The organism is Bradyrhizobium sp. CCBAU 45394, assembly GCF_028128655.1.
GTDB lineage: Bacteria > Pseudomonadota > Alphaproteobacteria > Rhizobiales > Xanthobacteraceae > Bradyrhizobium > Bradyrhizobium diazoefficiens.
The window spans coordinates 115,231-171,185 of the sequence record NZ_LBIX01000001.1; the positions used below are offsets into that span (position 1 = coordinate 115,231).

General features: G+C 64.5%; 54 protein-coding genes and 1 tRNA gene (2 of these 55 only partly in view). 25 read left to right on the forward strand and 30 right to left on the reverse strand.

The genetic code is table 11. From position 1 onward, the window contains the following. The 4 genes from WN73_RS00525 to WN73_RS00540 all read left to right on the forward strand — a co-directional run. A protein-coding gene (locus tag WN73_RS00525; protein WP_271550941.1) for an efflux RND transporter periplasmic adaptor subunit crosses the window boundary here: on the forward strand, positions 1-1,005 show its 3' portion. The gene continues 240 nt to the left of window position 1, outside the view; 1,005 of the gene's 1,245 nt are visible here — the last part of the coding sequence; its start codon lies beyond the left edge, outside the window; the stop codon is at positions 1,003-1,005. Beyond that, positions 1,002-4,124, forward strand: coding sequence for an efflux RND transporter permease subunit (locus WN73_RS00530; RefSeq protein WP_028172876.1), 3,123 nt, complete (start codon positions 1,002-1,004; stop codon positions 4,122-4,124). Before WN73_RS00525 ends, WN73_RS00530 begins: the two co-directional genes overlap by 4 nt. 335 nt (positions 4,125-4,459) lie before the next feature. Further along, positions 4,460-4,930 (forward strand): aminoacyl-tRNA deacylase, encoded by a 471-nt coding sequence (locus WN73_RS00535; RefSeq protein ID WP_028172875.1) that lies wholly within the window; start codon positions 4,460-4,462, stop codon positions 4,928-4,930. A 199-nt stretch (positions 4,931-5,129) separates the two neighbouring features. After that, positions 5,130-5,549, forward strand: coding sequence for a CBS domain-containing protein (locus WN73_RS00540; protein WP_028172874.1), 420 nt, complete (start codon positions 5,130-5,132; stop codon positions 5,547-5,549). Between the two features lie 151 nt (positions 5,550-5,700). Here WN73_RS00540 and WN73_RS00545 read toward each other — a convergent pair whose 3' ends face one another. The 4 genes from WN73_RS00545 to WN73_RS00560 form a co-directional block, all read right to left on the reverse strand. Then, positions 5,701-8,484: a UPF0182 family membrane protein gene (locus WN73_RS00545; protein ID WP_011090068.1), complete on the reverse strand. Its 2,784-nt coding sequence runs from the start codon at positions 8,482-8,484 to the stop codon at positions 5,701-5,703. A gap of 242 nt (positions 8,485-8,726) precedes the next feature. Continuing rightward, positions 8,727-8,801, reverse strand: a tRNA-Glu gene (locus tag WN73_RS00550). 149 nt (positions 8,802-8,950) lie between these two features. Further along, positions 8,951-9,130, reverse strand: coding sequence for a hypothetical protein (locus WN73_RS00555; RefSeq protein WP_028172872.1), 180 nt, complete (start codon positions 9,128-9,130; stop codon positions 8,951-8,953). Further along, a complete protein-coding gene (locus WN73_RS00560; RefSeq protein ID WP_011090070.1) occupies positions 9,114-9,458 on the reverse strand; it encodes a hypothetical protein in 345 nt (114 codons plus the stop codon). The genes WN73_RS00555 and WN73_RS00560 overlap by 17 nt, the downstream gene beginning before the upstream one ends. Here WN73_RS00560 and WN73_RS00565 point away from each other — a divergent pair. The 3 genes from WN73_RS00565 to WN73_RS00575 all read left to right on the forward strand — a co-directional run bounded on the left by WN73_RS00565 (position 9,457) and on the right by WN73_RS00575 (position 12,113). Then, positions 9,457-10,464, forward strand: coding sequence for an RluA family pseudouridine synthase (locus WN73_RS00565; protein WP_028172871.1), 1,008 nt, complete (start codon positions 9,457-9,459; stop codon positions 10,462-10,464). The two genes, WN73_RS00560 and WN73_RS00565, sit on opposite strands and share 2 nt — an antisense overlap. Before the next feature lie 219 nt (positions 10,465-10,683). Further along, positions 10,684-11,583 carry an RNA polymerase sigma factor RpoH gene (gene rpoH, locus WN73_RS00570; protein ID WP_011090072.1) on the forward strand — a complete coding sequence of 300 codons (900 nt, stop codon included), beginning with the start codon at positions 10,684-10,686 and terminating at the stop codon, positions 11,581-11,583. Positions 11,584-11,771: 188 nt separating this feature from the next. Then, positions 11,772-12,113, forward strand: a complete 342-nt coding sequence (locus WN73_RS00575; protein ID WP_028172870.1) for a hypothetical protein — start codon at positions 11,772-11,774, stop codon at positions 12,111-12,113. Between the two features lie 53 nt (positions 12,114-12,166). Here the strand turns inward: WN73_RS00575 and WN73_RS00580 are convergent, their stop codons facing one another. The 4 genes from WN73_RS00580 to WN73_RS00595 all read right to left on the reverse strand — a co-directional run bounded on the left by WN73_RS00580 (position 12,167) and on the right by WN73_RS00595 (position 15,903). Then, the gene (locus WN73_RS00580) at positions 12,167-12,790 is read right to left on the reverse strand and encodes a peptidoglycan recognition protein family protein (RefSeq protein WP_028172869.1); all 624 of its coding nucleotides are present in this window, start codon (positions 12,788-12,790) and stop codon (positions 12,167-12,169) included. Positions 12,791-12,825: 35 nt separating this feature from the next. Beyond that, positions 12,826-14,037: a GGDEF domain-containing protein gene (locus WN73_RS00585; RefSeq protein ID WP_028172868.1), complete on the reverse strand. Its 1,212-nt coding sequence runs from the start codon at positions 14,035-14,037 to the stop codon at positions 12,826-12,828. Between the two features lie 596 nt (positions 14,038-14,633). Further along, complete coding sequence (locus WN73_RS00590; protein WP_011090076.1) at positions 14,634-15,245, reverse strand: LysE family translocator; 612 nt, start codon at positions 15,243-15,245, stop codon at positions 14,634-14,636. 283 nt (positions 15,246-15,528) lie between these two features. Next, positions 15,529-15,903 (reverse strand): response regulator, encoded by a 375-nt coding sequence (locus tag WN73_RS00595; protein WP_011090077.1) that lies wholly within the window; start codon positions 15,901-15,903, stop codon positions 15,529-15,531. A 127-nt stretch (positions 15,904-16,030) separates the two neighbouring features. Between WN73_RS00595 and WN73_RS00600 the strand changes: the two genes are divergently transcribed. Then, complete coding sequence (locus WN73_RS00600; RefSeq protein ID WP_028172867.1) at positions 16,031-16,876, forward strand: SDR family NAD(P)-dependent oxidoreductase; 846 nt, start codon at positions 16,031-16,033, stop codon at positions 16,874-16,876. A gap of 209 nt (positions 16,877-17,085) precedes the next feature. Here WN73_RS00600 and WN73_RS00605 read toward each other — a convergent pair whose 3' ends face one another. After that, on the reverse strand, positions 17,086-17,892 hold the full coding sequence (locus WN73_RS00605; RefSeq protein ID WP_028172866.1) for a lytic murein transglycosylase: 807 nt from the start codon (positions 17,890-17,892) through the stop codon (positions 17,086-17,088). A 156-nt stretch (positions 17,893-18,048) separates the two neighbouring features. Between WN73_RS00605 and WN73_RS00610 the strand changes: the two genes are divergently transcribed. The 4 genes from WN73_RS00610 to WN73_RS00625 all read left to right on the forward strand — a co-directional run bounded on the left by WN73_RS00610 (position 18,049) and on the right by WN73_RS00625 (position 20,995). After that, positions 18,049-18,576 carry a hypothetical protein gene (locus WN73_RS00610; protein WP_028172865.1) on the forward strand — a complete coding sequence of 176 codons (528 nt, stop codon included), beginning with the start codon at positions 18,049-18,051 and terminating at the stop codon, positions 18,574-18,576. Positions 18,577-18,690: 114 nt separating this feature from the next. Further along, positions 18,691-19,635, forward strand: coding sequence for an OmpA family protein (locus tag WN73_RS00615; protein WP_028172864.1), 945 nt, complete (start codon positions 18,691-18,693; stop codon positions 19,633-19,635). Between the two features lie 258 nt (positions 19,636-19,893). After that, positions 19,894-20,241 carry a hypothetical protein gene (locus WN73_RS00620; RefSeq protein ID WP_028172863.1) on the forward strand — a complete coding sequence of 116 codons (348 nt, stop codon included), beginning with the start codon at positions 19,894-19,896 and terminating at the stop codon, positions 20,239-20,241. A 517-nt stretch (positions 20,242-20,758) separates the two neighbouring features. After that, a complete protein-coding gene (locus tag WN73_RS00625; protein WP_011090083.1) occupies positions 20,759-20,995 on the forward strand; it encodes a hypothetical protein in 237 nt (78 codons plus the stop codon). Between the two features lie 108 nt (positions 20,996-21,103). On the opposite strand, the gene rpoD is transcribed toward WN73_RS00625, so the two are convergent. Together rpoD and dnaG are read right to left on the reverse strand one after the other, a co-directional pair. Continuing rightward, the gene (gene rpoD / locus WN73_RS00630) at positions 21,104-23,263 is read right to left on the reverse strand and encodes an RNA polymerase sigma factor RpoD (protein WP_011090084.1); all 2,160 of its coding nucleotides are present in this window, start codon (positions 23,261-23,263) and stop codon (positions 21,104-21,106) included. A 374-nt stretch (positions 23,264-23,637) separates the two neighbouring features. Next, positions 23,638-25,638 carry a DNA primase gene (gene dnaG / locus WN73_RS00635; protein ID WP_028172862.1) on the reverse strand — a complete coding sequence of 667 codons (2,001 nt, stop codon included), beginning with the start codon at positions 25,636-25,638 and terminating at the stop codon, positions 23,638-23,640. A gap of 280 nt (positions 25,639-25,918) precedes the next feature. On the opposite strand from dnaG, the gene WN73_RS00640 reads away from it, so the two are divergent. After that, on the forward strand, positions 25,919-26,482 hold the full coding sequence (locus tag WN73_RS00640; protein ID WP_011090086.1) for a chlorite dismutase family protein: 564 nt from the start codon (positions 25,919-25,921) through the stop codon (positions 26,480-26,482). Between the two features lie 83 nt (positions 26,483-26,565). On the opposite strand, the gene WN73_RS00645 is transcribed toward WN73_RS00640, so the two are convergent. After that, entirely contained in the window at positions 26,566-26,964 is a 399-nt protein-coding gene (locus tag WN73_RS00645) for a gamma-glutamylcyclotransferase family protein (protein ID WP_028172860.1), read from the reverse strand. 261 nt (positions 26,965-27,225) lie between these two features. Then, a complete protein-coding gene (locus WN73_RS00650; RefSeq protein WP_028172859.1) occupies positions 27,226-28,137 on the reverse strand; it encodes a transglutaminase family protein in 912 nt (303 codons plus the stop codon). Positions 28,138-28,227: 90 nt separating this feature from the next. Here WN73_RS00650 and WN73_RS00655 point away from each other — a divergent pair, with 90 nt between their 5' ends. Further along, the gene (locus WN73_RS00655) at positions 28,228-29,031 is read left to right on the forward strand and encodes an N-formylglutamate amidohydrolase (protein ID WP_028172858.1); all 804 of its coding nucleotides are present in this window, start codon (positions 28,228-28,230) and stop codon (positions 29,029-29,031) included. Between the two features lie 21 nt (positions 29,032-29,052). Here the strand turns inward: WN73_RS00655 and WN73_RS00660 are convergent, their stop codons facing one another. The 4 genes from WN73_RS00660 to WN73_RS00675 all read right to left on the reverse strand — a co-directional run bounded on the left by WN73_RS00660 (position 29,053) and on the right by WN73_RS00675 (position 32,945). Further along, positions 29,053-30,036: a DUF3592 domain-containing protein gene (locus WN73_RS00660; protein WP_028172857.1), complete on the reverse strand. Its 984-nt coding sequence runs from the start codon at positions 30,034-30,036 to the stop codon at positions 29,053-29,055. 82 nt (positions 30,037-30,118) lie between these two features. Then, positions 30,119-30,736 (reverse strand): LysE family translocator, encoded by a 618-nt coding sequence (locus tag WN73_RS00665; protein WP_011090091.1) that lies wholly within the window; start codon positions 30,734-30,736, stop codon positions 30,119-30,121. A 227-nt stretch (positions 30,737-30,963) separates the two neighbouring features. Continuing rightward, positions 30,964-31,473, reverse strand: a complete 510-nt coding sequence (locus tag WN73_RS00670; RefSeq protein WP_231166630.1) for a hypothetical protein — start codon at positions 31,471-31,473, stop codon at positions 30,964-30,966. Positions 31,474-31,499: 26 nt separating this feature from the next. Next, entirely contained in the window at positions 31,500-32,945 is a 1,446-nt protein-coding gene (locus tag WN73_RS00675; protein WP_028172856.1) for an LVIVD repeat-containing protein, read from the reverse strand. Between the two features lie 209 nt (positions 32,946-33,154). On the opposite strand from WN73_RS00675, the gene WN73_RS00680 reads away from it, so the two are divergent. Genes WN73_RS00680 through WN73_RS00690 form a run of 3 tightly spaced genes read left to right on the forward strand, consistent with a single transcriptional unit; the run spans position 33,155 to position 34,441 of the window. Beyond that, positions 33,155-33,469 carry an ArsR/SmtB family transcription factor gene (locus WN73_RS00680; protein WP_011090094.1) on the forward strand — a complete coding sequence of 105 codons (315 nt, stop codon included), beginning with the start codon at positions 33,155-33,157 and terminating at the stop codon, positions 33,467-33,469. Continuing rightward, positions 33,462-33,932, forward strand: coding sequence for an SRPBCC family protein (locus WN73_RS00685; protein WP_011090095.1), 471 nt, complete (start codon positions 33,462-33,464; stop codon positions 33,930-33,932). Before WN73_RS00680 ends, WN73_RS00685 begins: the two co-directional genes overlap by 8 nt. Continuing rightward, on the forward strand, positions 33,929-34,441 hold the full coding sequence (locus WN73_RS00690) for an SRPBCC family protein (protein ID WP_028172855.1): 513 nt from the start codon (positions 33,929-33,931) through the stop codon (positions 34,439-34,441). Before WN73_RS00685 ends, WN73_RS00690 begins: the two co-directional genes overlap by 4 nt. Before the next feature lie 18 nt (positions 34,442-34,459). Here WN73_RS00690 and WN73_RS00695 read toward each other — a convergent pair whose 3' ends face one another. Further along, positions 34,460-34,639, reverse strand: a complete 180-nt coding sequence (locus tag WN73_RS00695) for a hypothetical protein (RefSeq protein WP_028172854.1) — start codon at positions 34,637-34,639, stop codon at positions 34,460-34,462. 380 nt (positions 34,640-35,019) lie between these two features. Then, the gene (locus tag WN73_RS00700; RefSeq protein ID WP_028172853.1) at positions 35,020-35,793 is read right to left on the reverse strand and encodes a DUF2189 domain-containing protein; all 774 of its coding nucleotides are present in this window, start codon (positions 35,791-35,793) and stop codon (positions 35,020-35,022) included. A gap of 295 nt (positions 35,794-36,088) precedes the next feature. Between WN73_RS00700 and WN73_RS00705 the strand changes: the two genes are divergently transcribed. Then, on the forward strand, positions 36,089-38,320 hold the full coding sequence (locus WN73_RS00705; protein ID WP_028172852.1) for an ATP-binding protein: 2,232 nt from the start codon (positions 36,089-36,091) through the stop codon (positions 38,318-38,320). A 2-nt stretch (positions 38,321-38,322) separates the two neighbouring features. On the opposite strand, the gene WN73_RS00710 is transcribed toward WN73_RS00705, so the two are convergent. From WN73_RS00710 to WN73_RS00740, 7 genes are all read right to left on the reverse strand, one after another. Continuing rightward, on the reverse strand, positions 38,323-38,766 hold the full coding sequence (locus WN73_RS00710) for a hypothetical protein (RefSeq protein WP_028172851.1): 444 nt from the start codon (positions 38,764-38,766) through the stop codon (positions 38,323-38,325). Between the two features lie 2 nt (positions 38,767-38,768). Then, on the reverse strand, positions 38,769-39,122 hold the full coding sequence (locus WN73_RS00715; protein ID WP_039187060.1) for a nuclear transport factor 2 family protein: 354 nt from the start codon (positions 39,120-39,122) through the stop codon (positions 38,769-38,771). Positions 39,123-39,264: 142 nt separating this feature from the next. After that, a complete protein-coding gene (locus WN73_RS00720) occupies positions 39,265-39,732 on the reverse strand; it encodes a MarR family transcriptional regulator (RefSeq protein ID WP_011090101.1) in 468 nt (155 codons plus the stop codon). A gap of 9 nt (positions 39,733-39,741) precedes the next feature. Then, positions 39,742-41,352, reverse strand: a complete 1,611-nt coding sequence (locus WN73_RS00725; RefSeq protein WP_028172848.1) for an acyl-CoA synthetase — start codon at positions 41,350-41,352, stop codon at positions 39,742-39,744. Between the two features lie 262 nt (positions 41,353-41,614). Next, a complete protein-coding gene (locus WN73_RS00730) occupies positions 41,615-42,754 on the reverse strand; it encodes an epoxide hydrolase family protein (protein ID WP_028172847.1) in 1,140 nt (379 codons plus the stop codon). Between the two features lie 154 nt (positions 42,755-42,908). After that, entirely contained in the window at positions 42,909-43,364 is a 456-nt protein-coding gene (locus WN73_RS00735) for a GatB/YqeY domain-containing protein (RefSeq protein ID WP_028172846.1), read from the reverse strand. A 33-nt stretch (positions 43,365-43,397) separates the two neighbouring features. Further along, a complete protein-coding gene (locus tag WN73_RS00740) occupies positions 43,398-44,126 on the reverse strand; it encodes an alpha/beta fold hydrolase (RefSeq protein ID WP_028172845.1) in 729 nt (242 codons plus the stop codon). 146 nt (positions 44,127-44,272) lie between these two features. Between WN73_RS00740 and carA the strand changes: the two genes are divergently transcribed. Beyond that, positions 44,273-45,463, forward strand: a complete 1,191-nt coding sequence (gene carA / locus WN73_RS00745) for a glutamine-hydrolyzing carbamoyl-phosphate synthase small subunit (protein WP_028172844.1) — start codon at positions 44,273-44,275, stop codon at positions 45,461-45,463. A 42-nt stretch (positions 45,464-45,505) separates the two neighbouring features. Here carA and WN73_RS00750 read toward each other — a convergent pair whose 3' ends face one another. Beyond that, the gene (locus tag WN73_RS00750) at positions 45,506-45,721 is read right to left on the reverse strand and encodes a hypothetical protein (protein WP_028172843.1); all 216 of its coding nucleotides are present in this window, start codon (positions 45,719-45,721) and stop codon (positions 45,506-45,508) included. Between the two features lie 146 nt (positions 45,722-45,867). Here WN73_RS00750 and WN73_RS00755 point away from each other — a divergent pair, with 146 nt between their 5' ends. Next, the gene (locus WN73_RS00755) at positions 45,868-46,389 is read left to right on the forward strand and encodes a hypothetical protein (RefSeq protein ID WP_028172842.1); all 522 of its coding nucleotides are present in this window, start codon (positions 45,868-45,870) and stop codon (positions 46,387-46,389) included. Between the two features lie 115 nt (positions 46,390-46,504). Here the strand turns inward: WN73_RS00755 and WN73_RS00760 are convergent, their stop codons facing one another. Beyond that, complete coding sequence (locus WN73_RS00760) at positions 46,505-47,029, reverse strand: Dps family protein (protein WP_027547661.1); 525 nt, start codon at positions 47,027-47,029, stop codon at positions 46,505-46,507. Between the two features lie 114 nt (positions 47,030-47,143). Here WN73_RS00760 and WN73_RS00765 point away from each other — a divergent pair, with 114 nt between their 5' ends. Further along, the gene (locus WN73_RS00765) at positions 47,144-47,845 is read left to right on the forward strand and encodes a class I SAM-dependent methyltransferase (protein WP_028172841.1); all 702 of its coding nucleotides are present in this window, start codon (positions 47,144-47,146) and stop codon (positions 47,843-47,845) included. A gap of 239 nt (positions 47,846-48,084) precedes the next feature. Here WN73_RS00765 and WN73_RS00770 read toward each other — a convergent pair whose 3' ends face one another. Further along, entirely contained in the window at positions 48,085-48,456 is a 372-nt protein-coding gene (locus WN73_RS00770; RefSeq protein WP_028172840.1) for an ArsR/SmtB family transcription factor, read from the reverse strand. A 110-nt stretch (positions 48,457-48,566) separates the two neighbouring features. Between WN73_RS00770 and WN73_RS00775 the strand changes: the two genes are divergently transcribed. From WN73_RS00775 to greA, 3 genes are all read left to right on the forward strand, one after another. Then, positions 48,567-49,736, forward strand: coding sequence for an MFS transporter (locus WN73_RS00775; protein ID WP_028172839.1), 1,170 nt, complete (start codon positions 48,567-48,569; stop codon positions 49,734-49,736). 142 nt (positions 49,737-49,878) lie between these two features. Beyond that, the gene (gene carB, locus WN73_RS00780; RefSeq protein WP_028172838.1) at positions 49,879-53,343 is read left to right on the forward strand and encodes a carbamoyl-phosphate synthase large subunit; all 3,465 of its coding nucleotides are present in this window, start codon (positions 49,879-49,881) and stop codon (positions 53,341-53,343) included. A gap of 228 nt (positions 53,344-53,571) precedes the next feature. After that, positions 53,572-54,045, forward strand: coding sequence for a transcription elongation factor GreA (gene greA / locus WN73_RS00785; RefSeq protein WP_011090113.1), 474 nt, complete (start codon positions 53,572-53,574; stop codon positions 54,043-54,045). Positions 54,046-54,355: 310 nt separating this feature from the next. On the opposite strand, the gene WN73_RS00790 is transcribed toward greA, so the two are convergent. After that, positions 54,356-54,835, reverse strand: coding sequence for an Lrp/AsnC family transcriptional regulator (locus WN73_RS00790; protein WP_027547667.1), 480 nt, complete (start codon positions 54,833-54,835; stop codon positions 54,356-54,358). A 267-nt stretch (positions 54,836-55,102) separates the two neighbouring features. On the opposite strand from WN73_RS00790, the gene trxB reads away from it, so the two are divergent. Next, positions 55,103-55,955, forward strand: the 5' portion of a protein-coding gene (gene trxB, locus WN73_RS00795; RefSeq protein WP_271550991.1) for a thioredoxin-disulfide reductase. The gene runs 113 nt beyond the window's last position; 853 of the gene's 966 nt are visible here — the first part of the coding sequence; it begins with the start codon at positions 55,103-55,105; its stop codon lies off the right edge, out of view.

A 55,955-nucleotide genomic window follows, 5' to 3' on the forward strand; every position in this document is an offset into this window, starting at 1 on the left:
GCCGAGATCAAGGAAGGCGACGAGCTCTATCGGCTCGAGCGAGGTCCCTTCGAAGCGGATCTTGCATCGAAACAGGCGCAGGTCGCGCAGCTCCAGGCAACGCTCGAAAATGCCAAATTGACGACCGAGCGCGCGCGGACCCTGCTCGGAGGTCCCGCCGGGCAACAGTCCACCTACGATGCAGCGATCGCCAACCAGCTCAGCCTCGAAGCCCAGGTGCAAGCCGCGCAAGCCCAGGTCCAAGCCTCCCAGATCAATCTCGGTTACACGAAGATCAACGCGCCGATTGCCGGCAAGATCGGACGCACGGCGGTGACGGAAGGCAACGTCGTCGGTCCGAGCTCGGGCGTGCTGACCACCATCGTCAGCCAGGACCCGATGTATGTCACCTTCCCGGTGCCGCTCCGCCAGGGGCTCGAGCTGCGGGAACGATACGGACCACAAGGCGGCCTGGACGCGGTGGTGATCAGGCTGCGACTGCCCGATGGCCGGATGTACGGGCACTCCGGCAAGCTGAATTTCGTCGACAACACCATCGCCCAGAGCACCGATACTATCATCGTACGCGGGGAGATCGGCAATCCAATCCTGCGAGCTTCTTCGGCGGCTGGCGTCACCGTTCACGAGCTGACTGACGGCGAGTTCGTCACCGTCGTGCTGGAGGGCGTCCAGCCGGTCGAGGTGCTGGCGATCCCGCGCTCCGCCGTGCTCTCCGATCAGCAGGGCGACTATGTGCTGGCTGTCGGCGCCGACAACAAGGCCGAGCAGCGCCGCATCCAGCTCGGACAATCGACCACGACCATCGCCGCCGTGATCGCCGGACTTGAGGCCGGCGACAAGGTCATCGCCGAGGGCTTGCAGCGAGTTCGTCCCGGCCAGACCGTTTCGCCGGGACCGGCAAGTCCGCTGATCCTGTCGAGCATGAAGCCCGCCGCGGACGCCCCGGCTCCGCAAGCGGATCACGGCGCCTCCGGCAGCACCCGCCCGCTGGACCGCAAACCATGATATCCGCCGTTTTCATCGATCGCCCGCGGCTTTCGATGGTGATCGCCTTCATCATCACCATCGCCGGCGCGCTGGCGTTGATGCAGATTCCGGTGGCGCAATTTCCGGACATCGTGCCGCCGCAGGTCACGGTCTCCGGCACCTTCCCTGGTGCATCCGCCGAGGTGGTCGAGAGCAGCGTCGCCCAACCCCTGGAGGCGCAAATCATCGGCGTCGACCGCGCGCTCTACATGAAATCGACCAGCGCCAATGACGGCAGCTACACACTGACGGTCTCGTTCGCGCTCGGCACCAACCCCGACATCAATACCGTCAACGTCAACAACCGCGTGCAGAGCGCACTGTCGCAACTACCGACCGAAGTGCAGCAGCAGGGGGTGACGGTGCACAAGCGGTCCTCGTCGATCCTGCAATTCCTCGTGCTCTATAGTGCCAATGGCCAGCAGGATCCGCTGTTCATCACCAACTACGCGATCATCAACGTGCTCGATGCGATCGCCAGCACGCCCGGCGTCGGCCAGGCGAACCTGTTCGCCAAGATGAACTACTCGATGCGGATCTGGTTCGATACGCAGCGACTCACCAGCCTCGACCTCACGCCATCGGATGTCATTGCCGCGATCCGCACGCAAAGCGTCCAGGCGCCTGTGGGGCGCATCGGTGCACGTCCGATCAGCGACGACCAGCAGCTCCAGTTCAATGTGCAGACCCTGGGCAGGCTCGCCACCGTCGACCAATTCGCCAATATCGTGCTGCGCGCCAACCCGGACGGCTCGTCGCTGCTCGTGAAGGACGTTGCCCGTGTCGAGATGGGCGCGCAAAATCTCGACAGCGAAGCGCGGATCGACGGCCGCGCGGCCGTGCCGGTCGCGATCTATCTGGCGCCGGGTGCCAATGCGATGAGCACCGCACGGGCCGTGGCGGCGACGATGCAGCGGCTGTCGCTGCGTTTTCCCACCGGCCTGAGCTATCTCGTGCAATACGATTCCACGAGCTTCGTGCGCGACACGATCACGGAGGTCTTGCGGACGCTGGGCGAGGCCTTCGTCCTGGTCGTGATCGTGGTGTACCTCTTCCTCGGCAATCTGCGGGCCACGGTGATCCCGGCCGTTGCCGTTCCGGTGAGCCTGGTCGGCACGTTCGCCGTCCTGCTGGTGCTGGGCTATTCGGCCAACACGGTATCCCTGCTGGCCATGGTGCTCGCCATCGGCATCGTGGTGGACGACGCCATCGTCGTCGTCGAGAACGTCGAGCGGGTGATGGAGGAGGAGCCGGGCCTTTCCCCCGCCGAGGCCAGCAAGAAGGCCATGACCCAGATCACCGCACCGATCATCGCGATCACCCTGGTGCTGCTCTCGGTCTTCGTCCCGATCGCATTCATTCCCGGCATTTCCGGAACGCTGTTTCGCCAGTTTGCGGTGACGATCAGCGCCGCGATGATGATCTCGGCGTTGAATGCGCTGACGCTGTCGCCCGCCTTGTGCGCGCTGTTCCTGCGCCACACCGGACCCAGGCGCGGCATCATGGGGCGCGTCCTCGGCTTCATCGACTGGCTGCGCGACCGCTACAGCGGCGGCGTCCGCCGCCTGGTGCGCGTGGCGGGTCTCTCACTGCCGTTCGTCGCCGTCGTTGCCGCCGGCATCTTCGGCATGTCGCTGATCACGCCAACAGGTTTCCTCCCCGAGGAAGACCAGGGCGCCTTCTTCACCTCGGTGCAACTGCCAGACGGCGCATCGGTGGCGCGAACCAGCGAAGTCACCCAACAGATCGAGGATCTCCTGAAGCAGATCCCCGCCGTCGATCACGTCCTTGCCATCGTGGGCTTTTCCCTGCTCGACGGCGCGTCCGAACCGAACAGCGCATTGGTGGTCACGCGGCTGAAGCCGTTTTCCGATCGCAAGGCGGCAGCCGATTCCGCGCAGGCGCTGATCCGGCAAACCTTCGCAGCCGGCGCACAGATTCGACAGGCCAACGTGTTGCCGTTCAATCTGCCGCCGATCATTGGGCTCTCCACCGGAGGCGGGTTCGAATACCAGCTTCAGGCGCTGGAAGGACAGACTCCGGCCGCGATCTCCAGCGTCACCGGGGCGCTGATCGGTGCAGCCAATGCCGATCCACGGCTTGCGCGTGTCTTTTCGACCTTCACTGCGACCAATCCATCCATCCATCTCGACATCGACCGCCGCAAGGCGCAGGCGCTCGGCGTGACGGTCAGCGACATCTTCACGGCCTTGCAGGCGACGCTCGGCGGCATCTATGTCAACAACTTCAACCTGTTCGGCCGCACCTGGCAGGTCAACGTTCAGGGCGAAGCGTTCGATCGCGCCGATATTTCGGACATCTGGCGGATCTATATGCGCAACGGCGCCGGCCAGATGGTGCCGATCAGGTCGCTCGCCGGGATCAGGATCGTGACCGGGCCTCAGGTCATCACCCGCTACAACAATTATCGCTCGGTGACGGTGAACGGCAGCCCGGCGCCGGGCGTCTCCTCAGGAACCGCGATGGTCGCAATGGCAGAAATCTCCAACACCGTGCTGCCTGCGGGCTACAGTTTCGCGTGGACCGGCACCGCCTATCAGGAGCAGCAGGCCGCTGGCCAGACCGGCATCGTGCTCATGCTTGCGGTGCTGTTCGCCTACCTATTCCTGGTGGCGCTCTATGAGAGCACGGTGATCCCGATCCCGGTGCTGCTATCGGTCGTCGTCGGCGTGCTCGGGTCCTATGTCGGCATCAAGCTCGCCCGCCTCAATCTCGACCTCTACGGCCAGATCGGGCTCGTGGTCCTGATCGCGCTCGCCGCCAAGAACGGCATTCTGATCGTCGAATTTGCCAAGGAGCAACGCGAAGCGGGCGTGGCGCTCAACGACGCCGCGATCCAGGGCGCGCATATGCGCTTTCGCGCGGTCATGATGACTTCGGTCGCCTTCATCCTTGGCCTCCTGCCGCTCGTGATTGCAACCGGCGCTGCGGAGCTCAGCCGCAGGGCGGTCGGGACAGCCGTATTTGCGGGCATGCTCGCGGCAAGCTCAATCGGCATCTTTCTCGTCCCTACGCTCTACGTGACGTTCCAGCGTCTGCGGGAGCGGATGAAGGCCGCGCCAAAGTCCGGCAACTGAGTTGACTGGCGCAAGGTGCGCAAACTCGGCCGATGCCTGCGCGATCAATCAGTTGTCGAGCGAACAAACCCGCGAACTCTCATATAATTGAAATTGCTATGTAATTTATACGGTCTTGCCTCATGTGATCCCGAGCCCGTTCGGGAAAACAAGCGCAACGCGCGCGCTTCCGACTGCCGACCGTGCGTCAGATTGGTCAACGACAACGAATTGCAGCTTGCGGATTGAAGGCCTATGTTGAGTCTCCAACCAAGCAGCCGCCCATCGTACGGCGAGAGTCTGCAGGGGAGAGACCTCACGGTGGATGGCGTGCATTTTGCGCCGGAGGTCACATCATGGCCATTGCTCCCACACTCCAGAAGTACCTCGCCGCTGAGAACATCCAATACGAAGTGGTCCCGCACGAACTCAGCATGACGTCCACTCGCACGGCCGAGGCATGCCATATCCCGGGCGATCGCCTCGCCAAAGGCGTCGTGCTGCGGCGCGACGGCGAATATATGCTGGCCATCTTGCCCGCATCGCATCACCTCCGCCCGTCGGAACTGAAGACGATACTCGGCGGAAATGTCCACATGGCACAAGAAACCGAGATCGGTGAGCTGTTCCGCGATTGTGCGCACGGTGCAGTTCCCGCCGTCGGCAAGTGCTACGGGCTGGATACTATCGTCGACGACAGCATCGAGGCGCAGCCCGACATCTATATGGAAGCCGGCGACCACGAGACGCTGCTTCATATGGGTCACGCGCAGTTTGCACGCCTGACGGCCAACGCACTGCACGGGCGCTTCAGCGCGCACGACTGAGGATTTGCGCACTGCCCAATCTTGGGCGGGAACCTCGGCCGCGACGTCGCCGTCAAACTGTTCAGGAAAGCGACGGCGACAGCGTCGGCGCTTGTCTGGTCAGATCGCGAAGTAATGATGCTTTCTCCTGTGACCTCGCACCCGATCGGTTGTACAGTTCAAACGAATGGGGGCGCTGCTGCAACAACGGAGGCTCGCCATGAAAGTCAAAGACGTGATGCACAAGGGTGTCGACTGGGTCAGCCCCGACACCCCCATCGCCGAGATTGCCAAATTGATGCGGGCGCATGACATCGGCTGCATTCCGATTGGCGAGGACGACAAGCTGGTCGGGATGGTGACCGACCGCGATATCGTCTGCAAAGGGCTCGCGAGCCACACCTTTGATGCTCGCCGCGCAACGGCCCGCGATGTGATGACTGAGGGTATTCATTGCTGCCGGGAGGACGACGACCTCGCAAAGGCGATGCATCATATGGAGAAACTGCAGGTCCGCAGGCTGCCCGTGATCAACAAGAGCAAGCGGATGGTCGGCATCATCAGCCTGGGCGATCTCAGCCGCTCCGCCTCAAATGATCTGCTGACCGAGACCGTCAGGAGTGTTTCGGCGCATCATTGAATTGAGGCCCGAGTTGCTCTCGCGATCGCCAGACGTCGAGCTGGGCCGGAGTCAGGCGTTTGTCATGCAACCATCGCGCGGCGCGAGAGCAGCGGCCCGAAGCGCTTGACTTTGCGTCGGCGTGAACGGGCTAAACTGAAAAGTCGAGGCCCTAGCGGTCGGCGGAGTGTCGGTTCATGTCCTCCAGGAGCTCGCGCATGGCGTCGAACTGCGTGCCAAAGCCTTTCCAGTCGCCGGACCTCAATCGTTCAACGGCCTGATTGTAGCGGTCGAGCGCCTCCCGTGCCTGACTTGCCGATGGGCGTGTGACGGGCATTTCCTCCATCGTGCTCGAGACCGGCCGCACCGCGCCAGGCTCGGTGAACAGAGCCGACAAGGCCTCATCGAGCGTCTCCTTCATCACCACATGCTCGCCATAGGCTGCGATCACGCGTTTCAGCTCCGGCAGGTGCCCGTGCTCCGCTCGCAAATAGAGCGGCGTGACATAGAGGATCGAGTTCTCGATCGGGATCACAAGCAGGTTCGCGCCGCGTATCACCCGCGAGCCCATCTGATTCCACAGCGTGATCTGTTGCGATATCTCGGTACTCTGGTTGATCCGCGCTTCGATCTGGAACGGCCCGTAGACGAGCTTCTCCTTGGGAAATTCGTAGACAATCAGCTTGCCGTAGTCGGGCGCGTCGCAGCGTGCGGCGAGCCAGGCGATCATGTTGTCGCGGCGGCTCGGCACCATGGGAAGCATGAGGAAGAACTCAGCCTGCGACTCACCGGGCAGCCGCATGATGATGTAATATGGGGCCATCGTTGCAACGCCGCCGCCGCCCGGCTGGCGCGGGAACTGCCAGAGATCCTCGCGGTTGTAGAAAACGTCGGCGGCCTCCATGTGATAGCTCTGATAGAGCTGCGCCTGAATCAGGAACAGATCCTCCGGATAGCGGATGTGCCTCTGCAGATCCGCCGGCATGACCGAGAATGGCTTGAAGAGGTTCGGAAAGATGCGCCGCCAGGTCGCGGCAACCGGATCGCCGGTGTCCATCAGATAAAAGTCGACGGTGCCGTTATAGGCATCGACGATGACCTTCACTGAATTGCGAATGTAGTTGAGATCCTGGTCTTGCGCCGGCTGCGCGGAGGGGAAGTAGGAACTCACCGTGTAGGCGTCCTGCATCCAGAACATCCGCCCATTGCTGATGACCAGATAAGGATCGTGATCGAGCCTGAGGAACGGAGCGATCGTTCGCACCCTTTCCCCGATGTTGCGGCGGATCATGATCCGGCTGTCCGCCGTGATGTAGCTCGAGAGCAGCAGGTTCGGGTCGTTGAAGTAGTAAGCGAACAGGCCTCTCCATACCGCCGCTCCTATCGGAACGCCGCCCGTCCCGTCATAGGCTGCGTAGACATTGTCTTTGCCCTTCGGGTAGTCGAACTCAGGCGTGCTCCCTTTGACGATGACGTAGCTGTCGTGCTCTTCGCCGTAGTAGATGCGCGGTTCGCGGATCTGCGGGCCTCCGTCCGCGACAGGAGGTATGTCGCGCAAATAGAGGAATGGCAGCCCTTCGCTGCTCTTGCGAGTGACCGGGCTCATCACTGCGCCGGTGCCGTGGGTAAACAGCACGTGGTGGTTGACCCATGTCTGGGCATTCGGCGGCAGCAAGGAAGGTCGCAGTTCGCGGGCCGAGATCATGACGCTTTGGTAGGAGCCATTGAGCCAGTAGCGATCGACGTCAAGGTGATGGAATTTGTAGTAGGTGCGGATCTCCTGCAGCTGCGCGTAGGTGTCCGCAAGGGGCTGCCAATCCCACAGCCTGATATTGTCGATGGTCGCCTTGTTGGCGTCGAGCGTCTTGAAGCTGAGCTTCTGTTCGGCGGCGAACGGCTTGGCCGCGATCTGATCGAGATTGTAGGCCTGCCGGGTGAGCGCGATGTTGCGTTCGATATAGGGCCTTTCCAGCTCCAGTTCGCTTGGCCTGACGAAGAACTGCCGGAACAGCACGGGAACCAAGCCGGACAGCACGAAAGACCCGATCGCGACAAGCAGGAACGCGGCGGCAGGAAGCCGGTAGGTGCGCACGCGCACGTTTGCCCACGCGGCGAGCGCCGCGATGCCCGAAAGTCCGATCATCAGCCACAAGGCCGGCAGCCCCACATGGACATCGGTGTAACTTGCACCGACAACCACGCCGTTATCGCCATAGAGCAGCAGGTAGCGATCGAGACCAAAGGACCAGGCCTTCACCGCAAACAGAAGACCGAGCAGCGCCGAGCCGTGGGCAATCACCGTCGACGACATTGATCGGCGATGAATGTCGTATTCGATCTCGCCGTGCACCAAGTAGATCGCCGCGGCAAACAGCGCGCTCAGCGCGAGCGCGAGCATCATCCAATTCTTGATCAGGATATAGGCGGGCAGCGAGAAGAGATAGAAGCCGATGTCGTTGTTGTAGAGCGGATCGTCCGCCCCATACGGCGCCTGATAGACAAACTGCAGGAAGACGCCCCAGTTGCCGGCTTCGGCCGCCGCGACAAGCAGAGCGAGCGAAGCCGCACCAGCTGCGATCAACCGCGGCCACCGCAGTCGGTCGCGCACAAGCGCAAGCAGATCTGGCGGCGCGTTGCCCGCGGCGCTCCACACGGAAGCGGCGGCAAGCTGTGTCGACCGCCGTCGGGCGAAGTGCAGTGCGAGCCATCCGTTCAACAACAGGATGACGGCAGTTGCCGTCCAGACCGCAAGAAAGACGACGGCCTTGGCGCCGATTGTTGTCCAGAAAACCTCGCGATAACCGATCACGGAAAACCAAAGCCAGTCGACCAGGAAGTCGCTGGCGAGCGCGAGCAGGGTCAGGACAATCGCAATGACGAGGGCCGCAATAATCAGCCCGACCACGGCACTTTGCCTTGGTGCCTTCCGCTCGGGTCCTGTAATCCCGATCGTCATCGCCTGATCATAGTCGAAATCAGGGACGCCCGCCGCTTGATTCGTGGTCGGGATGACGCCTCGAGGCGGGCGACGCAAGTGCTCGAAGCTGCGTCGCTAGGACCGCGGCGCAATATGGCATTTCGAAACGGCGCAAGGCGCCAAGCACGGCTGATGCAGCCGGCGCGATCAATCAGCTATCGCGCAACATGGCGCTCCCGAACCGGAGTGCCATCGTACAATGTCGGGAAATATCTTGGATTTGGCGCTCCCTAGGGGAATCGAACCCCTGTTTCAGCCTTGAGAGGGCCGCGTCCTAACCGCTAGACGAAGGGAGCGTGAGGGACAGGACATAGCCGCGAATTTTGCCGGCGGCAAGCCTCGATCGGGGGCGAAATCGGCGGATATGCATGGCGAGTGCGGCTCAGGCTTAACGGCGCGAAGGACCGCCCGGCCGCACGCGCTCCCGTCACATGGCCGGGAACACTCAGGGCTTCTTCAATTTCTCGATCGCGGCGGCGCCGGCGGCCGGCTCCAGGCGGAACAGGCCGGAGCCCGAAAATGCGGATTTGGACGGCGACGTCGAGCGGATCTGCTCGCCGCTGTTGCCGGCTATGGCCTGGTTGAGCAGGTCCCGAACCGGGGCGGCGCTACGGCTCGTTGGCAAATTTGAGCTTTCCCGCCGGCTTCAGGGTGTGGGCGTCGAAGGTGCGGATCTCGGTGACCCCGCCGACATCCAGCGTGATCACGAGGCGATCGCCGGCGACCCCGGTCGAGACGATCCTGGCGCCCTTCGGCAGGGTGGCAGTGACGTCGCCCGCGATCTCGGGCGCCCTTCCCTCCGACTTGAAAAGGCGGTAGCCCACCGCGATCAGAACGGCGCAGATCGCCAGCGCCGTGGTCAGCCCCGCGATCAGCATCATCCGCCGCACCCGCGCGAACAGCGCGGCCTGCTCGGGGGTCGGTTCGGGAACAGCGGTATCAGACGTCGTCATGGAAAACTCAGGCTCTGCGCAAAGGTTGGAGGTTGTCGTCGCCGGCGACGAGGGCTCGGCCCGGCTCGACCGCGTGCTGGCGGCGCGCCTGCCGGACCTGTCGCGATCGAGGCTGAAAGCCCTGATCCTGGCGGGGGCGGTGAGCCTGAAGGCCTCCGCCGTCCGCGACCCCGCTTATCACGTCAGTCACGGCGATACGATCATAATCGACGTGCCGGAGGCCGCGCCCGCCGAGCCGAAGGGCGAAGAGATCGCCCTCGATATCGTGTTCGAGGACGACGACATCATCGTCATCAACAAGCCCAAGGGCCTGGTCGTGCACCCCGCGGCCGGCCACGAGACCGGGACCCTGGTGAACGCGCTGATCGCCCATTGCGGCTCGACGCTGTCGGGGATCGGCGGGGTACGCCGGCCCGGCATCGTGCACCGGCTGGACAAGGACACGACGGGACTGATGGTGGTCGCCAAGAACGACCTCGCCCACGCCTCGCTGTCGGCACAGTTCGCCGACCACGGCCGCACCGGGGCGATGCGGCGCGGCTATATGGCGTTCGCCTGGGGGGTGCCGGGCCGGCATCGCGGCACCGTCGATGCGCCGATCGACCGCCATCCGTATGCGCGGGAGAAGATGGCGGTGCGCCAGGGCGGCCGCGAGGCAGTGACGCATTGGGAGATCCTGGAGAGTTTTCCGGGGCGCGACGGCAAGCCGATCGCGGCGCTGCTCGCCTGCGAGCTCGAGACCGGGCGCACGCACCAGATCCGGGTCCACCTCGCCCATATCGGCCATCCGCTGATGGGCGATGCGGTCTATGGCCCACACTTCAAGACAAAGGCGAACCAGCTGGCGCCAGAGTCGCAGGCCGCTTTAGCGGCGCTCAGGCGGCAGGCCCTGCATGCCTATCTGCTGGTATTGGAGCACCCGAGGACGGGAGAATTACTCCACTGGGAGGCGCCACTGCCGGAGGATTTGCTTCTCCTCAGGAGCGCCCTGAAAGCGGCGCTATGACGCAGGCCCGTTAGGAAAAGCGTTACATTACAAAAAGTTATAGCTGCCACACGGGGACGTGACGTCAGCAATCCTTCCCTTTTTGACCCCCCATGGGGTATATTGCGCCTGCGTTGGAAATGACCAACGCGGAACATCGCAGCTACGGCCGGCTTTAACACAGCGGTCGTCTGCCTGGCCCGCCGCTATCGGGGGCCTGAACCTTTGGAGGGCTCAACTATGGCCCGTACCGCTGCTCTGCCGGTCCTCAATGGAGAATCCGGCCTTTCTCGCTACCTCGCCGAGATCCGCAAGTTCCCGATGCTGGAACCCCAGCAGGAATACATGCTCGCCAAGCGCTGGCGGGAGCATGACGATCGCGACGCGGCGCACCAACTCGTCACCAGCCATCTCCGCCTCGTGGCCAAGATCGCCATGGGCTATCGCGGCTACGGCCTGCCGATCTCCGAGGTCGTCTCGGAAGGCAATGTCGGCCTGATGCAGGCGGTGAAGCGTTTCGAACCCGAGAAGGGGTTCCGTCTCGCCACCTACGCGATGTGGTGGATCAAGGCGTCAATTCAAGAGTACATCCTGCGTTCCTGGTCGCTCGTGAAGATGGGCACCACCGCGAACCAGAAGAAGCTGTTCTTCAACCTGCGCAAGGCGAAGAGCAAGATCAACGCGCTGGACGAGGGCGATCTCCGCCCCGACCAGGTTGCGACCATTGCCAAGCGGCTGGGCGTGACGGACCAGGACGTGATCGACATGAACCGCCGCCTCGGTGGCGACGCGTCGCTCAACGCGCCGATCCGCGACGACGGCGAAGCCGGCGAATGGCAGGACTGGCTGGTCGACAATACGCCCAACCAGGAAGCCATGATGGCGGAGCACGAGGAGTACGATCACCGCCGTGACGCGCTGAACGGCGCCATGGGCGTGCTCAACCCGCGCGAACGCCGCATCTTCGAGGCCCGCCGCCTCGCCGATGAGCCGATGACGCTGGAAGACCTTGCTGCCGAGTTCGGCGTGTCGCGCGAGCGCGTCCGCCAGATCGAGGTCCGCGCCTTCGAGAAGGTGCAGTCCGCGGTCAAGGGCACGATCGCAAGGGCAGAACAGGCCGCGCTGGAAGCCGCGCATTAAGCGGAGCTTCGCTGGCGCAAGAGATTGGCGGATCGAAAGAGACGGAAAAGCCGGCGGCAACGCCGGCTTTTTTGTTGGGTGTGAGCTGCGGCATATTTCGCAGCGATGCCGGCGAGGCACCTTGAACGCCCGTGACGGGTCGCCCGACACACTCTTGACGGGCCACATCCAGAGAACGGACACGCGCCGTGTCGATCATTTTGCAATCCACCGTCGGCGGCTTCTCCGCCCAGTTCATGCGCAAGCTGCCGCTGGTCGAGCAGGCGATGCGGGACCACGGGCTCGATCCCGCGGAGTTCGTGATCTCCAAGGACTACGCCTCGACCGCGACGATCCCGATCATGGGTCCGTTCTTCTTTAACTACAGCGTGTACTTCGGCGACGAGACATTCACCGTCACCGAGCCGAACGACATGGTGTTCCTGGACTACTTCTTCAAACGCGTGCTCGCAGCGGACGAGCCGCCGGAAGTGCCGCGGCGGCCAGGCTTGATCCGGCGGCTGTTCGGCTGGATGGCGCAGCCGGTGTAGCCCCTCCCGTCATTCCGGGGCGCGCGTAGCGCGAACCCGGAATGACACGCGCGCTACTCCCCCCATGTCCTCGCCAGCGTCGCGAGCCAGCAGCCTTCGCAATAGCGCGCGTCCTTGTAGTCGATCCAGTTGTGCGCATAGACGCGGTCGAGCGGGATGTCGTAGCGCGCACGCAGCACCTGGACGAGGATCTTCCACGCCGCGACCTGGGCCTCGGTGGGACCGGCCGCAACATCGGGATAATTGCCGGCGAACTCGACGCCGATCGAATTGTCGCGCACCACCTGGCGATAGGTCGGTCTGTTGTCGATGTACTTGTTGTCGTTGCGGTTGGCGCCGTCGCCATGGGTCGGCACCAGGTTTTCCGCGACCGCCCAATAGACCGTGCCGTCGGTCTCGACCCAGACCGTGACGCCGCGCCGCGTCGGGTTCTTCGACTGCTCCGCCGCGCCGCCGCGGGCCGAGCCCGCCGGCCCCTCGGTCTGGTGCACGATGATGTTGCGCCAGGAATGGGCGCTGCGGACGTCGCCCCACGGCGCGAGCCAGACGATCTTCAGGCCGGGAATGTCGGGCGTGCCGGAGGCGCGCGCGAGCTTTGCGAGTTCAGCGTCGGTTGCGGCGGCGGGTGCGATCAGGAGGGCGGCGAGAATGGCCGCGAGCAGGCGAGACATCATCACAAAGGGTCCAATGCGGACCCGAGCCTAGCACGCCGTCAGGCGAAATTGTGCGCGGCTTCGCCCATGCCGTTCGGCTCGGGCGAGAGCGGCGGTGCCGGATCGTAGACGGCAAAATCGTTCTTGCCGTTCTTCTTGGCGGCATAGAGGGCGTGATCGGCATGCGCGATCAGGCGGTCCGGGAATTGGCCGATGCCGGGATCCCATTGCGCCGCGCCGATCGAGATCGCGATCGGGATGTCGTTGCCGTTGCAGGCCGCAGCGTCCCGACGGCAGACCTCGAGCACACGGCGGGCGATTGCGGCCGCCTCGCGCAAGGAAGAGGACGGCAGCACGACGCAGAACTCGTCACCGCCGGTGCGGGCGAGCATGTCGCCGGGCCGCAGCCGCGTCTGCGCCATCAGGGTGAAGTGCTGGAGGCAGGCATCGCCTGCGGCATGGCCATGGGTGTCGTTGATGGTCTTGAAGCCGTCGAGATCGATCACCAGCAGCGAGAACGGCTCGCCGCTGCGCTCCGAACGGGCGCATTCCTCGGACAGTCGCTGCAACAGATGGCGCCGGTTGGCGACGCCGGTGAGATCGTCGAGCAGCGCGAGGTCGGCGACCTCGCCACGCAGCCGGTCCATCGCCATCAGGAGGAAGCCGAAATTGAGCGTCATCGACAGGAACAGGAGCCCCAGCACCATGACGGCGTGGGTCTGACCGCCGGCGACCGCCGAGAAATCGTGGCCGAGCAGATTGCCCACCGCACGGGCAAGGAAGATCGCAATGATGGTGATGATGACGATGCCGGCCAGACGGGCGCCAGGATTGACGTGCCCTTCAGGCGGCAACAGCAACAGACGCAGCGACAGCACCAGCGGCAGGGCCTGGCCGATCGTGTAGCTGAGCATGCGCAGCTGCATGTGCTCGAAGCCGACCATGAAGAAGACGACACTGCCGATGCTGATGATCCCCGTCGCAGCCATGACGCGCCAGGAGACCGGCCGGTCGTAGAAGCGCTGAATGCCCATGGCGGCAAAGCAGCTCGCCGCAATGATACCGGTGGCCCCGATGAGAAGCGGCACGGGAGAGGCGACGAACAGACGGATCAGCGCCGCCATCGCGCCGGCCGCGCCGACGAAGGCCGATGCCATCCAGAACCGTGCGGCCGCGAATTTCGGATAGGAACGCGTCACGTAGGCCCAGATCAGGCCGAGCGCCAGGAAGTTGACGACGAAGACCGTCCAGAGTGTCGGTACGTTCAGCATGGCGCGTGCGGCAAGTGCAGCGCCCCGCCCCCCATTACTGGTAGCCGTCCGTCCATAACCCATCCCCGTTTTCTTGCGGGGAACAATGCGCGGGTTGCACTTAACGGAGTCTCACTGCGATCCTTCAAAGCGCGCCTTTGGTTTTGGATTCGTGAACGGCGCGCGGATTGTCGGATCGTTAGGCATGTCGCCATCGGCCTCGTGCGGTCGTATCGCGATCCGCCGCGGAGCGGATTCGCGGGCAAAAATCACCCGAAAACGCATCTGAGCTGTGGATAACGTGATGACACAGATATGACGGCGCGGGGCAGAGACCTGCGAATCTGCTGAGTTTGTCGTCGAGGATGTTGCGAGGCTGGCCCTCCGCCGAGCATCCCTCGTGTCGCGTTCCACCATTAACCCTTGAGAGGATACTATGGCTAAGAAAGCGAAGAAGGCGAAGAAGGCGACAAAGAAGAAGGCCAAGAAGGCCGCGAAGAAGAAGTAGCCAGCATGTTCTTTGCCCGGGTGGAGCTCGCTCCGCCCGGGCGTCGGGTAAGGCTAAGAGAGTTTGAAGATGGCGGGCGCGTGGCCCGCTTTTTTATTGGCTGGAGAAGCTACCGCTCGGCAAACGCGAGCTTGGCGCCGAGTGCGGCAAATCCCGCCGCAAAGCTGCGGCGCAGCCAGGTCATCACCGCGGGGCGGGAGATGACGCGCTCGCGCACGGATGCGGCGCAGAGGCCGTAGACGACGAACACCGCAAACGTCATCGCCATGAAGGCGCCGCTCAATTCCAGCATTCGCGCCAGCACATGGGCCTCGTCCGCCGCGATGAACTGCGGCAGGAAGGCGAGGAAGAAGATCGACAGTTTTGGATTGAGGATGTTGATCAGGAAGCCGGTGACGATGACCCGGCCGCTCGACCGCTCCTTGATCTCGCCCTCCACCGCCAGCGCACCCCGCTCACGCAGCGCCTGCCAGGACATGTAAAGCAGATAGAGAACGCCGCACCATTTCAGCGCGGCGAAGGCGAGCGCGCTGGTGTGGAGCACGGCGGCAAGTCCCAGCATGGCGGCAACCATGTGCGGCACGATCCCGAGCGTGCAGCCGAAGGCGGCAGCCAAGCTGGCGCGGGAGCCGCGCGTCAATGCCGCGGCCAGCGTGTAAAGCACGCCGGTGCCGGGCGAGGCGACGACGATCAGCGAGGTGAGCAGGAAGGACCAGGTCATGAGCAGACCCTACCACCCCGCCTCATGGCAAGAAAGCGGCGCCCGGGATCAGCCGTCAGGATGACGGGGTGCGAACAGACCTGCCCCACAGACAAGGCAATTCCAACACCGTCACCCTGAAGTGCTCGCCTCTTCGGCGAGCCTCGAAGGGTGATGGCCCGGCTGCATCTCGGCCGTTCATCCTTCGAGGCTCGCCACACGACGCTTTGCGCCGCGCGGCTTGCACCTCAGGATGACGAGGTGAGAACTGGCCAGCCCTACAAACAAAGCGGTTCTGACCCGGTCAGACCACCTGCGCGATCTCGGCCTCGCGCAGCACGTCGAGCGGCGCCCAGGGCTTGGCCCAGAATTTGGCGCCGTCGGGCAAGGGCTGGTTCAACGGGCGGCCGGAGGTGACGACGACGTCGAGCTTGGGATTGCGTCCCTTGGCGACATGGGCGAGCTCGACGCCGTTCATGCGGCCGGCAAGCTGCACGTCGGTCACCATCAGGCAGAGCGCGCCTGCGCTCTTCTCGAGCACGCGCTCGGCCGCTTCGGCGCTCTCGCACTGGATGACCTGATAGCCGCTCTCTTCCAGCAGGAGACTGAGCATTTCCCTCTGCATGGGGTCGTCTTCAACGACGAGTGCCGTTGCAGGAAATGGTCTCGATTGTCCCATCGGCGACTCCCAATGCTGCCTGTCTTCGTCCAAGTAACTTACGTTAAGGAGCCAACTCGAATACGGTTCGGTTCCATTCTGAAAAAATGTAAATCATAGTTCCAAAATCGGAGCTTGAGGGGGATCCATGACTGCGATTCGCGGCGCCGCCGCCATCACGGGAGCTGCAAGCGGCATTGGCCGCGCACTCGCCATCGAACTCGCCCAGCGCGGCTGCGACCTTGCGCTCGCCGATCGCGACGAGGCCGGGCTGAAGGCGCTCGCCGCCGAGATCGGCGAAGGAAGCGAGAAGGCACGCAAGGTCACCGTGCATCGCGTCGACGTCAGCGAGCCCGGCGACATCGCGCAGTTCGCAAGCGAAGCGACAGCGGCGCATCCGTCGCTCGGCATCCTCGTCAACAATGCCGGCGTGGCGCTGCTGGGCACCTTCGAGGAGATCGACCAGGCGCAGATGGAGTGGCTGTTCGACATCAATTTCTGGGGCGTGGTGCACGGCACGCGCGCCTTTCTGCCGCACCTGAAGACGATGGAAGCGGCGCATATCGTCAACGTCTCGTCGGTTTTCGGCATCATCGCCCCGCCGGGACAATCGGCCTATGCCGCGGCCAAATTCGCCGTGCGCGGTTTTTCCGAGAGCGTCCGGCACGAGCTCGCGGTCGCCGGAAGCCCGGTGAAGCTGTCGGTCGTGCATCCCGGCGGCGTCGCCACCGCAATCGCGCGGAGCTCGCGCACCGGGGTCGGCGTCACCGACAATGCCCGCCGCTCGCAAATGATCGAGCGGTTCGAGAACGCGGCAAAGACGACACCAAAGGACGCCGCTCTGCGCATCATCAAGGGCATCGAGAGGAACGAGCCCCGCATCCTGATCGGCAACGACGCCCGCTTCATGGACCTGCTGCAGCGCTTCCGCCCGGGGACGTACTGGGCGCCGTTGCAGCGGAGGCTGGAGAAGATGGCGAAGGGGACGAAGTGAGTGTGATGCGACGCCGCCCTCCGCACCCACCGTTGTCGTCCTGGCGAAAGCCAGGACCCATAGCCACCGAACTCAGTTTGGCGAAGGCGGGCAGTTACTCAGCCAATGCAAGTGGCTGAGAGCCGTCGTAACAATTACTCCCTGAGGTAATGGGTCCTGGCTTTCGCCAGGACGACGATGGGGGGTGCCCTCGCAGCCGTCTCCCACCCTCACTGCCCCGCCAGCCGATCGGCAAAATAGCCGATCGTCTTGCGATAGATCACCGCCCTGTTCCACTCCCGCATCGCCTCGAAATTGGCGGTGCCTTCGCCGTAGGGCTGGCCCATCTTGAAGCCGCTGGTGTGGAGCAGGTTCGCGGTCGAGGCGAGCACGTCGGGCACGCTGTGGCGCAGGTCGACGTGACCGTCGCCGTCGAAATCGACGCCGTACTTGATGTAGGACGACGGCAGGAACTGGGTTTGGCCGATCTCGCCGGCATAGGCGCCGATCAGGTCGCGCAGCGGCAGGTCGCCGCGCTGCACGATCTTGAGGGCGGCGAGCAGCTCGCCCTGGAACAGATCGGTGCGGCGGCAGTCATGCGCGAGCGTCGCCAACGTGCGGATCACCGGCAGCTTGCCGATGTCGCCCTTGCCAAAATCGCTCTCGAGCCCCCAGATCGCAACCAGGATATAGCGGGGTACGCCGAACTGCTGTTCGATGCGCGAGAGCAGCGCGGCGTGACGCTGCAACAGCGCCTTGCCGCCATTGATGCGGCCCGGCCCGACGCGGGTCGAAACATACTGCTCAAAGCTCTTGTTGAAGGTGTAGCGCTGGCGCCGGTCGAAGGCGAGCACGGCGCCGTCCTGGGTGATGCCGCTGAACGCCGCACTGGTCACGCTCGCCGAGACGCCGGCTCCTTGCGCTTCCGAGGCCATGCTGGCGACGAAGCCGTTGAAGTCGCCGCCGCAGCGCGCGGCCTCGGCCGGGCCGCCGGCCAGACCAACGAAGCAAGCGGCGGCCAGAGCGTATCTCAGCATGTCGAGCGATCCCCCAAAATCCCAGTGCGAAGCAGCGCGCGATCATGCCCGGGAAAGCGGCAACCGTCAAAGCGGCGCGCTTGATCCGCATCAACGTGTCTCACGCCCCGCTTTCTAGATTGAGCGAAACACGAGAGCCTCCCAGGAGACTAGCCTATGACCGGAATTACCTTGACCGCCGAGCAGATCCGCAATGCGCCCGCCTTGGTGCGGCAATGGATCGAGCAGGAGGTGATCACCTCGCTCGGCCTTGCACCGCGGACGCCTGCGGCCGCGCCGCCGCAGGCCGCCCATCTCGTCGCCTGCAGCGTGGAGGACATGGCCGGCGTGCTTGAGCATGTCCGCGGCGTGTTTCCCGCCGTGAACGTGCTGTTCGAGCTCGGCCGTCCCGGCATCAGCATCGGCCAGCCCGCAGTGATGACGTTCCGCCTGATGGACATCCTGCATCACACCCGCCTGCAGGACGTCGGCCAGGTCATGACCTGCCTGGAGATGCTCAACGAGGCGCTGACCGAGGTGAGGAAAGACCCGTCGGTGCGGTTCTGCGGCTTCGACAATGAGGGCCATTGCCTGATCGCGCCGCAGACCCAGACCAGCATCGCAACGCTGTGGCAGACCATGATGGAACGCCAGCAGGCGGCGCAGGCGCCCGAGGCCGGCAGCCGGATTGCACCGGCGGCTTGAAACGGGCGGCGGCTTTCCGGACAATCGGCAAGGGAATGGGCCGCCGGTGAGAACCGGCGGTATGGTGCAGGCGACTAACGTCTGCGCCCCCTCCTCAACCGATAGAGAGTGCCGATGCCCGCGCCGCGAAACATCCCCGGATCGCTCGTCCTTGCCGCCCTGCTCTGCCTTCTCGCCGACACCACCGCGACCGCGCAGACGCGCGACGTCGCCGGCAGCCGCGACTATCCCGGCATCGGCCGGTTCGCCGGCAGCGTCATCACCGGCTATGTGGTGAAGGATTTTGACGCCGCTCGGATGCAGGCGGCCGCCTTCAAGGACGGCCAGCCGACCGATGCGCGGCGGCTCGAGGGCCGCGTTGTCCGCATCGCCTATCGCACCAATCCCGGTCCCTCGATCCTGGAAGTGTCGCGCAATTTCGAGACGCAGCTCGCGAAAGCCGGCTTCGAGACCCTGCTCTCCTGCGACACCGACGCCTGCGGCGCCATTCCCTTCACGGAAAACATCGACACGCTGCCGATCCCGCAGATGTGGGTCGACGGCTTCAACTACCGCTACTTTGCCGGCCGCAAGAGCGAAGGCGGGCGCGAGACCTATGCCAGCGTCATCGTCAGCCAGAACAACCAGGAGATCTATGCGCAGGTCACCGTCGCCGAGCTCGGCGCCATCGCGAACAAGATGGTCGATGCCGCCGCGATGGCGAAGGGCCTGGGCGAGACCGGCCACATCGCGCTCTACGGCATCTATTTCGACACCGACAAGGCCGTGCTGAAGCCGGAGAGCCGCCCGACGCTGGAGCAGATCGCAAAGCTCCTGACCAGCCAGCCGCAGCTCAACGTCTTCATCGTCGGCCACACCGACAGCCAGGGCGCCTACGAGTACAATCTCGACCTGTCGAAACGCCGCGCCGAAGCGGTCGCCGCCGAACTCGCGAAGAGCTTCCGCATCGCGCAGGCGAGACTGCGCACCGCCGGCGTCGGCCTGCTCGCGCCAGTCGGCTCGAACGCGACGGACGCCGGCCGCGCGCTGAACCGGCGGGTGGAGCTGGTGGCGCCGTGAGGACGTGCGCCGGAGTTTGATGCGCCTCAACATAGTGCTGCAAGCGACATGGGATGAACGATCGCGCCCACGCTCCCCTCTCGTCATTCCGGGGCGCGCGCCAGCGCGAACCCGGAATCCATCGAGCGGCAGCGTTGGTGGATGAATGGATTCTCAGATGCGCAATTGCGCGTCATAGTTCGCGCTTTGCGCGCCCCGGCATGACGGATGGCGGACTTGTCGCTATAATTTCTGCGCTTCTGTAGGAGGCGAACCGCCATGCCCAACAATCAGCAACCTAAACCAACCCGCCCCGCCCTGCTGCGCATCCCGCTGTTCCGCCTGCTCGCCATCAACCTCGCGATCGGCGCCTGCGCCGCGGCGCTTCTCGTCGGCGGCCTGCTCTGGCTCAACCCCGGGCATCTGCGCGAGCTGATCCTCGCCGACCGCGCAGGCGGCGTTGCGCTTGTTCTGCTGCTCGCTTCGTTCCTCATCACCTTCGGTTCCGCCGCGATGGGCAGCGCGATCATGGCGCAGGGACGTAAGGAGGATGATAGCGGGCGCGGCGGCGGACACCAATCGCCGCTCGCCGTCCAGGAACTGGCGCAGCGCAGGCGCACGCATTGAGATGTGCACCGCGAAGATGGAACTCGTCCGCACCGGATCACATTGTCGGCACGCAAACGGGAACACGTGCAGCCCGACGCGCCTCGCTACAAGCGCGTAACTCTCGCTGCATCGCGAGAGCGGACAAGATGAACAAAGTGATTTTATAGTCCAAGCAATTGTTTCGGCGCGCATCGAAACCAGAGATCGCGATCGACGCATATCTGATGCGCTCACTGCGACACCAACGCTGCGGCGATTTATCTTGCCACGGCATGGCGCGAGTTATATTATTCTATCCTAGGTTGTCGCCCCGCCAGCCCCGGGCGACACTGAAGACCCAAAATAAACGGCGGGCTTTTCGGCCCGCCGTTTATTGAGGAAGGGCCGCAACGGACCTTACGAAGCGCCGGGCGCATCCATTTCTTGAAATCAGATTTCGCCGATCGATGGCACGGAGACCTCCGCAGGCCGCGGCTCCATGCTGACAACCCCCAAAGCCATTTGACTATGACGCCCTTATCGACGACAAGCCGCCATGGCCAAGAAACCCGGGACCAATCCCAAAGGCGAGTTTGCCTTCTTCAACGTCGTCTATGAGGACGGCTCCCAACGCTCCAACCGCCGCGTCCCCGCGGAATTGCTCGGGGGCCTCGAGGGCGACGAGCCCGCCCGCGGCTTCATCATGGAGCAGGACCGCGAGATCGCCGAAAAATCCGGCCGCCCGCCGCTGGCGATCAAGGAGATCGAGCGGGTGGGGGTGAAGAAGAAGTAGGACTTCGAGCGCGACACGCGACGCGTCAGCACAAACGAAAAACGGCGGGCTTTCGGCCCGCCGTTTTCGTCTGGATGCCCGGGTCAGGCCCGGGCATGAGAATCCGAATTAGTTATCCAGGAAGCTCCGCAGCTTCCGGCTCCTCGACGGATGCTTCAGCTTGCGCAGCGCCTTGGCCTCGATCTGGCGAATACGCTCGCGGGTCACCGAGAACTGCTGGCCGACTTCTTCCAGCGTGTGGTCGGTGTTCATGCCGATGCCGAAGCGCATGCGCAGCACGCGCTCTTCGCGCGGAGTGAGCGAGGCGAGCACGCGCGTGGTGGTCTCGCGCAGGTTCGACTGGATCGCGGCGTCGATCGGCAAGATCGCGTTCTTGTCCTCGATGAAATCGCCGAGATGCGAATCCTCCTCGTCACCGACGGGGGTTTCGAGCGACAACGGCTCCTTGGCGATCTTGAGGACCTTGCGGACCTTCTCCAAGGGCATGCCGAGCTTCTCGGCGAGCTCTTCAGGGGTCGGCTCGCGGCCGATCTCGTTGAGCATCTGGCGGCTCGTGCGCACGATCTTGTTGATCGTCTCGATCATGTGCACGGGGATGCGGATGGTGCGCGCCTGGTCGGCGATCGAGCGGGTGATCGCCTGCCGGATCCACCACGTGGCGTAGGTCGAGAACTTGTAGCCGCGGCGATACTCGAACTTGTCGACGGCCTTCATCAGGCCGATGTTGCCTTCCTGGATCAGGTCGAGGAACTGCAGGCCGCGGTTGGTGTACTTCTTCGCGATCGAGATCACGAGACGGAGGTTGGCTTCCACCATCTCCTTCTTGGCCTGGCGGGCTTCGCGCTCGCCCTTCTGCACGGAGTGCACGATCTTGCGGAACTCGACGATCTCCAGGCCGGTGAGCGCAGCGAGCTGATGCACCTCGTGGCGGAGGTCCTTGATGCGGTCCTTCTCATGGTGGACGAAGTTCTTCCAGCCCTTGGCCGACAGCTTCGAGACGCGGTTGAGCCAGCGCGGATCGAGCTCCGAGCCGGTGTAGTTGCGCAGGAAATCCTCGCGCGCGACGCCGTGGCTGTCGGCGAGACGCATCAGGCGGCCCTCATGCGAGACGAGGCGCTTGTTGATGTCGTAGAGCTGCTCGACGAGACTGTCGATACGCGCCTGGTTGAGGCGCAGCGACTTCACCTCGACGATGATCTCGTCCTTGAGCTTGCGGTACTTGCGCTCCTGGTGCGGCGAGAGCGAGGGCCCATGCGAGGTGCTCTCGAGCTGGTTCTGGATGTCCTGCTCCTGAAGCTTGCGCAGCTTCTTGTAGCTCTCGGCGATCTTGTCGAAGATCTCGACGACCTTGGGCTTGAGCTCGGCCTCGATCGCCGCAAGCGACATCTGGTTCTCGAACTCGTCGTCCTCGTCCATGTCGGCTTCGGCGGCGGCCTCGCCCGGATCCTTCTCGGCCTCGGCGCCGTTGCCGGCGGCAGGCGCGGCGCGGAACGGGGTCGGCGCCGGCGGCGCGGCGGGCGGGGCGACATGCGCGGGCGCAGCCCCGGTCACTGCAACCGCTTCGCCGCCCTCGGCCGTGGCTTCGCCGTTCTCACCGGTGGGGCCGCCGATCATCGCGGTGTTCATGCCGCCCTTGGCTTCGGGGCCGGCATAGGTCGCTTCGAGATCGATGATGTCGCGAAGGAAGATCTTGCCTTCGTTGAGCTCGTCGCGCCAGATGATGATGGCCTGGAAGCTCAGCGGGCTTTCGCACAGCCCTGCGATCATCGCCTCGCGGCCGGCCTCGATGCGCTTGGCGATCGCGATTTCGCCTTCGCGGGAGAGCAGCTCGACGGTGCCCATCTCGCGCAGATACATGCGCACGGGATCGTCGGTGCGCTCGCCCGGCTCGCTCTTCTTGACCTCGGTGACGGCCTTCTGGGTGACCTCGACGAGTTCGTTGTCGGTCTCGTCCTCGCCGCCCTCGTCCTTGTCTTCCTCGCCTTCGCTATCGTCGGCTTCGGTGACGTTGATGCCCATGTCCGAGAGCATGGACATGATGTCCTCGATCTGCTCGGGCGAGGTCTGGTCGGACGGCAACACTTCATTGAGCTGATCGAAGGTCACGAAGCCGCGCTTCTTGGCCTGCTTGATCATCTTCTTCACGGCCGCGTCGGACAGATCGAGCAACGGCGAGGGCGCGTCCTGGGAATCCTTCTCGGGAGCATCCGCTGCCTTGTCGTCTTTTTCCTTGTCCTTCGCCTGCAGCGTCTTTGCCTTGGTGGCCATCCATTGCTCCTAAACGCGTTTCACACAGACGTTCGCCGCGCCTGCCTGAAATCACTTGAACCTGTTGCTCGACGCTCTCGCTTCGTCAGCTCTCGACACGGAAAGGGCGGCGCGCACATATCTCGCCACCCCCAACTTTCTCTCGCCGGATTTGCCTAACGCTTCGTGAGCCTCTTTGTCGCAGCGGATGCAGGTGTAGTGCCAACAGTTCTCGCGCGGATTCATTCCTGACGCGTCTGTTCTGCCTGCGGCCGCCTCTGGGCCAAAGTGCTACAAGACCGTTAAGCCTCGATTAACCCTGTTTTTGCCGCCAAACCATGGATTTGGCGAGTCTTTTAGCGGTTCCGGCCCCGGCCGTCCGCATGATTCTTTCATCACACGCTCTTCTGGAACCGGCCCGACAGCTCGCCAAAACCCTCGATCAGGGCCTCGGTGCCGTCGACTTCGCCTATCCGAGCCTTGACGTCACGCAGCCACGCCAAATTGGCCTCGCTGGGGTCCTCCCCCAAGGCCAGCTCGGCGTCCTTCAGCTCTCTAAGTAGTGAATGCCATTGCCGATGCAAGGCAACCAGCTGGTGCCAAGTGGAGAGAACGTCGTCCCGTGCCGCGCCTTCCCGCGCGCCCCACACCGCCGCGGTCGTGATGCCATTCTCAACCCTTTGAAGAAGCTGAGAAAATCCTCCCTTTTCGATGTCGGCCCGCATCTTCTCGGCCAGCTCGCCAGGGTCCGGCGAGTGGTGATGGTCGTTGGCGAAAGCGGCGATAATGCCGGCGCGGAGCTTGTGGGCCTCCGGATGGGCGAATTCCAGGGCGGCAACCTCCTCGAGGTGCTCATGCAGCAGCCAGGGGTGGTTGATCAGGCATTGCAGGATCAGGGCCTCCCTGCGGGAGATGACGCTGCGCTGGCCCTTCATGATCGGGCTCATCGCGAGCTGGGGGCTCGCCGCCTGGTAGGGGCCGGAGGGTAGCGGGGTGGGGCCGGGCGCGCCGCGGAACCCCTGGCCGCCGAATCGATTCGCCTGCCCGCCGCTCCGCGGCTGGAACGGGCGGCCGCCCTGACCGGGGCGGAAATTGCCACGGCCGGCAAAGCCGCCGCGCCCGCTCTCGGGCGCAAACGTACGCTGAAGCCGCTCGGCGAGATCCTGGCGATAATAGCGCCGCACCACCTCGTCGCGGATGCCGCCTGCGAGCTCCTTGATGCGCGCCTCCAGTGCAGCGCGCCGCTCGGGGGTGGCGAAGTTGCCGCCTTCGAGCTCGCGCGACCAGAGCATGTCGGCGAGCGGACGCGCCGCCGCGATCACCTCTTCCATCGCGCCACGCCCGCCGGAGCGGACGAGATCGTCGGGGTCCTGCCCTTCCGGCAGCAGCGCAAAGCGCAAGCTTTTTCCGGGCGCGAGAAACGGCAAGGCGAGATCGGCCGCACGATAGGCCGCCTTCTGGCCGGCCCTGTCGCCGTCGAAGCAGAGGATCGGCTCGTCCGCCATCTTCCAGAGCAGCGCGAGCTGGTTTTCGGTGAGCGCGGTGCCGAGCGGCGCCACGCTGCCGGCAAAGCCCGCGGTGACCATGGCGATGACGTCGACATAGCCTTCGACCACGATCAGCGCGCTGCCGTCATGCGTGGCTTTGCGCGCGGTCTGGTGGTTGTAGAGATTGTCGCCCTTGTGGAAGAGCGGCGTCTCCGGCGAGTTCAGGTATTTGGCCGGAACGTCCTTCTCCAGCGCGCGTCCGCCGAAGGCGATGACGCGGCCGCGCAGATCGGTGATCGGAAACATCACGCGATCGCGGAAGCGGTCATAGGGCACGGGAATATCGTCGCCGCCGATCAGCAGGCCGGTCTCGACCATGTCGTCGACGGAGACGCCGAGCTTGCCGAGATGCTCCTTCAGCGCGAAGCGATCGGGCGAGGCATAGCCGAGGCGGAACTGCAATTGCGTCGCCGGCGAGATGGCGCGATCGGCGAGATAGCCGCGCGCCTTGGCGCCGACGCGCGAAGCCAGCGTTTCGGCGAAATACTTTGCCGCGAGATCCATGACGTCATGCAGCGAGCGGCGCCGCTGCTCCTGGCGCGCCGCATCGGGCGTCACCGCCGGCAGCGGCAGGCCCGCCATGCTCGCGAGCCGCTCGACCGCCTCTGCGAACGGCAGGCCGTCGGTCTCCATCACGAAGGTGATGATGTCGCCATGCTTGCCGGAGGAGAAGTCGTGGTAAAAACCCTTCTGGTCGTTGACGTAGAAGGACGGCGTCTTCTCCTGCTGGAACGGCGACAGCCCCTTCCACTCCCGTCCGGCCTTCTTCAGCTTGACGCGCTTGCCCACGACTTCGGAAACCGAAAGCCGGGCACGCAGCTCGTCGAGGAATTGGGGCGTGAAGCGCATGGGGGTGTGTCTAGCGCGAAACCGTGTGAGTCGGGCGAAGGATCAGGGATATAGGTGCGGCCCGCCCAAAAGTCAGGTTTGTCAGGCTTATCCGGGTTATTCGACCTATGCACAGGCGCCGTCATCCCGAGGCGCCCATCCCGTCACCCCCGCGCAATGGCGAAGCCATTGTCGCTGGAGGCGCTCGCCTCTTCGGCGAGCCTCGAAGGGCGACGGAACAGGTGGCCGGGAATGACGCGAAAAGCTTGAACCTAACCCGGTTCCACGCTTCCATATCCCTATGTTCAGGACCTTTCGAGGCGGCCACAGCGGGGGCTGGCGCATCACCTCGATTTCGCCGGTGACGGGCGAGCCCCTGCCCTTCATGCCGGCGCTGTCGGTCACCGACAGCGAGGCGGTCTCGTTGCCGCTGGTGCCTTCGCGCAATGCGTGGCGGCTTGCCGGCGTGCCCAGCAGCTTGCGCTACACCGAGCGCGCTGAGAAGCAGCAGCTCGTGGCCGTGCAGGCCGGGCTCGGCCGGCTCGAGGCAACCAGCGCGGCGCTGATCCCGATCCGCAAGTCGCAGGCCTGGTGGGAGCTGACGCAGGAAGAGCGCCGCAGGATTTTCGAGGACAGATCGCACCACATCGCCAGCAGCCTGCGCTTCCTGCCCGCCATCGCGCGGCAGCTCTATCACTGCCGCGACCTCGGCGGCCCCTTCGACTTCCTGACTTGGTTCGAGTTCGCCCCCGCGCACGCCTCGCTGTTCGAGGAGCTGGTGGCGATGCTCAGGCGCACCGAGGAATGGACTTACGTCGAACGCGAAGTGGACGTGCGCGTGGTCAAGGAAGTGCTGTCGGCCTAAAGCGCGAAGAGATCGCGCTTTAGGTTATTTTTTTTGAGCATGATCTTGTCGGAAAACCGCTACGCACTTTTCCGGATCATGCTCTAGTGCTCCAGGAAGCGCCCCGACTCGATGCGGGGCAGATCGGCGACGGGCCAGTTGTAGACATAGGTCCACGCCTTGCCGGCGGTGCCGTCCGGCAGCGTCACGTCGATCAGCTTGCGCAGATATTCGGTCGGCTCCGGAAACCCCTCGCCGCAGGCCTCGTACATGTCGAGCTCGCGCAGCAGCTCGTCGGGCACGCGCATGTGGAACAGCTCGCCATGGACAAGGTCGGACGGCGCATCCGACAGCAGCAATCCCGGATAATGCTTGATGAGAAAGAGCCGGCCGCGGCAGGTCGCTTTACCCAGAAATTCCGCGTGGCCGGCAAGCAGCCGCGCCATCGGATGGTCGAAGCCACGCATCAGGGTGCCATAGACGAAGAGACGATCGGAGGTCATGGGGGTGTCTATAACTGTGAATTTTGCGGAACGACAGCGTTGCACATTCGATGTCGTCCTGGCCTAGTGCGCAATTGCGCACGGGGGCCAGGACCCATTACCCCGGGGAGCCGTTTGGCGAAGACTCGTCGTTCGGTACGACTACCGTTCGCAATCGATAGATTCCGCGGTATGGGTCCTGGCTTTCGCCAGGACGACGTTGGAGAGGCGTTGTGCCCGCCTTGCCGCGTAGGCGATCTCGAAGCCGACCCCGATGTCCACCTATAAGACTTCTGCCTCCAGCTCCTGGTCGTTGTCCTGGTCGTCCGAAACCACCTTGATGTTCACGTCCATGGCTTCGAAGGCATCCCCGGAGCCGATATAGACGCCGTGCAGCGGGATCGCCTGGCGCGGATCGCGGGCGACCGCGACCCGGATCAGGTCGCGGGTGCCGACGATGCCGTTGGTCGGATCGAACTCGATCCAGCCCGCGCTCGGCAAATAGACCTGCACCCAGGCGTGCGTCGAACCGCCGCCGACGTGCCGCTGCTCGATATCCTCCGGCACGAAGATGTAGCCGGAGACGAATCGCGCGGCGATGCCGAGCTGGCGCAGCGCCTCAATCATGAACAGCGCATAGTCCCGACAAGTTCCTGTGCCCGACTGCAAAGTGTCGAGCGGATGCTGCGTGCCCAACTCGTGGCGCTTGCGGTATTTGAACTGCTTGCGGATGCCGTGCGTCATGCCGCTCAAGATCTTGAAGGTCGGCGTCGGCGCGTCCTCGTCGAGGAAGCCGCGCGCCCACTCCGCGATCTCGCCGTCGGGATCGGTGTATTGCGGCGTGATGTACTGGACGAGATCGGGGAATTCCTCGTCGTCGTAGACGAAGGGATAGAAATAGGCCGGATCGTCCGGCGTCAGCGCGAACTCCTCCACCGGATTGTGCTCGACGGTGACATGCCAGTCGAAGATCAGCGCGTCCGCGCGCTCGTCGAAATTGGCGATCGCGACCGAATTGCCGAACACGTCGTGGATCCAGTGCAGCGACATCGGCTCGGGCGAGATTTCGAGCCTGGAGTCGAGCACGCGCAGATCGTGCCCGTCGCGCGGACGGAGCATGATCCGGTGTTCGCCGAACGCCACGGGGCGGTTATAGCGATATTCGGTCTTGTGATGAATCGTGAGCAGCGGCATCGTGAGGCGATCATGGTGACTTTGGGCGGATCAATCTATAGCGATTCTGCCCGATTCTTGGGGTGACTGCATTTTCCATAGGCAATCAGGATGGCTTTAGACACAGCCGACGCGACCGATCAACTGCTCGGCGAGGGTGACATTCCGCCAGTGCATGAGGTGAATGCGGCGGGGGCATCGCCCTTTCTGCTCACCGCGGATCACTACGGGCGGGTGCTGCCGCGCGCGCTCGGCGATCTCGGCGTCGCCGAGAACGAGCTGACGCGGCACATCGCCTGGGACATCGGCATTGCCGGCGTCGCCGAGCGGCTGGCAGAAATGCTGGATGCGCATCTGATCGCGCAGCGCTATTCGCGGCTCGTGATCGACTGCAACCGTCCGCCGGGCGCCGTGAGCTCGATTCCCGTGCTGTCAGAGGCAACGGCAATCCCGGGCAATGAGGGCATCTCCGCGGGCGAGCGCGCGGCAAGGCGGCGCGAGATTTTCGAGCCCTATCATCATCGCATCGATGCCACGATCGGCCGCCGCCTGCACGACAAGCGGCCGACGGTGCTGGTGTCGCTGCACAGCTTCACATCGGTCTATGCCGGTGTTGAGCGGCCCTGGCATATCGGCGCGCTCTACAACCGCGACACGGTGCTGCCGCAGCTCCTGATCAAACATCTACGCGCCGAGAGCGATCTCGTCGTCGGCGACAACGAGCCCTATGCGGTCAACGACCTCACCGACTACACCATCCCCGTGCATGGCGAAGCCCGCGGCCTCGTCAACACCGGCATCGAGATCCGCCAGGATCTGATCGCGGACCAGTCCGGCCAGCAGCAATGGGCCGAGCGGCTGGCGCGGATCTTTGCGGAGATCGAGCTGGGGTTGCGCGCGGAGAGGGTGGCATAGCCAGCCAGGCCGGCGCTGCGGTCAACCGCCACGCGTTGCCACGAACACCGCGAGCGCGGCAAAGATCGCGGCGATGCCCCACAGCACGTAGGCGATGCGGCCGTCGCCGCGGGCGTCGAGCGTGGCCTCGGCCGGATTGTCGGGATTGACGCGGACCTCGACGGTCGCGCCGTCCTGATAGCGCGACATCAGCTTTCGCAGCATCTCGTCAGACGCCGACGGCGTTCCTGCCGCGACGCGCGCGCATTCATTGGTGTAGCTGACGTTCTGATAGAGGTAGGTGTAGGTCACGCGCTTGCCGAACATCTCGGTGCCGCGGCGCTCGCCCGGCTCGCTCGCCTCGTGATATTCCTCGATTCCCGACAGCTTGATCGTGCCCGGCACGGTCGGCCACCGCGTCGCCATCGAGGCCTGCCGCTGCACGGCCCACGCCATCAGCGCGATGACGAGGCCGAACGCACCGAAGGCGACGACCAGGCCCGCGAGATCGGGCCGTGCGACGTGATGGGCGAGATATTGGTAACTCTGGTTGAGACCGAAGGCCGAGCCGAACACGATGGCGAGCACGACCACGGTACCGATGCCGAGACAGCCCCACAGGCCTTTGGGCAGATCGCGCTCCAGCACGGCCTGATCGGGATGGCGCGGATTGTAGTAGACGGTGACGATGCTGCCGGCGGGATATTTCGCGAGTTTCTCGGCGACCTGGAAATTGCCGAGGTCTTCGCCGATCGAGATGCGGTTGTTGCGCAGCTTGCGGCCGCCGACCGAATACTCGTAGGTCACGTTGGCGAAGTTGCGGTTCTCCATCCGATAACCGTCTTCGCGCTCGTCGTCGGACACCCTGACCTCGCGCACCTCGGCAACTGATGTAACCACCTTGCCGGGCGCCTGCGGCCAGCTCCGCGCCTCGCGCGCCTGCCAGGTCTTCACGACGGCGGCAATCAGGATCAGCGCGAGCGGCGCAAGCAGCATCGCGTAAACGAGCGGGGGCAGAGCAGGCACGGCAAAATCCTTCGTCAGCGGCAATGCCCGATTGGACGCATTGCCGCCGCGAAGGGTTCAAACCAAACCGGCCTCTGGAAGGTTATTTCGCCCTGGTCAGCGCCAGCCAGATGCCGCCGCCGATCATGAAGCCGCCGGAGATGCGCGACATCATCCGCGTGCGGCGGGCCGAGAAGAATTTTCGCGCGCGGCCGGCTGCAATCGCGTAGAGTGCGTCCGTCATCGCCGCGGTGACCATGAAAGTTGCGCCGAGCAGTGCGACTTGCGGGAAGTGGTCGCGGTTCATGTCCATGAACTGCGGGATGAAGGCACCGAAGAACACCAGCACCTTCGGGTTCGATAGCAACACCAGGAAACCTTGCAGGAAGAACCCGCCGCGCGGCGGCGGAGGCGGCTGGTCGACATTGACGCCCTCGACCGGCGCCCAGATCAGCTTGATGCCGAGCCAGACCAGGTAGGCGGCGCCGGCAAAGCGCACCCAGTCGAACCAGTAGCCCATGGTCGCCATCAGCGACGTCAGGCCGATCGCAACGATGCCGATGACGATGGCGAGCCCGGCCTGCGCGCCAAGGACATTGGTCAACGCCGCACGCGTGCCGTGACGCAGGCCGTTGGCGATGACGAGGGTGACGATAGGACCCGGCAGCAGCGCCAGCGCAATGCAGGCGGCGACAAAGGCGAGATAGGCTTGCATGGACATCAGGGAGGGACTCGGCTGAAAGCGGTTGAAGGCATTAATGCACGGGAAGAACGGGAACGGAAGACAGATGAGCGCAGTGTGCCCGCCCAACCACCGGTGTCATACCCCGCGGAGGCGGGGTATCCAGTACGCCGCGGCTTCTCGGTATCCCACGAGCGCCTCGGAATACTGGATCACCCGCTTTCGCGGGTGATGACAGCGGAGAACGTGGCGCGGGTCGCGCCCCCTCACCGCCCATCCAATGCAGCAGCCATCCATTGCTTCATCTCCTCCGTTTCCAGAAGCACGAGCGCGGCGCGCTGCGCGGCATTCGCCTCGCCCGCGCCTTGCGCCACCGCGACGAGCAGATCGCAGCGGCGCGACAGCGCGAGGCCGGCGGCGGCATGGCGCGCGCCGTCGGGCATGTCGAGATCGTAGTGCCTGATGCGGCCCTGCATGGCGGCGACGCTCACGGCCTCGCCCGGCGCGACCGGCGTGAAGCGTGGACTGATCAGGTCGATATCGGTGACACGATCGACCTCGTCGTCATCGGCAACGCCGGTGTCGCAATTGCAGAAGCCGCGCTTGGCGCGGACGTAGAGCTCGACGCCATCGCAGCCGCCCGCCGTACAACGGAACGCGCGGCCGGCGGGCCAGCCGTCGCGGGGAAACGGCCAGCTCATCTCCTGCCAATGCCCGGCGCGGTCCGTCGCATGGACACGCAGACCGGGCAGCGCGCCGAGGGCGATCAAGGCCATCAGCATCCTCGCCCCGCGCCGCATCGTCAGCTCTTCGGCGGGCCGGCGACGGCGCGCGCGGGACCGGTCAGTTCGAGGATATGCAGGCCGGTGTTGGCGCGGTCGACGATGTAGATGTAGCCGCGATCATCCGTCTCCACATTGTTGGTCTGGATCGCGACCTTGCAGCGTTCGCCGCCTTCGATCGGGATGCAGCGCTTGTCGGTCGCGCTCGTGATCGACGGAATGAAATAGCCGACCTCCTTGGGGTGATAGGGGTCGCGGATGTCGAGCGCGCGCACGCCGGCATTGAAGAAGGCGATGAAAGCCAGCTTCTTGTAGTAGACCGGCGCCATGCTCTCGTTCGAGGAGTGCGAGCCGAAGCGGCCGCCGCGCTGGCAGAACTGTCCGCTCGCCTCCGGCACGGTATAGCTCGAGATCATCATCGGCCGCGTCTCGGTGGTGACGTCCGCGAACCACACCATCTGCCGCGCCTCGCCGCATTCGTTGAGGATCGCCTCGTCCACGATCATCACGATGTCGCGGGTCCTGCCGTCCTTGTCCTCGGAAAATTCCGCAACGGGCATGTCGAGCATCGGGAACGTCGTGTGCGCGCCGTTGAAGGCGGACATCGGCATCCGCGCAATCTCGGGATAGCGCAGATTGTCCGGCGTCGGCTCCTTCGGCCCGTTCAGGAGCTTGTCACGATCGACGATCTGAAGGATGCCGCCCTTGTTGGTGCCGTACCCGAAAAAGACGCGATTGCCTTGGGGCCCGGTCGAGATCGGCCCGTGCAGTTCGGTCGGTACCGCGCCGGTGGCGCCGGGCTCCTGACCGGGCAGGCCGAAGTCGCGGATCTTCTGCGGATGCGCGGGATCGGAGAGGTCATAGACCTGCGTCATGCGCCGCGTGCGCCAGTCCGGCGCGCCCGAGACGAGAAAGGCGATACCGGTGTCGCATTCCCACCAGCTCTTGTGCGTGTCCTTCAAGCCGCCAATGCGCGCGATCAGCACAGGGCTGGCGGGATCGGCGACGTTCCAGATCTCATGCGCCTCGCTGCCGAAGGTGCGCAGCATGTACACCGCATTCGGATCGCCCTTCGGCAACGACTTGCCGTCGCAGACCCGCACCATCTGCGCGCCGCCGGATTCATATTTGCCTTCCTGCCCCGGCAGGTGACGCAGATATTTGGGATGCGCGGGATCGGTGACGTCGACGATCGAGGTTCCGTTCGGCTCCGCCTGTCCCGTCATCGGATTGACGGGAGCGGGCACGTCGTCGATGCCGCCGTGATGGCCGATATAGGCGATCCAGCGCTCGCCCTGATGATGGATGGTCGGCTGATAGGCGCTGCGCGCCTGGAGGTCGTTGGTCCCGACCAGCTTCATGTTGGAAGCTTCCGGCGGCGCGCCGATCGTCTGCTTCTGCGCGTAGGCCGGTGTGCCGCAAGCGAAGAAGACGAGGCCCGCGGCAGTTAAGACGCAACGGAACATGAATCCTCCCGGAACCAATCTGCGTTGGCTGAGCTGAAAGGCTAGCACAGCCGACTGCAGGCGCCCAGAACACGATTTCGCGGCCAGTCATTCCGGGGCGCACGAAGTGCGAACCCGGAATCTCGAGATTCCGGGTTCGACGCTAATGCGTCGCCCCGGAATGACGTGCCGCTTGACATGCAACCATTTGGTTGCCTATTATCACCGCCATGGATGAGGTCTTCAAAGCGCTCGCCGACGCGTCACGACGATCGCTGCTCGACAGGCTTCACGCCAGGAACGGCCAGACGCTGAACGAACTCTGCGAAGGCCTCGCGATGACGCGGCAGGCCGTGACCAAGCATCTGGTGATTCTGGAAGAGGCCAACCTGGTCACGGCCATCAGGCATGGCCGCGAGAAGCTGCATTACCTCAATCCGGTGCCGATCCATCAGATCGGCGAACGCTGGATCAGGAAGTTCGAACGCGGCAAGCTCGCCGCGCTCGGCGAGTTGAAACGCCAGTTGGAGAAGCGCGATGAGTAAGCCGCAATTCGTCTATGTGAGCTATATCGAGACCTCGCCGGAAAAGCTGTGGGAGGCGCTGACGTCGAGCGAGTTCACCAGGCAATACTGGTTCGGCGCCGAGATCCGTTCCGACTGGAAGGTCGGCTCGCCCTTCGCGCTTCTGCTGGACGGCGAAATCACCGATTCCGGCGAGATCCTCGAGGCCGATCCGCCGCGGCGCCTGTCCTACAGCTTCAAGCACCAGAAATACGAAGAGCTCCGCGGCGAGCCGATCTCGCGCGTCGTCTTCACCATCGAACCGTTCGGCTCGCTCGTGCGTTTGACCGTGCTGCATGACGGCTTCGTCGAGGGCGGCAAATATCTCGGCGCCGTCTCCAATGGCTGGCCGGCGATCCTGTCAGGCCTCAAGAGCCTGTTGGAGCGAGGCAAGGTGCTCGCCATTCCCCGCGCAGCCCTCAACAAGGGATTCGACGCAAAATGAACCTCGATCAATTCAAGCCGCTCACCGTCTATACCATCTACATCGCCTCCACACCGGAGAAGGTGTGGGAGGCGCTGACCTCGGCCGAGTTCAGCCGGCAGTATTTCTTCGGCAATGCCGTGGAGGTCGAGCCGCGGCTCGGCGGCGCGTTCGTCGTGCGCACGCCCGACGGCGCCCTGCACATCAGCGGCGAGGTCCTCTCTTACGATCCGCCGCGAAAGCTCTCGGTCACCTTCAACGTCAACTGGCCGGATCTGATCGAGAAGCTCGGCCCGACCCTCGTCACCTACGAGATCGAAGAGGTCGGCGACGCGGTCCGTCTCACCATGAGCGAAGGCCATGACCGGCCGCTCAGCGACGACATCCTCTCCGGCGGACGGCAGGGCTGGCCGGCGATCCTCTCCAGCCTCAAGAGCATGCTCGAGACCAGCAAGCCGCTGGTGGTGAAGATGGGCCCGCCGCAGCGGATGCTGGATGCCCTGAAGGCGATGGGGATCAAGACGCCGTAGCGGCCGGAATCTGCGCCCTCATCGCTTCTTCTTCGCCGGCGGCGGTTGAATCTCGTCGATCTTGCGACGGCAATCCCCTTCCGAATCGTGCGGGCCCGAGACAAAGGTCCCACTGACCTTGATCGCGTACCAGCCCGACTCCACGCCGAGCCGGAGTGCTTCGTCTGTCTTGACGTGTCGTGGGGAGAGAGTTTGCATCAGGTGCTTTCGGTTGGCGTTCGATCTCGTATCGAACCGCGGTGGAATCTTTCAGGCATATCCGGCACGCGCCCGCCGCGTCCGGCTCACCCGCGGGAACGGGCAATATGCGCAACCATCGCCGTTACGATGGCGTGATGAGCCAGCTCCGCCGGTGCGAGGAATGAGCCGTTTCGTGTCGCGCGCGCATGGTCACGGCGCCGCGTGTGCGAAAGGACGACCGGACTTTCCGACATTGGCGCACCGTGCGCGCAATCACTGCAATTAGCTATCGTTTTCTCGCCCGCGCCGCGCTTTTGACGCGCCAAATGCCGTTCTCGATCGAATAAGGCCGCCGAAGCCTCGTTTTCGACTGCTTGGTCGTGCGTCGGGCTTGCCTCTCACGGCACCGGCGCCACCAGACGCCGATAGAGATGCCACGTCGCATGGCCGAGCACCGGCAGCGTCACGATCAGCCCGAGGAAGTAAGGCAGCGCGGAGACGATCAGCAGCATCACGATCACGGCCGCCCAACCGATCATCGGCAGCGGGCTGGTCACGACCGCACGCACGCTCGTCACCATGGCCGTGACGAAATCGACCTCGCGGTCGAGCAGCAACGGAAACGACACCACGGTGAGCGAGAATAGGATCAGCGACAACACGGCGCCGACCGCGTTGCCGATGGCGAGGAACAGCAGACCCTCATTGGTCGTCAGCACCACCGTCATGAACTCCTGAAGGCTCGAGAACGAGGCGTGCAGGCCGAGCAGCAGCGCGATCAGGAGCCTCACCTGGTACATCCAGATCACGAACATGAACAGCGTGACGAACGCCATCCAGCCGATCTCGCTGCGCGAGCGTATCGCCGACCAGATCGCGCCGAAGGAGACGGGCTCGCCGCGCTCGCGGCGGCGGCTGACCTCGTAGAGACCGATCGCGACGAACGGGCCGATCAGCGCGAAACCGGCGGCCAGGGGATAGACCAGGTAGACCATGCCGAAAGCGGTGAGGCAGAGCATGATGGCGATGCCGCCGGCGGCATAGAGTGCGCCGAAGCAAAGCCCGTAGAGCGGCAGCGCCTGGAAATCGCGGAGACCCTCGACCAGCGCCTCGGCAATGTCGGTCGCCATAACGGGACGCACCACCGGATCGACCTTGCCCGAGATGGACATCAGCTTCCTCCTCATTTGCCGGTGCGATCTTCGTCGCACGCGGTTCGTCCGTGATATTAGCGCCGTCGGGCGCCGCGCGCACGCGCAGTTTGGTTCCGGATGACGGTATCCTGGGAGCCCGGCGGCGCTGCGTCGACGCCCCCTGTCGGGGGCTCACCCGTGCTGCGCGCAACCTCAGAATCTTTCCCCCCTCGAGGGCTTTTGGGCACGATGCCTATGGACGGAACGGACGGTGGTGCCGCAAATTGCACCTTCGAACCAGCACACGCGATGACCAGAGCGGACCACCCGACCGATGAGCTTGCGTACCCGGCTACTGATACTCGTCATCGCGGCCATGCTGGTGCCGGCGAGCCTCGTCGGGCTGCGTTTCATGCAGAATCGAAGCAGCGACATCAACGCCGCCCTGACCAATCTGGCGGCGGCGGCCGACGAGATTGCAAGCGATCTGGACGAGAAGATCCAGGGCACCGCGCAGCTTCACTATGGTCTCGCCCGTGCCCGCGACCTCGACACGCGCGACAAGGCGGCGTGCTCGGCGTTCCTGTCGGAAGTGCGCGAGGAATACCCGCAGTTCACCGGGATATTGACCATCGATCCCGACGGCAGCCTGTTCTGCGACTCGCTGCGGACCAACCGCACGCTCGACCTGAGGGATCGCGCCTATTTCAAGCAGGCCCTAGTCTCGCGCGGTGTCGTGCTCGAGCCGGTCTTCGGCCGGCTGACCGGACTGTCAGTGCTCCAGATCGCATATCCTGTGCGATCGGAAGCCGGCGCGCTGAAGCTGATCCTGCTGGCTTCGTTCAACCTGCGCAAATTCGCGGAGTTTCACCACAAGCGGCTGCTCGCCGAGAAGGATATCCTGCTCGTCGATGCCAAGGGCACGGTTCTGGTCGCTCCCTCCGGCGGAGGCTGGACCGAGCCCGTCGGCGGGTCGATCGCGGGATCCGAACTGTTCCGCTTCGCGGCAACGCCCGACCGGAAGGCGTTTCAGGAAGTGACCGATCGCGAGGGCCGCACCCATGTCTGGAGTGTCGCCGCCCGCTCGCCGTCGACCCGGGATGCCGGTCTCTACATCCTGGTCGGACGGTCCAAGGACGGGCTGGTCGCGGCAGCGAACCGACGACTCTACGAGGACATGGCGATCCTGGCGGTGGCCTCGCTGCTGCTGCTGGCGGCGGTCTGGATCCTCGCGACGGTGAGCGTCGGCCGCCAGGTCGGGCGGCTCGCCGCGATGGCCAAGAGGCTCGGGCGCGGTGACCTCGGCGCGCGAATTCTGCCGCCCCATCCGCGCGGCGAACTCGGCGGACTGATGAGCCTGCTCAACGACACCGCCGAGTCGCTCCAGCAGCAACGCGCCGCCATCGCGGAGCTCAACCAGAAACTCAGCCAGTCCCAGAAGATGGAGGCCATGGGCCAGCTCACCGGCGGCGTGGCGCACGATTTCAACAATCTGCTGACCGTCATTCTCGGCAATGCGGAGCATCTTGCCGACAGCCTGGCGGGAAACAAGGAATTGCACCGGATCGCCGGCGATATCGCGACCGCCGCGGAGCGCGGCTCAGACCTGACGCGCAGCCTGCTCGCCTTCGCGCGCAAGCAGCCCCTGAGGCCGAGGGAGATCGACATCGCCGGCAGGATTCGCGACATGGAGCCGTTGCTGCGTCGGACCCTGGGCGGGCACATCGAGTGCGCTTTCGCGCTCGAGGCGAATGTGTGGTTGACCAGCGTCGATCCCGGCCAGCTGACAACTGCGCTGCTCAACCTCGTGCTCAACGCGCGCGACGCCTTGCCTGACGGCGGCAAGCTGACGGTCGAGGTGCGCAACGTTTCGCTCGAAGAAACTGACGTCGACGTCAACGGCGAGCCGCGGCCCGGCGACTACGTCATGGTCGCGGTGACGGACACGGGCAGCGGCATGACCGCCGAGGTGGCGAGCCGCGCGTTCGAGCCGTTCTTCACCACCAAGGAGGTCGGCAAGGGGACCGGGCTTGGCCTCAGCATGGTCTACGGGTTCGTGCGACAATCCGGCGGCCTGGTGCAGATGCAGTCCGAACCGGGACACGGCAGTGTCGTCAGGCTGTTCTTTCCCCGCCTCGCAATGCCGCCGACCGAGGACCCATCCCCCCAGGATCGGACCGTCGCACCCGATGGAAGCGAGACCATTCTCGTGGTCGAGGACGACGACATGGTTCGGGCCTATGTCGTGAACGAGCTGAAGACGCTCGGCTACCGCGTCATCGCGGCGCCGAACGGCCCCGCGGCGCTCGACCTGTTGCGCCGACCGGGGGACATCCACCTGCTGTTCACCGACGTCGTGATGCCCGGCGGCATGTTCGGGCCGGAGCTTGCCAGGCAGGCCACCGGCTTGCGGCCCGAGCTCAAGGTGCTCTTCACCTCCGGCTACACCCAAAATCCCGTCAAGACGCCCGACGGGCTCGGCGACGCCCGTATTCTGACAAAACCGTTCCGGCGGCACGACCTCGCCGCGATGCTGCGGTCCGCCCTGTCGGCGCCGCCGCGATGACGTCAGGACGACCACGTGAGCAGAAGCGCCACGCCAAGATTGGCCGCGAACAGGGCCGCGTCGATGACGAATATCCTGAGCATCGGGCCTTTGAGCACCGGCCAGTAAGCCACGCCGACACGTCCGCCACGCATCAGGATCGGCAGGTTATAGGCGAACTGGCTGAAGTGGCAGGCGGCGAAGAACAGGAACAGCACAAGCTGCGCCTCGACGGGCTGGAAGAACGGCGGGCGCGCGACCAGAAGAAAGAACGACAAAAGCCCGATCGGCAAATTCATCCCGCCCAGGAACGCCACGCTGGCCGCGAGGGTCGGCGCGATTGGATTGCTCCGCTCTTCCCGCGGCAGCAAGATCTTCAACGTGTTGCGCTGTGCAATGCTGAACTGGATGAATGCGCCGCCGAACCAGAGCGCGTTGAGAAGCAGAACGAAATCCGAAAGGCGCATTTCTATTTTCCGTAAAAGGCTTCGCTGCGCACCACGCGGCCGGCAGCGTCGAAATCCATGAACTCGCTGGCGCGCGTGTCGCCCAATTGCCACCACACCGTCAACCGCGCGATTGTCTCGTCCCAGCTCCAACTCAGGATCTTCAGATCGGCGCTTTCGATGTGGCCATAGGCCTTCCGCCAGTAGGCGCGGATGTTTTCGGCGCCAGCGACGACAGGAGAGCCGGTCAGTGTCAGCGCCAGCGGGCTGCGCATCTGCGCATTGTCGGCAAAGTGCGCGACGACCGCGTCGATATCGACCTTGCACCAGTTCGCGCACCATGCCGCGACGAAGCGCTCGGCGGCTGCGCGATTCATTATCTGTGCACTCGTGTCTTGAGCGCTCATCTCTTGAGCGCTCCCGGCTTCCGTCCGCTCATGACGCGGCCCTCCCCTGGCTCGTTGCCGGGAAAGTGGCAAAGTCCACGCCTCATGTCAACTATGTTGACTTGAGAATTCGTCAGTGGTTGTCGGCGATCGCCCCCATGACGGCCATCCATGACGCCGCGCCGGACGCCCCGACGCGATCGAACGCCGCGCGCAGGGCCTTGCGCTCGTGGTCCGATGCCCTTTGCTCGATACGTTTCCCGGCGTCCGTCAGGCGCAGCAGCTTGGAGCGATGCTGCTCGGGCGAGCGCTTCGACGTCAGGAGCTTGCGCTCCAGCAGCAGGTTGAGCGGCCGGTTCAACGCCTGCTTGGAAATGCCGAGGATCTCGATCAGCGCGCCGATCGCGATGTCGGGCCGGCGGGCCACCACGTAGAGGATACGATGGTGCGGGCGCGACAGGCCCTGCTTTGCAAGATACTCGTCGGCCTCCAGCGTCATCCCGCGCCAGCCGTAATACATGAGCTCCAGCGCAGCATCGAGATCGTGCAGCTTCGCAAGTGAGGCGCGGTGAAGCCCCGCGGCTTGAGACGTCTTTGGCATTGGAAGAAGCTAACCCTTCGCCCGCAGTTCGCGCCGCAGCACCTTGCCGGTCGCCGTCATCGGCAGCGTCTCGGCGAACTCCACGAAGCGCGGATATTCGTGCGCGGCGAGCTGCACCTTCACGAACTCCTGGATCTCGCGCGCGAGCGCGTCGCTGCCGGTAAAGCCCGGACGCAGCACGATCCAGGCCTTGATCGACTCCGTGCGGATCGGATCGGGAATGCCGACCACCGCGGCCATCGCCACCGACGGATGCTTCATCAGCGTGTGCTCGATCTCGGATGGGCCGACGCGATAGCCGGCGGTGGTGATGACGTCGTCCTCGCGGCTGACATACCAGAAATAGCCGTCCTCGTCCTGCACGCCGAGATCGCCGGTGAGCAGGAAGTCGCCGGCATATTTCTTCGCGGTCGCCTCCGGATTGCGCCAGTATTCGAGCATGGTGACGGGGCACGGCTGGCGCACGCCGATGATGCCGCGCTGCCCGCGCGGCAGCTCCTCGCCCTTGTCGTTGACGATGCGGACGTCGAAGCCCGGCGTCGCCTTGCCCATCGCGCCGGGCCGGATCGGAAACAGGTTGGAGTTGCTGCCGATCACGAGATTGCACTCGGTCTGGCCGAATACTTCGTGCGCGTCGATGCCGAAGGTCTCGCGCACCCAGCCCAAGAGTTCGCCGCCGAGCGATTCGCCGCCGGTGAAGATGCTGCGCAGCTTGACGCCGGGATGCTTCACACCGGCCTGCCGCATCAGCTTCAGCGCCGTCGGCGGCAGGAAGACGTTGCGGACGGAAAGATCGGCCATCATCTGCATCGCCGCCTGCGGCTCGAATTTTCGGGCGCGGTGACCGACCAGGGGGATGCCGTGATACCAGAACGCGAGCAGGCCGTTGACGAGGCCGCCGATCCAGGCCCAGTCCGCCGGCGTCCACATCAGATCGCCGGGGCGCGGCAGGAAGTTGTGGCACATCTCGACGTTCGGCAGATGGCCGAGCACGACGCGATGCGCATGCAGCGCGCCCTTCGGATTGCCCGTTGTGCCCGAGGTGTAGATGATCAGCGCAGGATCGTCGGCCGAGGTGTCGACGGTCGCAAAATCCTCGGACGCGGTTTCGATCGCCGGCCAGAACGGTTTTGCGCCGGCGTGGACGGCGCCGCTCGTGACATAGATGTCCTGCAAATAGGGCAGCCGATCGCGGACCCTCGTGAGCTTCTCCCAGCCCGCCTCATCAGTGATGATGGCTCTTGCTTGCGAATTCGACAGGCGAAATTCCAGCGCGTCCTCGCCGAACAGCGCGAACAGCGGGATCGAGATCAGCCCGGAGCGGAACGCCGCCATATGCGCGATAGGCAGCTCCAGCGACTGCGACAGGAACACCGCGACGCGGTCACCGCGCGCAAGGCCATCCGCCTTCAGCACGTTGGCGAAGCGGCGCGACATCTCCGCGACCTCGTCGAAGGAGGTGCGCGTGGTGGCGCCGTTCTCGTCGACATAGATCAGCGCGAGACGGCCGGTACCGTCGGCATGGCGGTCGCAGCACGCCTCCGCCATGTTGAAGCGCGCCGGGATATCCCAGCGGAAGTTGCGATAGAGCTCGTCGTAGGTCTTGGCTTCGGTGAGCATGGCTCGCGTTTCCACGGTCTTGGCGTCATGGCCGGGCGAAAGCGCGAAGCGCGTCTTCGCGATCAAAGTCCCGGCCATCCACGCGCTTGCTTCTTGAGCCTAGTCTAAGCTCGTGGATGCCCGGGACAAGCCCGGGCATGATCTGCATCCGACGTCGTTCCGGGGCGGTCCGCAGGACCGACCCCGGAATCTCGAGATTCTCAGGTACGCAAGCGCGCACCATAGTTCGCGCTTTGCGCGCGCCGGAATGACCGCGAGAGAATTATCGCACTGTCGCGAAGAACTTCCTGACATCGCGCACGAACAGCTCCGGCTGCTCGAAGGCGGCGAAATGGCCACCCTTCTCCATCTCGCTCCAATGCGTGATGTTGGAAAAGTTGGGCTCCATCCAGCGCCGTACCGGCGTGATGATCTCCTTCGGGAAGACGGCGACACCGGTCGGCACGCCGACCCTGGGCGTTGTGCGGCGCTTGCCAAAGCTTTCCCAATAGAGCCGTGCGGACGAGGTCGCCGTCTCCGTCGCCCAATAGAGCATGACGTTGTCGAGCAGTTCGTCCCTGGAGAAGATGTTCTCGGGATGACCGCCGCAATCGGTCCAGGCCCAGAACTTTTCCAGAATCCAGGCCGCCTGCCCGCTCGGCGAATCCGTCAAGCCGTAGCCGAGCGTCTGCGGCCGCGTCGACTGCTGCTTGGAATAACCGGAGTCGAGATCGACATAATGCTTGAGGCCGGCGAGCGCGCGCTTCTCCTCCACCGTCGGCTCGCCCTCGACCTTCGGCGCCGCGTTGAAGGCGAGCGTGATGTGGATGCCGGCGCAATGCTCGGCGTCCTGCGCGCCGAGCGAGGTCGTCACCGCCGAGCCCCAGTCGCCGCCTTGCGCGCCGTAGCGCGCATAACCGAGGCGGTCCATCAGTTTGGCCCAGGTCGCGGCGATGCGGTCGACGCCCCAGCCGGTGGTTTGCGGCTTGGCGGAGAAGCCGAAGCCCGGCAGCGAGGGACAGACGACGTGGAACGCATCCGCGGGATTGCCGCCATGCGCGGCGGGATCGACCAGCGGCGCGATCACCTTCTGGAATTCCACGATCGAGCCGGGCCAGCCATGGGTGATGATCAGCGGCAGCGCGGAGGGCTCGTTCGAACGCGCATGCAGGAAGTGGATATCGAGCCCGTCGATCTCGGTCGTGTATTGATCGATGCGGTTGAGCCTGGCTTCGCGGGCGCGCCAGTCGTAGCCGTCAGCCCAATAGGTGCAGATCTCCCGGATCCATTTCAGCGGCGCGCCCTGGCTCCAGTCGTCGACGAGTTCAGCCTCCGGCCAGCGCGTGCGGGCGAGGCGCGATTTGAGATCGGCGAGGATGTCGTCGCTGATGGCGATGCGGAACGGCTTGATGGCGCCGGTCATCGGTTGCCTCCCCTTGTTCTTTTGTCATTCCGGGGCGCGCCCCTTGGCGCGAGCCCGGAATCCATTGCGCAACAGAACTGGCGGCCCGATGGATTCTCTGATGCGCAATTGCGCATCATAGCTCGACGCTGACGCGTCGCCCCGGAATGACAACTCAGCCCGACAGCGCCGCCTTCACCAAACCACTCGCCTTGCCGAAATCCATCTGGCCGGCGTACTTCGCCCGCAACACCGCGATCACCTTGCCCATGTCCTTCATGCCGGCTGCACCGGTTTCAGCGATCGCGTCCGAGATCGCTTTCTTGACCTCGTCTTCGGACATCTGCTTCGGCAGGTAAGCCGAGATCACCGCGATCTCCTCGCGCTCCTGCTGGGCAAGCTCGGCGCGGCCGCCCTTGTCGTAGAGCTCGACCGATTCCTGGCGCTGCTTGATCATCTTCTGCAGCACGGCGAGCAGGTCAGCGTCCGACAGCGGCGGCTTGCCGCTGCCGCGGGCCTCGATGTCGGCGTTCTTGAAGGTCGAATTGACCATGCGCAGCGTGGACAGCTTGCGCTCGTCCTTGGCCTTCATGGCCTCCTTGACCGCATTGTTGATGTCGTCGCGCAGCATGGTCGTGATCCCTTTGAATATCCGACGCCTGATCTAGGCCGTTCGCGCTCCTGAGACAACCTGGCTTTGCAGCCATTCGGTCAGCGCCTGCACCGTCGCCGCGGGCTGTTCCGGCTGCGGCAGATGCCCGCAATTCGCCAGAACGACGAGCTTCGCGCCGGCAATGCCGTCCGCCATCTCCTTCGAGAACGCATTGGGAATCGTGTTGTCCTGATCGCCGGTCAGCACCAGCGTCCGGCATTTGATCGTGGCCAGCGTCGGCCGCGAGTCGACCCGCGCAATGATCGCGGTCTGCTGCCGCAGATAGCCGTCGACGCCGACGTCGTCGCCCTGCTCATGCACGAGCCGGCGAAGGTCGGCATCGTCGCAGCGCGAGGGATGCACCAGTTCCGGAAACATCTCCTCGCGCGCGGCACGCAACTCCCCGCGCTTCGCGCGCTCCATCAGGCCGCGGCGGCGCTGGGTCGCCTCCGCCGTATCGGGCCGGGCCTGGGTGTTGATCAGCGCGAGCCTCAAAACCCGCTCGGGCGCCTGGCGCATGATCTCCAGCGCGATGTAGCCACCCATGGAATGGCCGGCGAGCGCAAAGCGCGGCGGGGCCTCGCCCAGCACGCGGCGGGCGATCGCCGCCATGCTGTCATCGCGGATATGGTTGGCGACCATCACCGGGCCGAACCGCCACAGCGCCGGGATCACCGGGGCATAGATTCGGGCCGAGGAGGCCAACCCCGGAACCAGCAGAAGCGGGGTGGTCTGGTCCATTATTGCCTCGAAAGCCCCTGGATTTGCCGGAAATTGTGCGGCCAAGCTTAAGTACCCAGGACGGGCTGTCAAATATGCAAAAACGCATGTGAATCGGGCCTCTCCCGCTTTGACGGAGGCGCGCGGGCAGACTATGAAACGCGCTCATGACACAACATGACAACGATCCCGCTTGGCCGGACCATAAACCGACCGCGCTCCTCGTGCTCGCCGATGGCACGGTGCTCGAAGGCTTCGGTCTCGGCGCCGAAGGCCACGCCGTCGGTGAAGTCTGCTTCAACACCGCGATGACCGGTTACGAGGAGATCCTCACCGATCCCTCCTATGCCGGCCAGCTCATCACCTTCACCTTCCCGCATATCGGCAATGTCGGTACCAACGAGGAAGACATCGAGACGGTGAACATGGCCGCGACGCCGGGCGCGCGCGGCGTGATCCTGCGCACCGCCATCACCGATCCCTCGAACTACCGCGCCACCAAGCATCTCGACGCCTGGCTGAAGGCGCGCGGTATCATCGGCCTCTCCGGTATCGACACCCGCGCGCTGACCGCGCTGATCCGCAGCAAGGGCATGCCCAATGCCGTGATCGCGCATGCCAGGAACGGCGAGTTCGACCTGCATGGTCTGAAGGAAGAAGCGCGCGAATGGCCGGGGCTCGAGGGCATGGACCTCGTGCCGATGGTCACCTCCGGCCAGCGCTTCACCTGGGACGAGACGCCGTGGCTCTGGGACAAGGGCTTTGGCCAGCAGGACAAGACCGAGTTCAACGTCGTCGCCATCGACTACGGCATCAAGCGCAACATTTTGCGCCTGCTGGCCGGCGTCGGCTGCAAGGTGACGGTGGTGCCGGCAACGACCTCGTCCGAAGACATCCTGGCGATGAAGCCGGACGGCGTGTTCCTGTCGAACGGCCCGGGCGATCCGGCCGCGACCGGCAAATATGCCGTGCCTGTCATCCGGGACGTCATCAAGTCGGGCACGCCGACCTTCGGGATTTGTCTCGGCCACCAGATGCTCGGCCTCGCCGTCGGCGCCAAGACCAAGAAGATGCATCAGGGCCACCACGGCGCCAATCATCCCGTGAAGGACGAGACCACCGGCAAGGTCGAGATCACCTCGATGAACCACGGCTTCGCCGTGGACGAGAAGACGCTGCCGGAGGGCGCGACGCAGACCCACATCTCGCTGTTCGACGGCTCCAATTGCGGCATCCAGCTCGATGGCAAGCCGGTGTTCTCGGTGCAGTACCACCCCGAGGCTTCGCCGGGCCCGCGCGACTCGCACTATCTGTTCCAGCGCTTTGCCGATCTGATGCGGCAGAAGAAGAGCGCGTAAGCGGCAAGATCACCCGGCGGAGGTATCCGCCGGGGCCTACCGTCACGGACGCATGAACATGAAGTCCGTGTCGGGATCGCAGTTCTCGGCGATGAAGTGCAACTCCGCCTGGATGTCGGCGACGGACCTCGTCTCGAGATATTTTGAGATCACCAGGCTGAGCAAGGCGCGGCAGACGGCTTCATGCCCGAGACCGGTCGTCTCCGCCTCGGCGACGGCCGCCGAAAAATGGCGCTGCGCAACGTCGGATGCGTACATGGCGTCCCCCTCTTTCGCGTTGATTTGCGTGCCGCTGAATGGCCGCCCGCGCCTTGATCTCGGTCAAGCCGGCATGTGGACTTGTGTCAGGAACAAGGACGCCTGCGCCGTCTTGATTCCTGGTCTGTTGCCACTGGAGCCCAGCCATGTCCGTCGTCCGCGACAATGCCGAGCCGCTCGCCATCGTGTTTGAGGATGACGGGCTCGTGCCGAACAACATCCTCCCCTTCCTAGTCTACCAGGGGGCGGTGAAGCTCGACCCGGAGCATCCGGAGCAGACGATCGAAAACCTGTTCGAGGAGAACGGCTGGGGCGGCACGTGGCGCAACGGCGTCTACGACTATCTGCACTACCACGCGACGGTGCATGAGGTGCTCGGCGTTGCGCGTGGGAGTGCACGCGTTCGCTTCGGCGGCGACCATGGCCAGGAGCTTCAGATCAAGGCCGGCGATGTCGCGATCCTGCCAGCCGGCACCGGACATCAGTGCATCAAGGCAAGCGGTGATTTCTGCGTGATCGGCGCCTATCCGCCGGGCAGCAAGATGGAGATCACGCGCGCGACGCCGGAGAACCATGCCAAGGCGCTGAAGACGATTCCAAAGGTCGCGTTGCCGCCGGCCGATCCGGTGACAGGCCTGGATGGGGCGCTGACGCGGTTGTGGCGATAGCTACAAGCGCGGTGCCGTAGGGTGGGCAATGCGAAGCGTGCCCACCAATCCATTTGAACTGTGCGGACAGATGGTGGGCACGGCGCGCGCCTTTGCCCACCCTACGGCACCATGACTAAGCCTCGTTCGCGCCTTCCTGGCGGGTGGCTTCGAACAGGAACCAGGTGCGGCGCTCGGTCTCGTCGATGAAGACCTCGAGGATGCTGGCGCTGGCGACATCGCCCGCGTCATCGCAGACTTCGTGGGCCTTCCGCATCGCGCCCGCGACATGCTTGTTGTCCTGCATCAGCTCGCGCAGCATCTCGCGCGGCGGGACGTAATCCTCGTTGTTGTCCTTGATGGTCTGGAGCTTTGCGACCTGGCCGATCGACTTCAGCGTCGCGCCGCCGATCTTGCGGACGCGCTCGGCGAGCTGGTCGGTGGTGGCGAAGATCTGGTCCGAGTGCTCGTCGAGCAGCAGGTGGTAGTCGCGGAAATGCCGGCCGCTGATGTGCCAGTGGAAATTCTTGGTCTTGAGATACAGCGCGAACGCGTCGGCCAGAAGCACGTTGAGCGCCTCCGAGACCTTGTTGACCGCCTGGGGCGACAGATCGGTGGGGGTGTCGAGGTCGGGCGAGACCTTGTTGGGGGCTTTGCTCACGGGAAACCTTCCTGTTAGGACGCGGACATTGACGGCGCGCCGTCGCCCCCCTAACGCAAGGTGGGCAGCGCCGGTTCCTGTGCAGGAGCTGTTTGGCCGGGACGTTCGGACACCATGGACGATTGGATCGATTATTACGACTCCACGCATACGATCTATGTCAGCAAGCTGCATCGCGATTTGCACTTCCAGATCATCGCGCGGGACATCATCGGCTACATCTCCTCGCCCGAGGCGACGGTGCTGGACTACGCCTGCGGCGAGGCGCTGTCGGCGAGCCAGGTGGCAGCCGCCTGCGGCAAGCTGATCCTGGCCGAGCCGGCGCCGGGCGTGCGCGGGCGGCTGATCGCGCGGTTTGCCCCGAACACCAAGATCCGCGTCCGCTCGCTCGACGACGTCCGCAAGATGCAGGACCAGTCCATCGACCTCGTGGTGATGAACTCGGTCGCGCAGTACATGACGCCGGAGGAGCTCGATGCCGCGCTGCTCAACATCCGGCGATTGTTGACCCCGTCCGGCAAGCTGGTGCTCGGCGACATCCTCCAGCCCAATGTCGGCATGTTCAGGGACGTGATGGCGCTGCTCGGCTTCGGCTTGCGTCACGGCTTCCTGAAGGACGCGCTGATCGGGCTGATCAGCACCGCGCTGTCCGATTACCGTCAGCTGCGCTCGCGCATCGGGCTGCAGCGCTACAGCGAGGACGAGATCACGGCCAGGTTGAAGGCGGCCGGGTTCGCGGTCCAGCGCGCCCACACCAATATCGGCCACAATCGCTGGCGCATGACCTTCATCGCGCGGCCGCCAATGGTTCGTTAAGCATAACAATTGGCTGAGGTGGCTTGTCGCGCCTCGCTCGGACATGATCCATCCGGCCCGGTGGCGGAAGTGTCTACGCGAGAGCGGTGCATCGCTCTTTATCCTGGTTCAAATCCAGGCCGGGTCTCCACGCTTCGCCCTGACGGGCTACGCGTGGCGCAGCCATGCTAGACCGGCAGCGGAAGCGTGTCCGGCGCAACTTGAGCGAAGCGAAAGCGTAGACGGACTGTATCCGCGGCTCAATCTGCCTTGGCGACTTCACACTCCGACAGAAGCTGAAGCCGGTCCGCATCCTTGGCTGCGGAGCTGAGCACGGCATCGAGCAGGCCGGGGAAGCGCCCCTCCAGATCCTCGCGGCGCAGCCGCATGAAGCGGTTGGTGCCCGCCACGCGCGTCTGCATCAGGCCGCATTCGCGCAACTTGGCGAAGTGATAGGCGAGGTTGGATTTGCCGGCGAGACCATTGAAGTCGCCGCAGCAGAGCTCACTGCTGACACGTTCCTGCTGGGCGAGCTGGTAGACGATCGCCAACCGGATCGGATCGCTCAGGCAATCCAGGACCATCGGCAGCTCGATCTGCTCGCGGGTGGGATGGAGGGGCGTGCGGCTCATGGTCCGAATCATAGCGATGCGGCCGTAATGTTCAATAGTTCTTGAACCAATTGACACTGAAACCGTCGCGTTCGATAGTTCAATAAACATTGAACATAGGGATCTCTCCAATGAGCGTATTCTGGCTGGCCCTGGGCGCCTTCGCGATCGGCACCGAAGGCTTTGTTATCGCAGGGCTTTTGCCGGCGATCGCCACCGACCTGTCGATTTCGGTCTCGGCCGCCGGCCAATTGGTCACCGCCTATGCCCTCACCTATGCCGTGGGCTCGCCGATCCTGGCGGTGGCGCTGAACAATATCGACCGCCGGACCGTGCTGGCTCTGGCGCTGACCACCTTCATCGCCGGAAATCTCGCCGCGATGGTGGCTTCCAGCTACGCCCTGCTTCTGGCTTCCCGGATGCTGATGGCCCTGGGCTCCGGGCTGTGCATGCCGACCGCACTCGCAGTGTCGGTGGCCGTCGCCTCGCCTGAAAGGCGCGGCCGCGCGGTTGCGCTGGTCACCTCGGGACTGACGGTTGCGACCGTGATCGGCGTTCCGCTCGGCAATCTCGTCGGGAGCCTGCTCGGCTGGCGCGCGACCTTTGCCATGGTCGCCCTGATCGGTGCCGTTGCGCTCGCCGGCCTCCTGCTGGGCCTGCCCCGCGGCCTGCCGCGCAACACCGCCTCACTCGGCGAGCGGCTGGCCGTGGCGCGTCACGGCAATGTCCTGGTCGCGCTTCTGATCACGATTCTATGGGGGCTCGGCGGCTTCACCGTGTTCACCTATTTCGCGGTGCCGCTGCGCGGCCTCGGCTTCGATGCCTCGCAGATCAGCCTTGCGCTGCTGGTGTTCGGCGGCGCCGCCGCGATCGGGAACATGCTCGGCGGCGTCCTGGCCGACCGGCTCGGCACGCTCGCCACCGCAGCGCTCGGGCTCGCCGGCATGGCGACCGCGCTGATCCTGCATTCGCTGGTCCTCAAATTGATGCCCGGACAGGCGCATTATGCCGTGCTGGGCACGATCTTCCTCTGGGGCATCTCGGGCTGGGCGTTCTATCCGGCGCAGATCGCCAGCATCATCCGGATCGAGCCGCAGGCCTCGATGATCGCGCTCTCGCTCAACGCCTCGTCGATGTATCTGGGCTTCGCCATCGGCGGCGCCTTGGGAGGCGCGGTGCTGGCCACGCTGTCGCCAAATGACCTCGGCTGGATCGGCGGAACGAGCGTTGCGGCCTCGCTTCTGGTGCACCTCGCCCGTGGCTGGCAGGCACGGCCAAAACCGGTCAAAATTGCCGGTTGATGGGTGTTTTTCGGGGTTTCGCCGCCCCGAAAACTGGTCTAAGACCCACCCGCGCGCGAGGGAGACCACCGCGCTCTCGGCCAAAGGGACGCGCAGCCGCGCGCCCTTTTTTTGTGCCCAAATCCGACTTCGGCGAGAGTTGATGCCCAAACGTACAGACATCACCACCATTCTGATCATCGGCGCCGGTCCCATCGTGATCGGACAGGCCTGCGAGTTCGACTATTCGGGCACGCAGGCGGTGAAGACGCTGAAGGAAGAGGGCTATCGCATCGTCCTCGTCAATTCCAACCCGGCCACGATCATGACCGACCCGGAATTGGCGGATGCGACCTATATCGAGCCAATCACGCCCGAGATCGTCGCCAAGATCATCGAGAAGGAACGTCACGTCATTCCCGGCGGCTTCGCGCTCTTGCCGACCATGGGCGGCCAGACCGCGCTGAACTGCGCGCTGTCGCTGCGCCGGCAGGGCACGCTGGAAAAGTTCCACGTCGAGATGATCGGCGCCACCGCCGACGCGATCGACAAGGCGGAGGATCGCCAGCTCTTCCGCGAGGCCATGACCAAGATCGGGCTCGAGACGCCGAAGTCCCGGCTTGCCAATGCGTCGGCATTGAAGAAGTCGTTCCGCGACAAATATCTCGCCGAACGCGAAAAGCTCTCCGGCGCCGCGCTCGAAGAGCTCGAGCGGCAATGGACGCTGGGCGAAAGCGACCGCCGCAAGCGCTACCAGGAATACGCATTCGGCCAGGCCATGATGGCGCTGTCCGAGATCGGCCTGCCCGCGATCATCCGCCCCTCCTTCACCATGGGCGGCACCGGAGGCGGCATTGCCTACAACAAGGAAGAGTTCCTCGACATCATCGAGCGCGGCCTGGACGCCTCTCCCACCAACGAAGTGCTGATCGAAGAATCCGTGCTCGGCTGGAAGGAGTACGAGATGGAGGTGGTGCGCGACAAGAAGGACAATTGCATCATCGTCTGCTCGATCGAGAACCTCGATCCGATGGGCGTGCACACCGGCGACTCCATCACGGTGGCGCCGGCACTGACGCTGACCGACAAGGAATACCAGATCATGCGCGACGCCTCGCTGGCGGTGCTGCGCGAGATCGGGGTGGAGACCGGCGGCTCCAACGTGCAGTTCGGCGTCAATCCCGACGACGGCCGCATGGTCGTCATCGAGATGAATCCGCGCGTGTCGCGTTCCTCCGCGCTGGCTTCGAAGGCCACCGGTTTTCCGATCGCGAAGGTCGCCGCCAAACTCGCGGTCGGCTACACCCTGGACGAGATCGCCAACGACATCACCGGCGGCGCCACGCCGGCCTCGTTCGAGCCGACCATCGACTACGTGGTCACGAAAGTGCCGCGCTTCGCCTTCGAGAAATTCCCCGGCGCCTCCACGACGCTCACGACGTCGATGAAGTCGGTCGGCGAAGTCATGGCGATCGGCCGCACCTTCCAGGAAAGTCTTCAGAAGGCATTGCGCGGGCTCGAGACCGGATTGACCGGCCTCGACGAGATCGAGATCGAGGGGCTGGGCCAGCACGACGACAAGAATGCGATCCGTGCCGCGCTCGGCACGCCGACACCCAACCGCCTGCTCCAGGTCGCCCAGGCGATGCGGCTCGGCTGGTCGAACGAGGACATCTTCAACTCCTGCAAGATCGATCCGTGGTTCCTCGGCGAGATGCGCGGCATCGTCGACATGGAGGAGAAGGTCAGGAAGAACGGCCTGCCGGGCAATGCCTTCGGCATGCGCACGCTCAAGGCCATGGGCTTCTCCGACGCGCGGCTCGCGGTGCTCGCCGACACGACGGAAGCCGAGGTGACGGCGAAGCGCCACGCGCTCGACGTTCGCCCGGTCTACAAGCGCATCGACACCTGCGCGGCCGAATTCGCCTCCCCAACCGCCTACATGTACTCGACCTATGAGGCGCCGTTTGCAGGCGCTCCGGCGGACGAGAGCACGCCGTCGGACAAGAAGAAGGTCATCATTCTCGGCGGCGGGCCCAACCGCATCGGCCAGGGCATCGAGTTCGACTATTGCTGCTGTCACGCCTGCTTCGCGCTGCATGATGCAGGCTACGAATCCATCATGGTCAACTGCAACCCGGAAACGGTGTCGACCGACTACGACACCGCGGACCGGCTCTATTTCGAGCCGCTCACCGCCGAGGACGTGCTGGAGATCATCGCGAAGGAGCGCACCAACGGCACGCTGCATGGCGTGATCGTGCAGTTCGGCGGCCAGACGCCGCTGAAGCTGGCGCGCGCGCTCGAGGCCGCCGAAGTGCCGATCCTTGGCACCTCGCCGGACGCCATCGACCTCGCCGAGGACCGCGACCGCTTCAAGCGCGTGCTCGACAAGCTGCGGCTGAAACAGCCGAAGAATGGTATCGCCTATTCGGTCGAGCAGGCGAGGCTCGTCTCCGCCGATCTCGGCCTGCCCCTGGTAGTGCGCCCGTCCTACGTGCTCGGCGGCCGCGCCATGCAGATCATCCGCGAGGAGAACCAGCTCAACGACTATCTGCTCGGCACGCTGCCGGAGCTGGTGCCGGCCGACGTCAAGGCGCGCTATCCGAACGACAAGACCGGGCAGATCAACACCGTGCTCGGCAAGAACCCGCTGCTGTTCGACCGCTACCTGTCGGATGCGACCGAAATCGACGTCGACTGCCTCTGCGACGGCAAGGACACCTTCATCGTCGGCATCATGGAGCACATCGAGGAAGCCGGCATCCATTCCGGCGACAGCGCCTGCTCGCTGCCGCCGCACTCGCTCGATGCGAAGATGATCGAGGAGCTGGAGCGGCAGACGCGCGAGCTCGCGCTCGGCCTCGACGTCGTCGGCCTGATGAACGTGCAATACGCCATCAAGGACGGCGAGATCTACGTGCTCGAAGTCAATCCGCGCGCCTCGCGCACGGTGCCCTTCGTCGCCAAGGTGGTCGGCACGCCGGTCGCCAAGATTGCCGCGCGCATCATGGCCGGCGAGAAGCTCGCCGATTTCGGGCTGAAGAAGGCGCAGCTCAAGCATGTCGGCGTCAAGGAATCGGTATTCCCGTTCGCGCGCTTCCCCGGCGTCGACACGGTGCTCGGCCCCGAGATGCGCTCGACCGGAGAGGTGATGGGCATCGACCGCTCGTTTGCGGTGGCCTTCGCCAAGAGCCAGCTCGGCGGCGGCACGCGGGTGCCGCGCAAGGGCACGGTGTTCGTCTCGGTGCGCGAAAGCGACAAGACGCGCATCGCCGAGGCCGTTCGCGAATTGCATTCGCTCGGCTTCAAGGTGCTGGCGACGTCGGGCACGCAGCGCTTCCTGACCGACCAGGGCATCCCGACCGAGAAGGTGAACAAGGTGCTGGAAGGGCGGCCGCATATCGTCGACGCCATCACCAATGGCGACGTCCAGCTCGTCTTCAACACCACCGAAGGCCCGCAGGCGCTCGCCGACAGCCGTTCACTGCGGCGCGCGGCCCTCTTGCATAAAGTGCCGTATTACACCACTCTTTCCGGGGCCGTGGCGGCCGCGCAGGGCATCCGCGCCTATCTTGGCGGGGACCTTGAGGTTCGTACCCTGCAGAGCTACTTTTCGGAAACCTGATCGCGAACGGAAGGCTTGGCCTTGAGAGGTTAGCCTTCCGCTAAGTGATTGGCAGTCAAGCCACAATGGCCGCAGGAACTGTCCGGCCATATGGTTGTTCTGTTCCGGCGCCAAGCCCATATCTGTCGACGTCCGGCGGCTCACGTACCGAGCCCCGGAAATACCGACGAATCAAGGTTGGGCGCCCATTCGCGTTCTGGGGCGCACGATCGAAGGACGAGAGAGAAGATGGAAAAGGTTCCGATGACTTCGGCCGGGTTTGCCGCGCTCGGGGAAGAATTGAAGAAGCGCCAGTCCGAGGACCGTCCGCGCATCATCGAGCATATTGCGGAGGCGCGCTCGCACGGAGACCTGTCGGAAAACGCGGAATATCACGCCGCGAAGGAAGAGCAGTCCCACAATGAAGGCCGCATCGCCGAGCTCGAGGACAAGCTCGCGCGCGCCGACATCATCGACATCTCGAAACTGTCCGGCGACACCATCAAATTCGGCGCCACCGTAACGCTGGTCGACGAGGACACCGAGAAGAAGGCGGTGTGGCAGATCGTCGGCGAGGTCGAGGCCGACGCCAAGAAGGGCCGCATCTCCATCACTTCGCCGCTCGCCCGCGCGCTGATCGGCAAGAAGAAGGGTTCGACCGTCGAGGTCAACGCACCCGGCGGCGCCAAGGCGTATGAGATCACCAAGGTGGAGTGGCGGTAAGGATTTGCCGCTGCGCGTGATGATGTTCTGAAAAGGCCGCGCAAACCGCGCGGCCTTTTTGTTTAGGCGTGTTGCTCGGAATGACGGTGTGGAGACCGCGAAGCGCAACTCTATCACCATCACCCTGAGGCGGCCGCTTCTTCAGCTGCCCTCGAAGGGCGACGGCCCCATTGTTGCCTCGCGCGGCGACACGCGGGCCGCCCATCCTTCGAGGCTCCCGATGGGGCGCTCCGCGCCCCATCACTCGCACCTCCAGCGACGAGCGCTACGCGCTCGCGCGGGGGTGACGGGACTAACAGGCTTGGCGAACCTACCGCCGCCCCTTCACATCCAGCGGCACGGCCGCCTCATATTTCGAATTGTGCAGCACCAGCGAGGTCCGCACGTTGCGGACATGGGGCGCGGCGGTCAGGTGGGTGACGAAATCCTGGAAGGTCGCCATGTCGGGCGCGACGCATTTCAGGATGAAATCGACCTCGCCCGACAGCATCCAGCATTCCCGCACCAGGGGCTCGGCGCGGACGAACTCCTCGAAGGCGCGCAAATCCGCCTCGGCCTGGCTGGACAGGTGCACGGCCGCGAACACCGTGACGTCGAAACCGAGCTTTCGCGCGTCCAGCAGCCCGCGATAGCCGTGAATGTAGCCCTCCTCCTCCAGCGCCCGGACCCGGCGCAGGCAGGGCGGCGGCGAAATGCCAACCCGCTTGGCCAGCTCAACATTCGTGATTCGACCGTCGGCCTGAATCTCGGTGAGAATTTTCAGGTCGATCTCGTCTAGGTTCCGCGACACGTGATTGGAACTCCTGGCCTTTGCGGCGGTATCGGGTGGGTTTGTCGCAATCCTCATAGCCCAGTCCGCACCCATTGCGCAATTTTATTGCGCGTGCAGCGCAATCGACTTTTGTTCCCTGTTGGAAAAATCCGCCGACAGGGAATGCAATTCTTGCATAGCTCACCAGAACGCTTAGATTAGCTCTGATATTTCAGCGCCTCCGCGAGGCCTCCTGGCTCCTTCCGCGCCCGCGCTGCAAATCCCCCGTGAAAGGCGTCCATCGAAATGTCCGCTCCTGTTCATGCAAAGGTCGTGATTATTGGCTCTGGCCCCGCGGGCTACACGGCGGCGATCTACGCCGCGCGTGCGATGCTCGAGCCGATCCTGATCCAGGGCATCCAGCCGGGCGGTCAGCTCACCATCACCACCGAGGTCGAAAACTATCCGGGCTTCGCCGACGTGATCCAGGGCCCCTGGCTGATGGAGCAGATGGAGAAGCAGGCGGTCCATGTCGGCACCAAGATCGTCACCGACCTGGTGACCAAGCTGGAGACCGGGCAACGGCCGTTCCGCCTCACCTGCGACAGCGGCGACGTCTATCTCGCCGAAACCGTGATTCTCGCCACGGGCGCGCAAGCGCGCTGGCTCGGGCTGCCGTCCGAAGGGAAATTCCAGGGCGGCGGCGTCTCGGCCTGCGCCACCTGCGACGGCTTCTTCTACCGCGGCAAGGAAGTGATCGTGGTCGGCGGCGGCAATACCGCGGTCGAGGAAGCGCTGTTCCTCACCAACCATGCCTCGCAGGTCACCATCGTGCATCGTCGCGACCACTTCCGCGCCGAACGCATCCTGCAGGAGCGTCTGTTCAAGCACCCGAAGATCAAGGTGGTCTGGGACTCAGCCGTCGACGAGATCTGCGGCACCGAGAACCCGAACAAGGTCACCCATGTCCGCCTCAAGAACGTCAAGACCGGCAAGCTCACCGAGCTGAAGGCCGACGGCATCTTCATTGCCATCGGCCACGCCCCGGCGACCGAGCTGGTGAAGGACCAGGTCAAGCTCAAACCGTCGGGCTATGTCGAGGTCGCCCCGAACTCGACCGCCACCTCGGTGCCCGGCCTGTTCGCCGCCGGCGACGTCG

What these genes read in the sequence shown, in the direction of transcription:
- WN73_RS00530 (WP_028172876.1), top strand. Translation starts at nt 1,002, where the DNA reads ATGATATCCGCCGTTTTCATCGATCGCCCGCGGCTTTCGATGGTGATC.
- WN73_RS00535 (WP_028172875.1), top strand. Translation starts at nt 4,460, where the DNA reads ATGGCCATTGCTCCCACACTCCAGAAGTACCTCGCCGCTGAGAACATC.
- WN73_RS00540 (WP_028172874.1), top strand. Translation starts at nt 5,130, where the DNA reads ATGAAAGTCAAAGACGTGATGCACAAGGGTGTCGACTGGGTCAGCCCC.
- WN73_RS00545 (WP_011090068.1), bottom strand. Translation starts at nt 8,484, where the DNA reads ATGACGATCGGGATTACAGGACCCGAGCGGAAGGCACCAAGGCAAAGT.
- WN73_RS00565 (WP_028172871.1), top strand. Translation starts at nt 9,457, where the DNA reads ATGGAAAACTCAGGCTCTGCGCAAAGGTTGGAGGTTGTCGTCGCCGGC.
- WN73_RS00560 (WP_011090070.1), bottom strand. Translation starts at nt 9,458, where the DNA reads ATGACGACGTCTGATACCGCTGTTCCCGAACCGACCCCCGAGCAGGCC.
- rpoH (WP_011090072.1), top strand. Translation starts at nt 10,684, where the DNA reads ATGGCCCGTACCGCTGCTCTGCCGGTCCTCAATGGAGAATCCGGCCTT.
- WN73_RS00585 (WP_028172868.1), bottom strand. Translation starts at nt 14,037, where the DNA reads ATGCTGAACGTACCGACACTCTGGACGGTCTTCGTCGTCAACTTCCTG.
- WN73_RS00590 (WP_011090076.1), bottom strand. Translation starts at nt 15,245, where the DNA reads ATGACCTGGTCCTTCCTGCTCACCTCGCTGATCGTCGTCGCCTCGCCC.
- WN73_RS00595 (WP_011090077.1), bottom strand. Translation starts at nt 15,903, where the DNA reads ATGGGACAATCGAGACCATTTCCTGCAACGGCACTCGTCGTTGAAGAC.
- WN73_RS00600 (WP_028172867.1), top strand. Translation starts at nt 16,031, where the DNA reads ATGACTGCGATTCGCGGCGCCGCCGCCATCACGGGAGCTGCAAGCGGC.
- WN73_RS00605 (WP_028172866.1), bottom strand. Translation starts at nt 17,892, where the DNA reads ATGCTGAGATACGCTCTGGCCGCCGCTTGCTTCGTTGGTCTGGCCGGC.
- WN73_RS00610 (WP_028172865.1), top strand. Translation starts at nt 18,049, where the DNA reads ATGACCGGAATTACCTTGACCGCCGAGCAGATCCGCAATGCGCCCGCC.
- WN73_RS00615 (WP_028172864.1), top strand. Translation starts at nt 18,691, where the DNA reads ATGCCCGCGCCGCGAAACATCCCCGGATCGCTCGTCCTTGCCGCCCTG.
- WN73_RS00620 (WP_028172863.1), top strand. Translation starts at nt 19,894, where the DNA reads ATGCCCAACAATCAGCAACCTAAACCAACCCGCCCCGCCCTGCTGCGC.
- WN73_RS00625 (WP_011090083.1), top strand. Translation starts at nt 20,759, where the DNA reads ATGGCCAAGAAACCCGGGACCAATCCCAAAGGCGAGTTTGCCTTCTTC.
- rpoD (WP_011090084.1), bottom strand. Translation starts at nt 23,263, where the DNA reads ATGGCCACCAAGGCAAAGACGCTGCAGGCGAAGGACAAGGAAAAAGAC.
- dnaG (WP_028172862.1), bottom strand. Translation starts at nt 25,638, where the DNA reads ATGCGCTTCACGCCCCAATTCCTCGACGAGCTGCGTGCCCGGCTTTCG.
- WN73_RS00640 (WP_011090086.1), top strand. Translation starts at nt 25,919, where the DNA reads ATGTTCAGGACCTTTCGAGGCGGCCACAGCGGGGGCTGGCGCATCACC.
- WN73_RS00645 (WP_028172860.1), bottom strand. Translation starts at nt 26,964, where the DNA reads ATGACCTCCGATCGTCTCTTCGTCTATGGCACCCTGATGCGTGGCTTC.
- WN73_RS00650 (WP_028172859.1), bottom strand. Translation starts at nt 28,137, where the DNA reads ATGCCGCTGCTCACGATTCATCACAAGACCGAATATCGCTATAACCGC.
- WN73_RS00655 (WP_028172858.1), top strand. Translation starts at nt 28,228, where the DNA reads ATGGCTTTAGACACAGCCGACGCGACCGATCAACTGCTCGGCGAGGGT.
- WN73_RS00665 (WP_011090091.1), bottom strand. Translation starts at nt 30,736, where the DNA reads ATGTCCATGCAAGCCTATCTCGCCTTTGTCGCCGCCTGCATTGCGCTG.
- WN73_RS00670 (WP_231166630.1), bottom strand. Translation starts at nt 31,473, where the DNA reads ATGGCCTTGATCGCCCTCGGCGCGCTGCCCGGTCTGCGTGTCCATGCG.
- WN73_RS00675 (WP_028172856.1), bottom strand. Translation starts at nt 32,945, where the DNA reads ATGTTCCGTTGCGTCTTAACTGCCGCGGGCCTCGTCTTCTTCGCTTGC.
- WN73_RS00680 (WP_011090094.1), top strand. Translation starts at nt 33,155, where the DNA reads ATGGATGAGGTCTTCAAAGCGCTCGCCGACGCGTCACGACGATCGCTG.
- WN73_RS00685 (WP_011090095.1), top strand. Translation starts at nt 33,462, where the DNA reads ATGAGTAAGCCGCAATTCGTCTATGTGAGCTATATCGAGACCTCGCCG.
- WN73_RS00690 (WP_028172855.1), top strand. Translation starts at nt 33,929, where the DNA reads ATGAACCTCGATCAATTCAAGCCGCTCACCGTCTATACCATCTACATC.
- WN73_RS00695 (WP_028172854.1), bottom strand. Translation starts at nt 34,639, where the DNA reads ATGCAAACTCTCTCCCCACGACACGTCAAGACAGACGAAGCACTCCGG.
- WN73_RS00700 (WP_028172853.1), bottom strand. Translation starts at nt 35,793, where the DNA reads ATGTCCATCTCGGGCAAGGTCGATCCGGTGGTGCGTCCCGTTATGGCG.
- WN73_RS00705 (WP_028172852.1), top strand. Translation starts at nt 36,089, where the DNA reads ATGAGCTTGCGTACCCGGCTACTGATACTCGTCATCGCGGCCATGCTG.
- WN73_RS00710 (WP_028172851.1), bottom strand. Translation starts at nt 38,766, where the DNA reads ATGCGCCTTTCGGATTTCGTTCTGCTTCTCAACGCGCTCTGGTTCGGC.
- WN73_RS00715 (WP_039187060.1), bottom strand. Translation starts at nt 39,122, where the DNA reads ATGAATCGCGCAGCCGCCGAGCGCTTCGTCGCGGCATGGTGCGCGAAC.
- WN73_RS00720 (WP_011090101.1), bottom strand. Translation starts at nt 39,732, where the DNA reads ATGCCAAAGACGTCTCAAGCCGCGGGGCTTCACCGCGCCTCACTTGCG.
- WN73_RS00725 (WP_028172848.1), bottom strand. Translation starts at nt 41,352, where the DNA reads ATGCTCACCGAAGCCAAGACCTACGACGAGCTCTATCGCAACTTCCGC.
- WN73_RS00730 (WP_028172847.1), bottom strand. Translation starts at nt 42,754, where the DNA reads ATGACCGGCGCCATCAAGCCGTTCCGCATCGCCATCAGCGACGACATC.
- WN73_RS00735 (WP_028172846.1), bottom strand. Translation starts at nt 43,364, where the DNA reads ATGCTGCGCGACGACATCAACAATGCGGTCAAGGAGGCCATGAAGGCC.
- WN73_RS00740 (WP_028172845.1), bottom strand. Translation starts at nt 44,126, where the DNA reads ATGGACCAGACCACCCCGCTTCTGCTGGTTCCGGGGTTGGCCTCCTCG.
- carA (WP_028172844.1), top strand. Translation starts at nt 44,273, where the DNA reads ATGACACAACATGACAACGATCCCGCTTGGCCGGACCATAAACCGACC.
- WN73_RS00750 (WP_028172843.1), bottom strand. Translation starts at nt 45,721, where the DNA reads ATGTACGCATCCGACGTTGCGCAGCGCCATTTTTCGGCGGCCGTCGCC.
- WN73_RS00755 (WP_028172842.1), top strand. Translation starts at nt 45,868, where the DNA reads ATGTCCGTCGTCCGCGACAATGCCGAGCCGCTCGCCATCGTGTTTGAG.
- WN73_RS00765 (WP_028172841.1), top strand. Translation starts at nt 47,144, where the DNA reads ATGGACGATTGGATCGATTATTACGACTCCACGCATACGATCTATGTC.
- WN73_RS00770 (WP_028172840.1), bottom strand. Translation starts at nt 48,456, where the DNA reads ATGAGCCGCACGCCCCTCCATCCCACCCGCGAGCAGATCGAGCTGCCG.
- WN73_RS00775 (WP_028172839.1), top strand. Translation starts at nt 48,567, where the DNA reads ATGAGCGTATTCTGGCTGGCCCTGGGCGCCTTCGCGATCGGCACCGAA.
- carB (WP_028172838.1), top strand. Translation starts at nt 49,879, where the DNA reads ATGCCCAAACGTACAGACATCACCACCATTCTGATCATCGGCGCCGGT.
- greA (WP_011090113.1), top strand. Translation starts at nt 53,572, where the DNA reads ATGGAAAAGGTTCCGATGACTTCGGCCGGGTTTGCCGCGCTCGGGGAA.